Origin of the sequence: Cryobacterium sp. TMT3-29-2 (genome assembly GCF_004564305.1) — a bacterium.
In the GTDB taxonomy this organism is placed as follows: domain Bacteria; phylum Actinomycetota; class Actinomycetes; order Actinomycetales; family Microbacteriaceae; genus Cryobacterium; species Cryobacterium sinapicolor.
The window spans coordinates 1-57063 of the sequence record NZ_SOGK01000138.1 but is presented as its reverse complement, the minus strand read 5'-3'; the positions used below and the strand labels follow the sequence as shown (position 1 = coordinate 57063).

Here is a 57063-nt window from a genome sequence, read left to right as displayed (position 1 = left end):
TGGATCGAGCTCGTGCATCTGATCGGCGGGAAGAGTGGCCGCGACCTTCACGCGGAACCCCTCCTCATGCGCGATGCGGATGCCGCTGACGGCCTTCGCCCACGACCCGGTTCCGCGGTGACTGTCGTGGATGGCCGGAGTGGCTGAATCGACGCTGACCTGGAGGGTGAGCCGGGACCGATCCATTCGGCGCAGGCGCTCGAGTCGAGCGCCTCGGAACAGCATTCCGTTGGTGAGCAGTGTCGTGGGAAGTGCGTCGGTGCACGACTTCACGAGATCATCGAGGTCGTTCAGAAGGAACGGCTCGCCCCCCGTGAGGATGAGTTCGCCGACCCCCGCGTCGGCGGCCTCACGCGCGATCTGTTGGAGCCGGTCGGCCCCAATCGCCCGCCGTTCCGCCTTCGGTGACGAGCGAACGCAACAGTAGTCGCAGGCGAGGTTGCAGTCGAAGTTCGTGTAGACCCACACCCGCGATCCCGGTCGTTGAGCGGGGTCGAGTTGCGCGAGCGGGTCGGGGGTGCGCCCGTGACGAACGGTCAGGGTCGTTTCCTCGGCCACGACGATCTCGTTGCCGCTCGCGGCACACCACGCCGCAACGAGGCCGAGCGCGGCAGCACGGTGCGCTTGTCGAAGTCCGACAGTCACCGTCCCGCCCCTCGGTACACGCCCGATGCCTTCGATGAGGTCGAGGACGACACCCATCGCGGTGGGTTCGGCCACCGACGGGCTCACGGGCGAGGTCGGGGTCACCATCTCGGGGCGATTCTCTGCTCGCTCACGGCGGCAACGAGGGACGAGTAGCCCTCAAGCCTCGGAGGAACCCAGGCCTGCAGGCCCTCCATCTCCATGATCGGACGATGCTGCGGATTCTGCCAATCCATTGCGAGCAGATTCGCGACCCAGAGATCCGCGCGCTCAATAGTGAGCGACGGCATCGCGGTGAAGTTGCAGTGGCTGTACTCAGGTGAAGTCCAGAACGATTCGAACGCCCCGGGCAGCAACTCACCTCGCCCGATGGCGTTCCACGTGTTGATGCCGATCGCGGCGGCATCCGCCCGATCGTCGAGCACTGCACGCAGGGCATCGAGCTCGCTTCGACCGGTGTCGCCGTGTTTTCCCACGTCGCTGTCGATCCGGGTGAGACTGACGTCTCCCTCACCGAGGCCGGCCTCGCGCAGGAAGTGAATCGGAAGGATCGCCGCCTGGGCCGAATCACGCGATCCTAGAACCAGGCGGCGGCCGCGAAGGCTCTCGAGCGAGGTGAACCCGCTCCCCGAGCGAGCCACGAACACCGTCTTGAAGACGAGATCCGTGTCGCGCGAGGCGAGAGCGCGGCATGCGCCATCGGTTTGGGCGACGGTGCGCACCCAGGCGAGGTTGGTGTTCCAGGCGAGATCGAGCGATCCGGAGATGAGAGCATCGACCTGCCTGCCGTAATTGGAGAACAGCACGAAGTCGATCGGTGTCGTGGTCTCGGCAAAGTAGTCCCGCAACCCTTCCCAGATCGGTACGACGTTGGGCGAGTAGGCGACCGAGCCGATGACGAGTGGAGCGTTCATGCTGCGGCCCCGGCCGTCTCGGGCTGTGGAGCCCCGGCAGCAGCCGTCGGCGCATCGAAGAGGGATCGGCCGGTGATCGCACGACCATAGAACTCGTAGAGCACGTCGGATGTCGGGGCCATCACGTGTCCCGCTCGCGCGTCGCGGAAGTAGCGGTCGATCTGCAGGTGCTCAGAGAACGCCGCTCCGCCGCACACGCGCATGGCGACATCCGTGACACGCAGCGCAGCATCGTTTGACGATGCTTTACTTCCGAGCACGAAAAGGGGAGTGTCGTCTTCGGGAGCGGCGACCTTGCCCGCGGCCACGTCGAGGTAGGCGCTCGCATTGGCGAGATCGATCGACATCTTCGCGAGCTGTGCCCGGATGGTCGGCAAAGACGACAGGCTCTGATCGAGATGCTCGAGCCGCGCTCCCATCGTGTGCCGTACCGCGGCGTCGACCGCGGCTCGGCTGAGACCGATCGACACGGCGGAGTTGCCCAGGTTGAACCACGGCAACACCTGCCCCATCATCAGATCGAACCCTCCACCCGCCGCGCCTAGACGGAAGCCCTCGGTCGTGTCGACGTCGACGGTCATCGGGCTCGAAGAGTTCCCACGGAATCCCATGCCCTTCCACGGGCGATCGATCGACAGGCCGGTCGTGCCGGCGGGGATCGCAAAGAGGTCCACACCCTCCGCATCCGGTGTGCCCGTGGAGATGACGTAGACGTCTGCGTGGCCGGCCGAGGTGACCCAGCTCTTCTTCGCGGAAACCCGGATGCCCTCCGGTATCGATGTCGCTCGCGAAACGGGCGCCCAGAAGTGGGAGCGCGAACCTGCTTCGGAGAAGGCCAGCGACGCGAGCGAGCGGCCGCTCGCGAGGTCGGCGAGCAGTCCCGGCATCCCGGTGGGCGGCGCCGCAGCGATCGGCATCGCGGCGCTCACGTGCATGAGGTAGATCATCGCTGTCGACCCGCAGGCGCCGGCGAGGGCACCGGCCACCAGTACAAGCTCCCGCGGTCCTCGGCCCAGCCCACCGACCTCGGTTGGAAGAGTCAGTCCAAGCAGTCCCGATGACCGCAGCGCGGCGACCGCTTCCTCGGGAAAGCGGCCCTCAGCATCCACGTCATGCGCATGCCGGCGGGCGATCTCCACAACGGGATTCAGTAATTTGACAACATCGATCACGGTCTGCCTTTCGTCGGGTCGTGCGGCTGGGCTGGGGGAGCTGGTGACAACGAGAGTGCGAGCAGTGCCATGCCCAGGCCGCCGGCCACCGCCATCGCTGAGGCGTCACCGCCGAGAGGCCGGACCGACAGGGCGAGGCCCACGAGCTGGAGGAGGGCGGCTCCCGTCAGCAGCGTCCCTGCAATCAATCGCAGCAGCCGGCTCCGGATGATGCCGCTCACGATCGCGAGAATGCCGGCGGCCACCAGGATGCTCGCGCCGACCAGTCCGATGTTCACGAATCGAAACTCAGTGGGGAGCGAGGTGCCGAAGACGAAACCGGCAAGAACGATCGCGGCGGCACCGATCACTACCGTCCCGCGGTCGTAGGCCGTCGATGTTCCGAAGACGCTTGTCACGACACCCTCAACATGAGACGTGAGAGTCGTCCGGATGACGCCGACCACGACGTGCGCAGTAGTCCGTCGACTCCATAGCAGCGCCCGGCCGCAGTCGCGAAGAGGGCGAGATGAGCGAGCCCCATCAGGTAGTACGACCACTGCCACTCATCGGGTGCGAACAGCACCGAGAGGGTGATCGCCAATGTTTGGCCGATACCGACGACGGCCCAGAATCGTGTCGCGAGGCCGACAAGCAGGAAAGCGCCCAGCCCGCCCTCGATCAGAAGCGTGAACCATCCGAAGACGACAATGTTCGGCAGCACGACCACGTCGACGAACGTTGAATACGGCGCGAACACCGGATGCGAAACGGCCAGGCCGGCCCAAAAGTACAGGCCGTCGTTATTCGCCCGGCCAAAGTCCGGGGGTACCTTCCACGCGACATTTTGGATCCACATGAGGGCGACGCCGCAGCGGAGCGCGGCGATCATGATTCTCGAAGCGCGCGACATCTCCGGGGCGTCGACTAGTGCGCTCGCCGCTGTGGACATGGGTTCCTTTCGACGAGATCAGTCAAACCACATCGAGCGTTGAGCGCAACGACGAAAACATTACGAGACCCTGACAGGTCGGGGGCGGTCGGCTAGCGCAACCGTCTGGTGACCGGTGACGATCATGTAGGGCCAATTTTTTTGACATCAGCGATTTCCGCTGCGACAAACATGTACCGACCGCGAACTCAACCTGGGGGTGGCTATTCCAGGGGCGGCGGAAAATTGGAGGATTTCCCACCGAGCAATCCGCTGGCGAAGTCCTCGAACCCGTCCGCGGGAACCAGGAAGCTGGCGATCCTGCTCGAAACCGCAACACGAACGTGACCACCCCGGTGTTCACCGGGACCACGGAGACCGGGGCGACCGTGACCCTGTACACCGGGGCGTCCGTGGTCGGCGACAGTCGCAACCCTCGTCATCCGTCTACGACGGCACCACGCCGATCGGAAGCCTGACCACCACGACGACCACATACTCGATCACCTCGAGCCTGCTCCCGGACGGCGCCCGCACCGTGACCGCGAAGGCGACCGACCTCGCCGGCGACGTGTCCGTCGTCTCCACGGACACGACCGTCACGATCGGCACGCTCGCGCCGCCGCTCCGTCGACCCCCGTGATGACCGCGGCGACAGACACCGGCATCTCCGCCACGCCCGGGATCACCAAGATTCGGCCCCGCCCTCCGGCCGCCGAGGCCGGGAGCGCCATCGGACTGGGAGGTGACAGGGAGCAGCGGCAATCGTCGAACCTTCGGCGGGGACTCGTCGTCGGGAGGCGCACGCTCCTCGAACTGACGATCGCTGCCCGAAGTCACGGACCCGTCCCGAAACGACCCGGCTGCTCACGGCTGCGGTCGTGCACCGAGGCCAACGGCCCTGCTCCCGACCGTTCTGCTCGCCAAGTTTCAGCGAGAAACAATGGCGCTTCTCCGGGATGCAGCGAATTCCGTCAGGAGGCGAAATCCCTGCCTGTCGACGGACCCATGCATTGCCGCGAGCACCACAACTCCGACGCCCGCATCTCGGTCGAGACCGATCCAGCTGCTGAACCCCCCGGTACTGCCGTTGTGCCAAGTGATTGCGCGGCCCTGGAACTCGAGTGTGATCCACCCTGCACCGATACCGACCCTGGAAGAGTATTTTGAGACCGGCTCGAGCGCGGAAAGACCCCGCGCCGATCCGTCGAGGATCGAGCTGAGGAAGCCCCGCATCGTGCCTATCGTCGCGCGGACGCCTCCTGCCGGCGCGAGCCCCTCACCTACCCAAGCGGGCAGTGGGCGTCCGAATCGGCTGAACCCAGTCAGATCCATCGGCCCAAGGTCATCAGCGCGGATGGGCGTCGAGAATCCCTCGCCCAGGACCTCGTGCAGGAGTCGTTCGTAGCTAGTCGCGGCGCCTTGCGCCACGGCGTGCCCCAGCAACTGAAAACCGAGGTTCGAGTACCTGGGTCGGGCAGAGCCGACTCGCACGTTGCGAGTCTGTTCGAGGAGATCAGCGAGCGAATCACCGTAAGGGTTTTGCCCTCGGAACCAGAAGTCGACGGTGCGGCGAAGTGCATGCATCCCGGGCGGTAAACCGGGAAGACCGGAACGGTGAATGGACAGGGAACTCAGGCGCACTGAGCCGACCTTTCCGTGGCCTTCGAGCGGAAGCAAGTCGCGAAGGATTGTTGTCTGCGAGACGAGACTGCGCTCGGTCGCGTCGCGATACAACATGCCCGTGAGTGCCTTCGAGATCGAGCCGATCTCGAAGGTGGAATGGTGGTCCGCACCCACAGTTGCGGTCAATCCGCCCTGAGGGGTGATCACTGCCACTGCTGCTGCTGCTCCGGTTGAACGGAAGACGCGGCCCACAGCATGAACGAGTTCAGCATCCCCAGTCCAGCCAATCTCCATGAAAGCTTCCTTTCCGCCCGTTCTCGTTGCTCGTCAATCTTTGTTGACGATGCGTTCGATCAAACCATAGGTGATCCATTCGCCGAAAGTCAACGTCGGTTGACGCCAGTGGTTCGGTGCCACCGCGATCTCGCTTCGATGTGATGTTGCAGCAGGTTGAGGCGAAAGCGCCCAGAAGTCATCGCTGAGCGGTCGGGTTCTAAACGTTTGTGCAGTTCGATGGGGCTGTGCGGTCCTCGGCGCTGGAGCGGCTGCCTGACTGCGCGCTACCGTTTGCCGTACTTCTTGTGCACTGCCTGTTTGGTTACGCCGAGGCACTGAGCAATGGCCTCCCATGACAGCCCGGCCTGACGAGCACTGCGAACGAGGCCTGCCTCACTGCGCCCCACCTCTCGATGGAGCTCGGCAATGATTTGCAGTGCTTCAGCTGGTCCCTTGCCGTCCATCGCTCCGACAAGTGTTCTCAATCGCTCCGCCTGCATTCGTCAATACTAGTTGACGATAGTGAGCGGCGACGAGATCAATTCAGAAGTACGCGAGTGGGCTCAGTGTGACGTCGAGTGTCGGCACCCGCCGCATGCCTCCGGCTCGGCGGCGTGGCTCCGCGGCTGGTCTCGGAAGCGGATGTGGCGTCTCATCGCCGTGGGGCATTAGACGGCCGTCGGCCACCTGGTTCCTGTGAACGATGTCAGGACCGACGGGGAGACTCTTCCGAGAACGAGTGGGGGATGAGATGGTGACTGTGCAGCGAAAAGTGACGGACGTCGACGCGATCGTGGTCGGCTCCGGGCCGAATGGCCTGGCTGCAGCGGTGACCCTGGCCAGAGCCGGGCTCTCCGTGCGCGTCTACGAAAAGTCCGCCAACGTCGGTGGCGGCGCCGCCACCGCGGAACTGACCCTGCCGGGCTTCCACCACGACGTCTGCTCCGCCGTGCACCCGCTTGCGTTGGCTTCCCAGTTCTTTCAACGTTTCGGGCTCGCGGACCGGATCGAACTGGTCGTTCCGGAGGTCTCCTACGGCCACCCGTTGCCGGGCGGCACCGCGGGCCTCGCCTATCGCAGCCTGACGCGGACCGTTGCCGAGCTGGGCCGGGACGGCCCGGCCTGGAACCGGTTGTTCGCGCCCCTCGTGTCCCATGCTGAGCAGGTGGCCGAGTTCACCGGCGCGCAGCTTCTGCGGCTGCCACAGCACCCGGCCACCGCTTTGCGCTTCGGCTTGCGCGCCCTCGAACAGGGCAGTCCGCTCTGGGACCTGCGTTTCTCGGGTGAGATCGCGCCCGCCCTGCTCACCGGCGTCAGTGCGCACACGATCAGGGCCCTGCCCAGCGTCGCCACCTCCGGTGCCGGTCTCACTCTTGCCACGTACGCCCACGCCGGCGGTTGGCCGATCCCGGTGGGCGGCAGTGGCGCGATCGTGGCCGCGCTGGTCGACGACCTGCTCGCTCACGGTGGCGAGATCGTCACGTCGACCGAGGTGCGGCGGCTGAGCGACCTGCCACCGGCCCGGGTGGTGATGTTGGACCTGACGCCTCGGGCGCTGCTGCGGCTTGCCGAGGGCGAGCTGCCCGACGCATACGCGAGAAAGCTTCGCGCCTTCCGCTACGGCAACGGCGTCGCCAAGGTCGACTTCGCCATCTCAGATCCGGTGCCCTGGCAGGCCACCGGGTTGCGGGCGGCGGGCACCGTGCACGTGGGTGGCACCCGGGCGCAGATGCGGCGAGCTGAGAACACCGTCGCACGCGGCGGTCACGCCGAGGAGCCCTATGTTCTCGTGTCCCAGCCCAGCGGCATCGACCCCAGTCGCGCTCCGGCCGGTCAGCACACCCTCTGGGCGTACACCCATGTTCCGCGCGGTTCCACCATCGACCAGACCGACGCGATCGTGCGCCAGATCGAGCGCTACGCCCCGGGGTTCCGCGACACGATCCTGGCCAGCACGGGTCGCACCGCCACGAAGATGGAACAGCTGAACCCCAATTACATCGGCGGGGACATCTCGGCTGGCGAGGTGAGTCTGACCCAACTCCTCCGGCGGCCGGTCCTGTCCCCGGACCCCTGGCGCACTCCCTTGAACGGGGTGTACCTGTGCTCGTCGTCCACGCCGCCGGGCCCGGGCGTGCATGGTCTGGCCGGCTGGCACGCGGCTCTGAGCGCTCTTCGCCACGACCTCGGGGTGCTCACCGCCCCCGATCTCTCCCCGACCACGCAGAAATCGACCAATCAGATAACGACCAACCAGAAATAGGTGACACTGTGGCCGTGAGCCACCACACCATGAACTGCCCGCCCGAGAACGTCTTCGCAGTCTTGGCCGACGGCTGGCTCTACCCGAGCTGGGTAGTCGGAGCCTCGCGAATGCGGGCTGTCGATGCGACGTGGCCGGAAGCAGGGAGCGCCATCCATCACTCGGTGGGTGTCTGGCCGGCCCTGATCGACGACTCCACGTCTGCTTTGGAATGGGACCCACCCCGGCATGCGCTCTTCAAGGCGCGTGGCTGGCCGGTCGGCGAGGCCCATGTGGCCGTCGACGTCAAAGCGCGAGGCAACGGATGCATGGTCCGCATCACCGAGGACGCCACCGCCGGCCCCGGCCGGTTCGTGCCCCTATTCCTACGTGACTCGGCGATCCGGATGCGAAACGTGGAGACCCTGCGACGGCTGGCATTCCTTGCTGAGGGCGGCGCCGGGAAGGTCCCCCAGGTACCAGGAACGACCACAATGTCGAAGTCGAAAAAGGCGGACACTGCCCAGAGGATTCCCAACCTGCCCGACCACTCTGCGACGCTGGGAAAGTAGATCATGTTCCTACTCTTCGGCACCCGTGCCCATCGTGCGGTGATAAACGTTGTCTCGTTCGTGTGCGGATATTGCGGGGTTCTCGCACAGCAGCAGGTGGTGAAAAAGTCTACGAAATTCACGCTGTTCTTCGTGCCTTTATTCCCCCTGGCGAAGTCTTACGCCAACGAATGCACCAACTGCGGCGGCACCACACGCCTCACTGCCACCCAGGTTGGGCACTCCATGGATTGGGCGGCACCACACGCCTCAGCAGGCTAGGGAGTGGTCGACAGCTGTCACGTGCAACGGCTCATCAACGACGTCGAGAAGGACGCGCTTGATCAGGAAGCTGACCGCTGTGGAGCGGAATCAACAGTGCCCGGCTCACCGTTGCTCCTGACTCGTTCGTTGCGGATGGCGCCGTCGATCCAACCGAACGCGACCAGGAGGTCGAGAACGTCTTCGGCGGTGACGTATTGCCCAGGGGCAGCTGTGCGGAAGACGACCAGCCAGACGGGGCCCTGAACACGGGTGAGAATCGCCCCACTACCCACCGGGGCGACCGCTGTCCCCGGCGGCTCTCAGGATCAGCCCGGCCTGGCTGTCTAGGATCGGAACCCCACGACGTCCCGGAGGATCCCATGAAGTGCCCCAACGACTCAACCACCCTCGTCATGAGCGAACGCAGTGGCGTGGAAATCGACTACTGCCCCGACTGCCGCGGCGTGTGGCTCGACCGAGGCGAGCTCGACAAGATCCTCGACCGGGCCGAAAAAGAATTCGCCCAGGCTGCACCGGTCCAGCCGGTTGCCGCCACACCGGTGCAGCAATACCCGGACCCGCGCACTCGTGCGCCGCAATACGGCGACCGTGATCGGAGCCACGACGACCGGGACCGCGGCTACGACAATCGTGACGGGTATCGGCCCAAGAAGAAGGACAACTGGCTGGGTGAACTCTTCGGTTAGGCGCGCCGCCGTTTGTGGGCAACCTCCCAGCGGGATTCCAAGCCCACTGTCAGAGCCTCGGCGTAGCATCACAGTATGATTCGTTTCGGAACAGGTCGTTGATCATGTCACGCAATTCAGTCAAGTGGCTCCCCGCCATCGTCGTTCCGGTTGTCATCGTCGCTGGCGTGCTTGCCGTGCCGCTGCAGGCCGGTGCCGCCGTTGACCTGCCCGACAAGACGCCCGAGCAGGTCCTCCTGATGTTCAGCGACAGCACCGTGAACGCCTTCTCCGGAACCGTCGAGAAGACCGCCGAGCTGGGCCTGCCCGACATCGACCTCGGCGCCGGCATGGCCGGGTCCATGGGCGAGTCGACGTCCGAGTCCGCGCCGGAGGGCACGGCTGAGCCCGGGGCTGCGGCTACAGGCGCGCTCGCATCCGTCATGGAACTTTTCAGCGGATCCCACACGGCCCGGGTCTACGTCGACGGCAGCGATGCCGGCGGCCCTGCGAAGGCGCGCGTGCAGATCCAGGACCGCATGGCGGAGCGCAACGTGGTGAGCAACGGCACGGATGTCTGGGCCTACGACTCCGAGACGAACACCGCCAGCCACCTGGCCATCCCCGCCGACGCCCGGGCCACCGCGCAGGCGAAGATCGCCGAGATGGCCGCCACCGCCCCAGCCGACCTGTCGACGCCCTCGCAGGTCGCCGACCGCTTCCTGAGCGAGATCGACCCGAGCACGACCGTCTCGGTCGGCACCGACGGCACCGTGGCCGGTCGCACCGCCTACGAGCTGGTTCTCACTCCCAAGGCCACCCAGACCCTGATCGAATCGGTGTCCATCTCGGTCGACTCCGAGACGGGCGTGCCGCTGCAGGTCACCGTGCGTGCCGCCGGTCAGGAAGACCCGGCCTTCCAGGTCGGCTTCACCGAGGTCGACTTCAGCACACCGTCTGCCGACCTGTTCGACTTCACCCCGCCGGCCGGCGCCACCGTTGAAGAGGTCGCCCTGCCGGTCATGCCTGAGATGCCTGCCGACGAGCCCAAGCCCGAGATCCCGGCCGAGAACGTTCCCGTCGTGACGGGAACCGGCTGGGACGCCATCGTGGAGGTGCCCGCGGCATCCGTTCCATCCGAACTCAGTGCCAACCCGATGCTGTCGGAACTTGCGACTGCGGTCGACGGCGGGCAGCTGTTCTCTACCGCCCTCGTCAACGTTTTCCTGGCCGACGACGGTCGTGTCTTCGCCGGGTCCGTTCCCGTGGAGTTGCTCCAGGCCGCCGCCGACGCCCAATGATCACGACACAGTGACCTCCGTCACCCCGGCTTCCGATCTTGCGATCGAGAGCCGGGGTCTCACCAAGCGCTTTGGCGGGCAGATCGCCGTGAATGAAATCAACCTGGCCGTTCCGCGCGGGTCGGTTTTCGGGTTTCTCGGCCCCAACGGCTCCGGCAAGACCACCAGCATTCGCATGCTGCTCGGCCTGACCCAGGCCAGCGGCGGGCAGATTCGCCTTCTGGGCCAGAGCATGCCCGACAGTCTTCACGACGTGCTGCCCCGCGTCGGGGCACTCGTGGAGGGGCCCGCGTTCTACCCGTTCCTCTCCGGCGCCGCCAACCTGCGCCGGCTCGACACGGCCGACCGCAATGCCCCGTCCCGCACGCGCGTCGCGCGGGTCGAGCAGGCTTTGGCGCGAGTGGGTCTCACCCACGCCGCCGGCAAAAAGGTGGCCGCCTACTCACTCGGAATGAAACAGCGACTCGGCATCGCCAACGCGCTGCTGCAGCCGCGGGAACTGCTCGTGCTCGACGAGCCCACCAACGGGCTCGACCCGCAGGGCACCCGCGAGGTGCGCAGCCTGGTGCGGTCGCTTGCGGCCGAGGGCACCACGGTCTTCGTCTCGAGCCACCTGCTCGCCGAGGTGGAGCAGATGTGCACCCACGCCGCGGTGATGAGCGGCGGCAACCTCGTGGCCCAGGGCACGCTGGCCGAGCTGCGTCACGTCGGCCAGACGCGGGTGCGCGTGCGCACACCGGATGCCGCCGCGGCATCCGCCGTGCTGACCCGACTCGGCCTCACCCCGGTGCGAAGCGACGTGCCCGATCAGGACCCGTGGGTCGCGGCTCCGCTGCCCCGAGACCTGTCGACCGGCCTGACCGGCCGGCCGGAGACCATCGTCGCGGCCCTCGTGGCCGGCGGTGTGCGCGTGCGCGGTTTCCTGATCGAGGAGTCCAGCCTGGAAGAACGCTTCGTGGCACTGACCGGAGAAGGTTTCGATGTCCTCCAATAGCGTGCCCCTTACGAACACGAACACGAACACGAACACGAACACGAACACGAGCACGAACACGGGCCCGAGCCCGAGCCCGAGCAGGCGCCGATCGGCCGGACTGGCCCTGCTCGGCTCCGAGTTGACGGTGCTGTTCCGCCGCCGCCGCACTTGGGCCATGCTCGTCGCCGTCGCACTGATCCCGATCCTGCTCGCCGTCGCCGTACGGCTGTCCTCGGAGACCCTGGCCCCGGGCGAGGGACCGCCTTTCCTCGACCGCGTCACCCAGAACGGACTCTTCGTGGCGTTCACCGCCATGATCGTGGCCATCCCGCTGTTCCTCCCGCTCACGATCGGTGTCGTCGCCGGAGACACCATCGCTGGGGAGGCCGGCCTCGGAACCCTGCGCTACCTGCTGGTGGCCCCGGCCGGCCGGGTGCGCCTGCTGCTCGTCAAGTACGCCGGCGTCGCCGTGTTCTGCCTGGCCGCGACCCTGACCCTGGCGGTGGCCGGAACCCTGATCGGGGCCGCGCTGTTCCCGGTCGGCCCGGTAACGCTGCTTTCGGGCGACGTGATCAGCGTGCCGGAATCCCTGCTGCGCTCTGCACTGATCTCGCTCTATGTGACGGTCTCCCTGCTCGGCTTCGCGGCGATCGGACTGTTCATCTCCACGCTCACCGACGTCCCGGTGGGTGCCATGGCCGCCACGGTCGTCGTGTCGGTGGTGGCGCAGATCCTCGACGTGCTCCCGCAACTGGAGTGGCTGCATCCGTGGCTCTTCAGCCACTACTGGCTGGGCTTCGCCGACCTGTTGCGGCAACCCATGGACCTCGGATCGTTCGGCGATAACGCGCTCCTGCAGCTGGGCTACATCGCCGTCTTCGGTGCGCTGGCCTACGGCCGGTTCTCCACGAAAGACATCCTGTCCTGACCCGATCCTGACCTGGCTCCGGTTCAGGGTCGCCGCCCCCGAACAGTCGACGACCTTTGGTGCACGGATGCGCGACACCTGTCGATCACGGCGGGTCCGCGGCCACGGTGGCGCGGGCGGGGGAGCAGCCGAGGCGCCGTGCGGGTTCGGGGTCCCCCGGTCGAGGTCGTAGCGTGGCTACCTCAGAACCCGAGCCGGTCCGCCTCACAACCGTGGGGACCCGACCGGGTGACACGGTCGTCCTCTGGGTGGCTGCGTCTGTGCCGTTATGAGGAAGTAGCCACATGCCTGAACGCACCACCGCGGTATCCGGAACCACACGTACCGGGGCCGCAGCACGAGACTCCCACCCGGATCAGAGCCTGGCCCGGTCGCTGAGCCGGCGGCACATCCAGATGCTCGCCATCGGCGGCACGATCGGAACCGGCCTGTTCATGGGTGCCGGCAAAACCATCTCTCTCGCCGGGCCATCCGTGATCTTCGTCTACATGATCATCGGCTTCATGCTCTTCTTCGTGATGCGGGCCATGGGCGAGATCCTGCTGTCCAACCTTGACTACAAGTCGTTCAGCGACTTCGCCGGGGACCTGCTCGGCCCGTGGGCGAGCTTCTTCACCGGCTGGTCCTACTGGGCGTTCTGGGTGGTCACCGGCGTCGCCGACATCGTGGCCATCTCCGGCTACGTCGACGTGCTGGCCCCGGGCACGCCGCTGTGGATCCCGGCACTAGTCACCCCGGTCGTGCTGATCGTGCTCAACCTGCCGAGCGTCAAGGCCTTCGGCGAGGCCGAGTTCTGGTTCGCCCTGGTCAAGGTCATTGCCATCCTCGCCCTGATCGGCACCGGCCTCGTGATGATCATGACGCACTTCACCTCACCCTCCGGCGCCGTGGCCGGCTTCGAGAACATCTGGAACGACGGCGGGATGTTCCCGCATGGCGTCGCCGGCTTCGTGCTCGGCTTCCAGATCGCCATCTTCGCCTTCGCCGGCATCGAGCTCGTCGGCACCGCGGCCGCGGAGACGAAAGACCCGGAGAAGAACCTGCCCCGGGCCATCAACACGATTCCGCTGCGACTGCTGCTGTTCTATGTGGGTGCCCTGGTGATCATCATGTCGGTCAACCCGTGGCGCACCATCGACCCCGGCAGCAGCCCGTTCATCGGTATGTTCGCCCTCGCCGGGCTCGGGGTAGCAGCCATCGTCGTCAACCTGGTCGTGCTCACCTCGGCCGCCTCAAGCGCCAACTCCGGCATCTACTCGACCTCACGGATGGTCTACGGCCTCGCCCAGGACGGCAACGCCCCGCAGGCGTTCGGTCGACTGAGCATCCGCAAGGTGCCGCAGAACGCCCTGCTGTTCTCCTGCATCTTCCTGCTGGCCGGTCTGGTGCTGCTCTACACGGGGGACTCCTTCATGGGCGCGTTCACCCTCGTCACCTCGGTGGCATCGGTGCTGACGATGTTCGTCTGGTCCATCATCATGGTCAGCTACCTGGTCTTCCTCCGCCGCCGTCCGCACCGGCACGCGGTTTCGGAGTACAAGATGCCGGGTGCCCGGTTCATGCCCTGGGTGGTGCTGGCGTTCTTCGCCTTCATGCTCTGGGCCCTCGGCCAGGCCGATGACACCCGCCTCGCGCTCGTCGTGGCCCCGGTCTGGTTCTTCGGGCTCGGTGCCGCCTGGTACGTCAACCGCAAGGCTCCGCTGCAGCAGGCCCGGATCGAGGAGTGGAAGGCCGACGCCCGCGCCGAGAAGGCCGCGCTCGCTCGTTGACGCGGCCCCGGGTCCAGCTAGATTCGGGGCCGGCGCGACCAGCGGTCGGCTTTCATGGCCAGGTGCAGTTCCAGCCGCACCTGGCCGCCCAGCGGGTCGGCGCCGATCAGTGTACGGATCTTCGCGAGCCGGTTGTAGATGCTGCTGCGGTGCAGGTGCAGGGCGGCGGCGACATCCTGCACCGATCCGTCGGTGTCGTAGAGCAGTTCCAGCATCGGCAGCAGCTCGTGGTTGGCGTCGAAGTCCCGCAGCTCGGCGAAGTAGACCGACTCCACGGGGGAGAGGTTGCGGCTGCTGGCCGCGAGGAACTGGTAGACGCCGATCTGGCGGAAGTCGGCGATGGTGCCCAGGCGGGCGTCGACCGCGGCGGCCTGCACCGCCTTGCGGGACTGGATGTAGGCATCCGGGACCCGTCGGAGGTCGGTGAACACCTCACTGAAGCCCATTAGGTCGGGGCGTTCGGGGGTGCCGCCGCGGCGGGCGAGTTCGGCTCGGTAGCGGTGCAGCATCTCGATGTGGGCCACCTTGCCCGGCGAATCGCGCAGGAGAACGACCGCGTGGGTCTCGGTGCCGGCGCTGAACCGGGCGGCGTCGATGCCGACCGTGGCGTGTAGCGCCGAAATGCGCTGCAGCAGAACGCCGGCCTCGGGGTCGGGCGTGGCCTCGTGGCCGGCGGCGTGCTCGTCGGGGCGGGGCATCAGGGTGGCGAGGTGCCAGGGACCCGTCGCATGGATCTGCGGCCAGCCCGCGATCTCCTCGATTGCGGGCGTCTCCGCGTGGCAGGCCGCGAGGAACAGGGCCTCCCTCTCCCGGCGCTGCGCGGATTCGGCGGTGTTGGTGTCGAGCAGGGTCTCGGCCAACCGGTCCAGCTCGCCGCGCACGGCGGGCAACTCCCGGAGGATCTCCTCCGGGGATTCGTCGTGGGAGCCCTGCATCGCCCACAGGTATCCGACCCGGAAGCCCCGCACCATCAGCGGCACGCAGACCCGGCCGAGCATCCCGAGCGCGGCGTTGGCGGGAACGGCGATCGGACGGACCGCCGTGCTGATGCCGTGCTGCAGTTGCCAGGCACTGACGTCGGCGGGCACCCTCTTGCTCAGCAGGAAGTTGACCCGCACGCTGTCCGCGAGCGGCTGGTCCCTGCTGTACGCCAGCAGGCCGCCGTCGAGGTCCTCGAGGGAGAGGGCGCGGTCCAGGCCGGCCGCGAGATGTTCGACCAGGTCTTCGATTTCCGCGCTTCTCATCAGCTCAATGCTAGGGGTCCGCAGTGTGCCAGAGGCGGACATCAGGCGACGTTTGCCGCAGTGAGACTCGACATCTGTCGAGTGACAAACCGCCTCCCCGTCTCCAATACCGGCGGCCCCCGGAGTCAAGCCCGCCCGACGTGGTAGTAAAACCCCTGAACAACATCATTATTCCGCCCCTGCTCGGGCCGTGGCCGGCTTCGGCCTCCGCCGCATGAGTGCGGGCCCGGCAGCGACGCCCGGCCCGGGCCGAATTGCTGGATTTAGTGTTGGTCCGGCTGCGGTTCACCGTTGAAAGTGGCACCGCAGCCCCCTGTCACAAGTTCACCTGAGCAGTACTGAGCAACGGAGTCGGCCATGATCATCGGTGTACCCAACGAAATCAAGAACAACGAATTCCGCGTCGCCATCACCGCCTCAGGCGTGCACGAGTTCCTGTCCGCCGGCCACACCGTGCTGGTCGAGAAGGGCGCCGGCCTCGGCTCGCACATCAACGACGACGAATACCACGTGGCCGGTGCCGAGCTGGTCGACTCCGCCGACGAGGTCTGGGCCCGCGCCGACATGGTGATGAAGGTCAAGGAGCCGGTCGCGGCCGAGTACCACCGCTTCCGCGAGGGGCTGATCCTCTTCACTTACTTGCACCTGGCTGCCGAGCCCGACCTCACCCGCGCCCTGACCGAGGCGGGCGTCACCGCCATCGCCTACGAGACGGTGCAGACCGCCAACCGTGCGCTGCCCCTTCTGGCCCCGATGAGCGAGGTCGCCGGCCGACTGGCCGTGCAGGTCGGCGCGCAGTCCCTGATGGCCCCGGCCGGCGGGAAGGGCGTGCTGCTCGGCGGCGTGCCCGGGGTGCGCCCCGCCAAGGTTGTCGTGCTGGGCGCCGGCGTGGCCGGCACCAACGCGGCCGCCATGGCGATGGGCCTCGGCGCCGACGTCACGATCCTCGACATCAACATTGACCGCCTCCGCCAGCTCGACGCGCAGTACCAGGGCCGGCTGAAGACGGTCGCGTCCAACTCCTATGAGATCGAGATCGCGGTGACGGATGCCGACCTGGTCATCGGTTCCGTGCTGATCCCAGGTGCCAAGGCCCCGAAACTGGTCACCAACGCCCTTGTGGCACGGATGAAGTCCGGCTCCGTGCTGGTCGACATCGCCGTGGACCAGGGTGGCTGCTTCGAGGACACCCACGCGACCACGCACGAGGACCCGACCTACCGGGTGCACAACTCGATCTTCTACTGCGTCGCCAACATGCCCGGCGCCGTGCCGAACACGTCGACCTACGCGCTGACCAACGTCACGCTGCGGTACGCCCTCTCGCTGGCGAACCTGGGAGTGAAGGCGGCGCTCGAGCGCGACGACGCCCTGGCCCTCGGCCTGAATGTCGCCGCCGGTCGGGTCACGAACCGTTCCGTGTCCGAGGCCCACGGCCTGCCGCTGGCCGACTGGCACGACCTCGTCACCGCCTAGCCTCGCGGGCTCGAGCGAGGGGCCGGAGCAGCCGCTCCCGTGACGCGCCGCACCAGGGTCAGGGAGTGGTGCAGCAACTCGGCGGGGGTGCCGGTGAAGCCGCCGGAGAACCATTTCTGCATCGAGTAGCGCATCACGCTGGCGGCGACGAAGACGACCATTCTCGCCTCGTCTTGCTGATCGAGGGTGTCGGACTCGGCATGCCCCTGGGTGTGGAATCGCTCGAGCACCAGCTGCACCAGGTGCTCCTCCAGCTCCGCGATGCGGGACATCTCCCCGGTGAGGAGTTCCGGGATTCGCTCGATCAGCATCCGGCGTTTTCGGAGAAGGTCCGTGTCGGGGGATTGGTCGGCCAGCGCGGCGGCGATCATTCCGACGAGGTCTCCGAGTACATCCCTGCCGGTGCCGTGCACGAAGGCCCGGTGCTCGGCATCCGTCGGCGCGGGTGGCGTGCCGCCCAGGAACGCACCCTCCTTCGTGCCGAAGTAGTTGAAGAACGTGCGCGGTGAGACCATGGCGGCCTCGCAGATCATGTCGACCGTGACGCTGTCGTAGCCGTGCTCGAGGGCCAGGGAGATGGCCGCCCGCTCCAGCGCCGACTGGGTGGCCGCGCGCTTGCGGGCACGCAACCCCTCGTCCGCGGCGGGGCTCAGGCCCGGAGCGCTCAGGCCCGTGCTACTCATATCGCAGCGCGTCGATCGGGTTCTGTCGTGCCGCCGCCCGGGCCGGGAGGGTGCCGGCCAGGAAGGCGATCAACATGACGACGCCGATGATGATGGCGATGGAACTCGGCGCGAACTGCACGACCTGCAGCCCGGGCAGGTTTTCAAACACGGTCGTGGCCAGGATGTTGCTGACCAGCGACCCGACGCCCACCGCCACGAGCGCGCCCAGGGCGCTGCCCAGGAACCCGATGAAGACGGCCTCGGTGCTGAACAGGGCGTAGACGCGGCCGCCGTTCATGCCCATGGCCTTCATCAGCCCGATTTCCCGGGTGCGTTCCTGCACGCTCATCAGCAGGGTGTTGATGATGCCGAAACCGGCAGCGATCAGGGCGATCACGGCGAAGGCGTTGAGCACGCCGATGATGACGTTGATCACGGTCTCGAACGAGCCGATCTGATCCGCGACGGTCTGCGCGGCGTAGCCCTGGTCGGCGAGGTCGGCCTTGATCGCGGTGATCTCCGCGTCGGAGGCGTCCAGGTCGAACCGGGCGGTCGCGGTGGCGTAGCTCTGCGGCGCTCCGGCGGGGGTGCCGGAGAGTTCCACGGCGTGCAGCCGGTCGGTCAGCGGCTGGTTGAGTCCGGCCCCGGCGCCGAGGATGGTCTCGTTCTGCACTCCGACGACGGTGGCCGGAACCTGCTGCTGGGTGCCCGCGAAGTCGGCGATGCCGATCGTGACGGTTTCGCCGATGGCCGATTCCGGGGTACTGAAGCCCAGGGTGTCGAGGTAGGTGGTCGGAAGCAGGATCTGGTCGGTGGTGCTCTCGTTGTCCAGCTGCTCCCCGGCGGCCAGGTCGGCCGTGGTCAGGGTCGCGGCGGCGTTCACGGTCAACTCGAACTTGCCGCTGTCGTCGTATTCGATGTAGTCGGGCGTCACCTGCACCGCCGGGTCGACGCCGACGATGCCGCTGGTGGCCTCGATCGTGCCGAGATCGGCGTCGGTGAGCGCCTGGATGGTGCTGCCGGGGCGTGAGCCGTTGCCCAGACTGATCGCGGTGGCCTTGTCCGGGTCGTAGGGGGCCGGTCCGTCATCCGCTGTTGCCGTGGCGTCGCCGGCCTTGGAGACCGTGAGCACATCCGCCGCCCCGATCGCCGACACCTGGCTGTTGATGTAGCTCGTCACCCCGGTGCCGATGCCGCTGGTGATGGTGAGGGTGAATGCGCCGATGAAGATGGCGATGACGGTCAGGCCGGTGCGGAGCTTGCTGCGGAAGCTGTTCGCGATCGCGGTCGTGATGATGTCGACGAACTTCATGCGTGTGCTCCTGCGGGCTTCTCGATGGCTTCCGGGGACCTGGTGACGTCCTCGAGTCCGTCCCGGATGAAGATCTGACGGTCGCAGCGGGCCGCGAGGTCGATGTCGTGGGTGACGATGATCAGGGTGATGCCCTTGTCCCTGTTCAGGGAGAAAAGGATGTCCTCCACGACGGCCCCGGTAGTCGTGTCGAGGTTGCCGGTCGGTTCGTCCGCGAAGATCACCTTCGGGTTGTTGACCAGGGCCCGGGCGATGACGGCGCGCTGCTTCTGCCCGCCGGACAGGTTCATGGCTTTGTTCTTCGCCTTGTCGGCAAGCTCCAGCTGTTCCAGGGCCTTCATTCCGCGTGCCCTGCGCTCCTTCGGGCCGACCCCGGCGATCTTCAGGGGGAGCACGACGTTGTCCAGCACGCTCGCATTGGCGGTGAGGAAGAACTGCTGGAAGACGAACCCGAAGTCCTGGTTGCGGAGCCGGTTCACCTCCTTGCCCTTGAGCTTCTTGGCATCCGTTCCCTCGACCAGCAGTGCCCCGCTGTCCGGGTCGTCCAGCAGGGCCAGCAGGTGCATCAGCGTGGACTTGCCGGACCCGCTCTTACCGACGATGGCGATGGATTCACCGGCACGGATGTCGACGGAGACACCCTTGAGCGCGTCGAAGCGATTGGCCCCGCTCCCATAGGACTTGCCTATGTTCTGGGCCGAGAGAACAGGAACAGTCATGGGGGCGGCATCCTTCGGGGGTGAGGGTCGGTTATAACTTATGCAGAGACAATAAAATTACGGTAGCTGCACCAATACCTCCCCGGCTGGGAGCGCCCTGTGCGGGGCCGGCGCATGCCCTGATTCACTGTCGGGCCGAACAGAGCGGGGCCCGGATTAGTCAATCCGGACCCCGCAGCGTACCGGTTGTCGGTCAGCGCTCCATCCTCACGCGGCGGAGCAGCCAGACGGCTGCCCCCGCCAGGGCCAGGCCGACCAGGACGATGATTCCGGGCGCCGCGCGTCCGAAGCTCACTGTGTCGGCGCCGTCGGCCAGCCGACCTGAACCCTCGACCACCTTCGTATTGCCCGCACTCAGCTCGGCGGTGCCAACCGCGAGTGTGGTCGCGCCGTCCAGAAGAGTGCCCGATCCGGCCGACACCTTCTCGGTGCCCACGGCCAGTGAACTGGACCCGGATTCGAGGGCGGTGGTTCCGAGGGCCAGCGTGGACGCCCCCGCCGCAAGGGTCTGCGTGCCCTCTGCCAGCGACCCTGCACCGATCGAGATGCGGGTTGCGCCATCGGCGAGACTCACAGCGCCCATCGCCAGTGTCGTCGCTCCTGTGGACAACGACGAGGCGCCGGCCGCTACTCGACCGGTGCCGCTCTGGAGGGAGCTCGCCCCGGTGGAGACCGCGCTGGTGCCGACCGCGACACGTTCGGAACCTGCGGTGAGTGCCTGCGTGCCGACCTGGAGTTCCGAGGCGCCCGTAGCGAGGGCACCTGCGCCCGCGGCCAGCTCGACCGCTCCGCCCGACACGCGGGCCGTACCGGTGGCGAGGGTGGTGAGCCCGTCGCGAAGTTCCGCGGATGCGGTCTGGAGCACCGCCGTGCCCGCGCTCAGCGGCGTCAGTCCGTCGAGGAGGGCGGCGGAACCGTCCCGGAAGGCGACGGTCCCGGACTCGACTCCCGTTGTGCCCGTGTGCAGGGTGGAGGCGGCGGAGCTCAGTCCCTTGAGGGTGGCCAGAAGGGCGTCCGGGGTGATCGTGTCTGCCTCGACCTGGCCGACGAGAGTGGCGAGGGCGGCATCCAGCTTCGTGGCGCCCGCAGCAACGCTGCCGGCGCCGCCGGCGAGCCCTGTTGCTCCCAGCGCGAGGGCCTCGGCGCCGCGCCGGGCCATGTCAGCGCCTTGGGCGGCGGATGCTGTCCCAGCGGCCAGCCGGACCGAGCCGTCGCGAGCCGTCGTTGCGCCGAGGGTGACCTGGCCGGCGCCGGCGGCCAGAGTAACCGCACCCGCGGCAACCTGCGTCGCGCCGGCTAAAACCTTCGTGGCACCGCTCCCTGCCGTGGCGACGCCGACGGCGAGAGTCGCCGCGCCGGTCGCAGCAGCTCCGGCACCCGTGGCGAGAGCGTTCGCTCCGGTGGCGGCGGTGGCGGCGCCGGCGGACAACGTTTCCGCGCCCCGCGCGGCCGACTCGGCTCCGAGCACCAGCCTGGTGCTGCCGGTGACGCTGGTGAGCGCTCCCTCAAGAAGGGTGCCTGCCCCGGCCGAGGCGCTCGCCGCGCCTGTCGCCAGGCTGCCGGCGCCCGTGTTGGCCCGGGTCGCCCCGGCCTGGAGGTCGGTCGCTCCGGAGGCTGCGGAGGCGGCTCCCACCGACAGGGTCTCGGCGCCCTCGGCAAGTTTTGCGGCGCCACCGGCGACTTTCAGAGAGCCGTTGTGCAGTTGGACTGCCCCGTTGGAGAGTTCTCCGGCACCGCTTGCCAGCCGCCCTGTGGTCAGGAAGAAGAAGGTGAGCAGCATGACCAGCATCAGGCTGAGCCCGGTCACGGCAGAACGGATGCCGAGAGTGCTTCGGCGGGACAGGGCACGGTCAGATCTCATCATTGAGGCTCCTCGAAAGACGCGAGCGGGCATGCCGGAACTCGCGTGGTGTGGGTGCGTTGCGCGGTTAACTCCGGCGTGGCGGCCACTGGTCGAAGGCCGCGCGGCGCGGTGTCGCGCCGAAGTGACACGACCGTAGCAGTGGGCCCGGTGTGGAATCGAAGGCTCGAAAAAGTTCAGGGCTGAGGCCAACACATTACGCGCTGAACTCGTATACTTTGTAGGCTATCTACAAAGATACCCCCCGAAAAGAGTGTCAAACATCACAGGTCGAGGGACTCGTTCGGCGCGAGTGGGAAGAACTCGCCGCCGTTCTGCTCGGTGGCCCACTTGATCCGCACGTTCGACATTTCCTTGCCGCCCCGGGAGAGCCCCATCTCATGGGTGGGGAAGGTGCGGCGCGGCTTAAGGGCCAGAACGTAGTCCATCACCTCGCTGATCTTGAGCCAGGGTGCGCCGGCCGGCACGGCGAGGGTCTGCACGCTCACGCCTTCCGGAATCGTGAACGAGTCGCCGCCGTAGAAAAGCTCCTCGTCAACGAGCACGCCGAGGTTGTCGATCACGGGGATCGTTTCGTGGATCACGGCGTGCGTGCCGCCGAAGAAGCGCAGTCGGAACGGCCCGGCCTCCACGGTGTCGCCGGCGCTGACGACGGTGACCGGATAGTCGGCGGCGGCGGCCGCGACCCCGGCCGGGGCGAAGATCGGCACGTCCGGGTTCAGGGCGATGATGCGGTCCAACTGCTCCGGGGTCCAGTGGTCGGGGTGCTCGTGGGTGATCACGACGGCGACGGCCCGAGCGGTATCGGTGAGCGGGCTCGTGAACGAGCCGGGATCGATGAACAACTTCTGGCCGGCCTTGTCAAGAATCAGTGCCGCGTGCTCGAGCTTCGTCAGTTTCATGGATTGAGCTAATACCGAATCCCAGCGCGCTGCAAGCTGAGGCCATACTGGAGCGGTGCCTCCCCGTCTCCACCTCGTCGTCGCCGTCAACGCCGCAGCCTCTTTCGGCCGCCGCAGCGACGTCGGCTCTCGGGTCTGCGAGGCCCTGGTGGCCGCCGGTCACCAGGTGAGCAGCCTGAGCGCGCCCAGCTTCGAGGAACTCCGGCGCGACGTTCGGGCCGCGCTGGTGCCGCAGGTCGATGCGCTCGTGGTCGTCGGCGGCGACGGGATGGTGAGTCTCGGCACCAACCTCCTGGCCGGCACGGACCGGCCCCTTGCCATCGTGCCGTGCGGCACGGGCAACGACCTTGCGCGCGGGCTTGGGATCCCGGTCGATGACACGGATGCCGCCATCCGTCACCTGCTCGACGCCCTCACCCGCCCGCCGCGGGCCATCGACGCCGCGCAGGTGCGGTGCGCCGACACGACGACCTGGTTCGCGGGCGTGCTCTCGGCCGGGTTCGACGCCGTGGTGAACGAACGGGCCAACCGGCTGCGCCGACCCCGCGGTAAGAGCCGCTACACCCTGGCCATGCTGTTGGTGCTGGCGACGTTCCGGCCGCTCTCGTACCGGCTGACCGTTGATGGCCGGCCCCGCCGAGTGCGGGCCATGCTGATCTCCGTTGCCAACAACGTCTCGATCGGCGGCGGCATGCGCATCGTTCCGGGCGCGGTGATCGACGACGGTATGCTGGACCTCTTCATCGTGACCCCGCTGTCCCGGGTGGGCTTCCTCCGGGTGTTCCCGAAAGTATTCTCCGGCACGCATACCACTCTTCCGCAGGTCGAGATCACGCGCTGCCGGAGCATCCGGATCGACGCGGACCGGGTCACCGCCTACGCCGACGGGGAGCGGGTCGGAGCACTGCCGGTGCAGATCGACGTGGTACCGGGGGCCCTGCTGGTGCATGCCTGACCCGCTCAGTTTGGTTTTAGCAGTCGGCGTGTGGCATATTAGGTGAGTTGCAAAACGGCCCCATCGTTTAGCGGCCTAGGACATCGCCCTCTCACGGCGGTAACGCGGGTTCGAATCCCGCTGGGGTCACACACAGCCCGGTTCCCTTCTTCTGGAAGGGCGCCGGGTGTCTTTTTTAAGCGGGACCCCCGGTAGACTCCACCGAGTGAAGGGGAGTATCCCTGTGCCCGATTCGGACACTTCGCCGTGAACGTCAACACGGGCCGCACTGCAGGGGCCCCGGCGCGGCGGTATCGATTCATCGGTACGGGAGAGACTTTCAGGTTTCCTGCTGCCTCCAGCATCCTCTTCAATGAAAGGCTCCACCCGCATGGAACTTGCTCTCCCGCTCTGGTTCGAGATCGGGTCGCTCGTCGTCCTGACGCTCATCCTGCTCGCCGACCTGGCCATCGTCTTCAAGCGGCCGCACGTGCCCTCGATGCGCGAAGCCAGTCTCTGGGTGGCCTTCTACGTGGGACTGGCGCTGATTTTCGCCCTGCTGATGCTGGTTCTGGGTGACGCCGAGCACGCCGGCCAGTTCCTCGCCGGCTGGCTCACCGAGTACAGCCTCAGCATCGACAACCTCTTCGTCTTCGTCATCATCATGGCGAGGTTCTCGGTGCCCCGGAAATACCAGCAGGAAGTGCTGATCGTCGGCATCATCATCGCGCTGGTGCTGCGCGGCATCTTCATCCTGCTCGGCGCTCAGCTGATCGAGAACTTCAGCTGGATCTTCTACATCTTCGGCGCGTTCCTGCTCTACACGGCCGTTCACCAGGCGGTCGCGAAGGAGCCCGACGTGGACGAGGCGGACAACGGCCTGATCCGCTACCTGCGCCGGCACATGAACATCTCGTCGACCTTCGACGGTTCCAAGTTGCGCACACTGGTCGACGGCAAGAAGGTCTTCACCCCGATGCTGATCGTGCTCCTCGCGATCGGCACCACAGACCTGGTCTTCGCCCTCGACTCCATCCCGGCGATCTTCGGCATCACGCAGAGCCCCTTCATCGTGTTCACCGCGAACGTTTTCGCCCTGATGGGCCTGCGCCAGCTGTATTTCCTGCTGGGTGGGCTGCTCGAACGCCTCGAATACCTCAAATACGGGATCGCGTTCATCCTGTTCTTCATCGGCGTCAAGCTCGTCTTCCATGCCCTGCACACCAATGAGGTCTTCTTCATCAACGGTGGCGAGGGCGTGGCCTGGGCCCCGGAGATCGACACCTGGACCTCCCTCGGGGTGATCGTGGTGTCCATGGCGGTGGCCACCATCGCCAGCCTGATCAAGGCGCGGCGGGATGCTCGCCGGCGGGGCCACACCCTCGCCGAGGAGATCCCCCACCTCGTCGAAGAGTGACATCCGCCGACGTGCTTCGCACGCACCCGAACACTGGAGCAGTCGTGGCCTCGCAGAGTGAGAGCGAACTGGTGCTCCCTGCGGCCCGCGCGCGGTTCGTGTTCAGTGCCCGGAGCGACGTCGGCCGTGAGCGCAAGGTCAACGAGGACAGCTACCTGGCGCAGTCACCGGTCTTCCTGGTCGCGGACGGCATGGGCGGACACGCCCACGGCGACGTGGCCAGTCAGACGGTCGTGCGGGTCTTCGAGGAGCACATCGCCCGGGATGCGCCCTCGACCCCGGAACGGGTGCTCGACGCCATCCACTCCTCGAACGACGCGGTGCGCGACCTCAGCGCCGTCGACGACTACGGCACCGCGGTGTCCGGCACCACACTGGCCGGCATCGCGTTCGTCGACGCCGGCGATGATGTCGGCTTCCACTGGATGGCCTTCAACATCGGCGACTCGCGGGTCTACACCTGGGACGGGCGCACACTGGCCCAACTGAGCGTCGACCACTCCGCGGTGCAGGAGATGGTCGACGCCGGTCTGATTTCCAGTGACGAGGCGGAGCAGCATCCGGAACGCAATGTGATCACCCGCGCTATCGGCGCCGACGAGTCCGTGGACGCCGACGTGTGGCTGTTGCCGGCGTCCGGACGGCACGCGTTCCTGATCTGCTCCGACGGGCTCAACAAGGAACTCGGCGCCGCCGAGATCGCACAGCTGCTGGCATCGTATGACGGCGTCGCGGAGCCCGGCCGGTCCATCGCGGACGTGCTCGTCGACGCGGCCCTGGCTCGGGGCGGACACGATAACGTCACGGTCGTGTCTGTGGAGTCGTTCCTCGGGAATCCCGAGCAGGACGATGCCGACAGCACGGAAGATCGATCGACCGGGCTGCACGAGCATCTCGGAGACACGAGGCCAAGAAGCCAGGGGTAGATGACAGATGCTCCCGTATCACTACGATGATTCGGGGGTCTGGCTGGCAACGACACTGGGCGGACAGCTCGTTGTCGTGCGCTCGGACCGTTCCACGGACGAGTCCGTTCGCTTCTGGGCCAGCAGAGATCCGCTGCGCCGCCTCTTCAGCCGATTCCGCCTCCGAACACGGCGGGACGGGAGTCGCGTCGACCTCTCGAAGTAGGCCGCCGCGGCTAGAGTGGCGACGTGGACACAGCCAAAAGCACCCTCGAATGAGGGTCGCCCGCCAAGCCGGCATACGCAAAGTGTTAGCCTGTCAGGGTGCTGCTGCGTCGACTCCCTCTTCTCTGCCGCGACGAGTCCCAGATCTGAGGCCTCCCTCGTCGTGGAGTTTCTTGTTGGCTGCATACCCATCGTTGAGGAAGACCCACACACATGACTGATGCACCACTGCTGGAAGAACGGCCGCGCACTCTGGCCGAGAAGGTCTGGGACAAACATCTGGTCGCCAAGGGCGAGAACGGCACCCCCGACCTGATCTACATCGACCTGCACCTCGTGCACGAGGTCACCAGCCCGCAGGCCTTCGACGGGCTGCGCCTGGCCGGACGTCCCGTGCGCCGCCCCGACCTCACCATTGCCACGGAGGACCACAACACTCCGACCCTGGCGATCGACAAACCCATCGCCGACCTGACCAGCCGCACCCAGATCGAGACGCTGCGACGCAACTGCGAGGAATTCGGCATCCGCCTGCACTCGCTCGGCGACATCGAGCAGGGCATCGTGCACGTCGTCGGGCCGCAGCTGGGCCTGACCCAGCCGGGCATCACCGTCGTCTGCGGCGACTCGCACACCTCGACCCACGGTGCCTTCGGAGCGATGGCGCTCGGCATCGGCACGAGCGAGGTGGAGCACGTGATGGCCACCCAGACGCTGCCCCTCAAGCCGTTCAAAACCATGGCGATCACCGTCGACGGCACCCTCCGCCCCGGCGTGACGGCCAAGGACCTCATCCTCGCCGTGATCGCGAAGATCGGCACCGGCGGCGGCCAGGGCTACGTGCTCGAATACCGCGGCAGCGCCATCCGAGCCCTCTCGATGGAGGGCCGCATGACCATCTGCAACATGTCCATCGAGGCCGGCGCCCGGGCGGGCATGGTGGCCCCGGATGCGATCACCTACGACTACCTCCAGGGTCGCGCCCACGCCCCGGACGGCCAGGACTGGCTCGACGCAGTCGCCTACTGGGACACCCTCGCCACCGACGACGGCGCCGTGTTCGACGCCGAGGTGATCCTCGACGCCGACACCTTGGAACCCTTCGTCACGTGGGGAACCAACCCCGGCCAGGGCGTCTCACTGAGCGAGGCCGTGCCTGACCCTGCCGGGATCAGCGACGCCAACGAGCGCTCCGCCGCCGAACGAGCCCTCGAATACATGGACCTCGCCGCCGGCACCCCGATGAAGGACATCCGGGTGGACACCGTCTTCCTCGGCTCCTGCACCAACAGCCGGGTCGAAGACCTGCGCGCCGCCGCCGCCATCATCGCCGGCCGCACCCTGGCCCCAGGCGTGCGAATGCTCGTGGTGCCCGGGTCCGCACGGGTGCGCATCGAGGCCGAGGCGGAAGGCCTCGACAAGATTTTCACCGACTTCGGCGCCGAATGGCGCTTCGCCGGTTGCTCCATGTGCCTCGGCATGAACCCCGACCAGCTGGCTCCCGGAGAACGGTGCGCCTCCACGAGCAATCGCAACTTCGAGGGCCGGCAGGGTAAGGGCGGACGCACCCACCTCGTCTCCCCGCTGGTTGCGGCGGCGACCGCGATCCGCGGTACGCTATCGAGCCCGTGGGACCTGGCCCAGGATGGAGACAAGTAGGTTATGCAAAAGTTCACGACCGTCACGGGCATCGCGCTTCCGCTGCGTCGCTCCAACGTCGACACCGACCAGATCATCCCCGCCGTCTACCTCAAGCGCGTCACCAAGACCGGCTTCGAAGACGCCCTCTTCGCCCGCTGGCGTGCCGACCCGGACTTCGTCCTCAACGATCCGGCCTACCGGGGCGCCCGCGTGCTCGTAGCCGGCGCCGACTTCGGCACCGGCTCCTCGCGGGAGCACGCCGTCTGGGCGCTGCGCGACTACGGCTTCGACGTCGTGCTCAGCCCCCGCTTCGGCGACATCTTCCGCGGCAACTCCGGCAAGCAGGGTCTGCTCGCCGGCCAGATCTCCGAGGCCGACGCGCAGCGTCTGTGGGACGTCATCGAGGCCTGCCCCGGAGTCGAACTGACGGTCGACCTCGTGTCGAGAACCGCCCGCGTGGGGGCCCTCACCGTTCCGTTCGAGATCGACGACTACACCCGGTGGCGCCTCCTCGAAGGTCTCGACGACATCGGCCTCACCCTGCGCGACGAAGCGCGGATCGCAGAATTCGAATCCCACCGGGAGCCATGGCGGCCCCGCACTCTCCCCGCAAGGCAGGTAAGTTTGTGAGCACAATCAGCGAGATCACCCAGAACCGTGAAGACGACCAGAACCGGGAAGACGCGCAGAATCGCGAGAACGCCCAGAATTGGGGGGCGGCCGTGGGGTTGCAGGGCGACCGGATCACCATCCGCGGCGGCATCCCCCTGGTCGGCCGGATCGAGTTGAAGGGCGCCAAGAACCTGGTCACCAAGGCCATGGTCGCGGCGCTCCTCGGCGAAAGCCCCAGCACGCTCAAGAACGTGCCGAACATCAGCGACGTGCGCATCGTGCGCCAGTTGCTCGAGGTACACGGCGTCAAGGTCACCGACGGCGCCGAGCCCGGCGAACTGCTGCTCGACCCCGTCGACGTCGAGAGCGCGCACTTCGCCGCGATCGACGCCCACGCCGGCTCCTCGCGCATCCCGATCCTGTTCTGCGGCCCGCTGCTGCACCGCCTCGGGGAGGCGTTCATCCCCGACCTCGGCGGCTGCCGCATCGGCGACCGCCCGATCGACTACCACCTGGACGTGCTGCGCAAGTTCGGTGCCGTCGTCGAGAAGCAGCCCAACGGCATCCGGATGTCCGCACCCAACGGCCTCAAGGGCACCAAGGTGTCCCTGCCCTACCCGAGCGTCGGCGCGACCGAACAGGTGCTCCTCACCGCCGTGCGCGCGGAGGGCATCACCGAGCTCAAGGGCGCGGCGATCGAGCCCGAGATCATGGATCTCATCAACATCCTGCAGAAGATGGGCGCCATCATCACGGTCGACACCGACCGCGTGATCCGCATCGAGGGTGTCGAGCGCCTCGAGGGGTACAACCACCGCGCCCTCTTCGACCGGAACGAGGCCGCCAGCTGGGCCGCCGCGGCCCTGGCCACCGACGGCGACATCTTCGTCGGCGGCGCGCGCCAGCCCGAGATGCTGACGTTCCTCAACGTGTTCCGCAAGGTGGGCGGGGCGTTCGACATCGAAGACGACGGCATCCGTTTCTACCACCCGGGCGGCGACCTCAAGCCTGTCATCATCGAGACGGATGTCCACCCCGGCTTCATGACGGACTGGCAGCAGCCGCTCGTGGTCGCCCTGACCCACGCGCACGGCGTCTCGATCGTGCACGAGACCGTCTACGAGCAGCGTTTCGGTTTCGTCGACGCTCTCGTCGAGATGGGCGCCACCATCCAGATCCACCGCGAATGCCTCGGCGGGCACCCCTGCCGGTTCGGCCAGCGCAACTTCAACCACTCGGCCGTCATCACCGGGCCGACGAAACTGACCGGCGCCGACATCGAGGTCCCCGACCTGCGCGGTGGCTTCAGCCACCTGATCGCGGCGCTGACCGCGAAGGGAACCTCCACCGTCAGCAACGTCGGAATCATCAGCCGCGGCTACGAGAACTTCATCACCAAGCTTCAACTGTTGGGGGCTGACTTCGATCTCGAAGGATAATGGGGCTGTGTCAGCATCAAATCCAGCGCCCGATTCCGATCCAGCGCCCCAGACCCACATCGCCACTGAAGCCGTGAACCCCGGCCGGGAGCGTTCGGAGACGCGACGGCCATCCGTGTTCTGGGTGTTGGCGGTGATGATCCTCCCGGTGATCAACCTCGCCGTGCGATTCAAGGTCACCGACGCCGCGAAGTTCCCGCGCTCGGGGGCATTCGTGATGGCCCCCAATCACTTCAGCGAGATCGACCCCGTCTTGATGGGGGTGCTGAGCTGGAAGCTGGGGCGCGCGCCTCGGTTCATGGCGAAGGCATCCGTCTTCACGATCCCGGTGATCGGCCGGCTGCTGCACATGTCGGGTCAGATCCCGGTGCAGCGCGGCGGCAACGTGCGCGGCAGCGAGCCCGTGAAGGCGGCCCAGCGCCTGGTCGAACGCGGCCAGATGGTCGTGGTCTACCCGGAGGGGTCGCTCACCCGCGACCCCGGGCTCTGGCCGATGCGCGGCAAGACCGGCGCCGTGCGGATCGCCCTCGAACGTGGCATCCCGATCGTGCCGGTGGCCCACTGGGGAGCGCAGGAGATCATGCCGCGCTACTCGAAGCGACTCAACCTGTTCCCGCGCAGGACCGTACTGGTCAAAATCGGCGACCCGCTCGACCTGACGCAGTTCCGGGGCCGCAACCTCGACCCGGCGACGCTCAACGAGGCCACCACCCTCGTCATGGCCGCAATCACCGAGTTGCTCGAAGATCTTCGGGGTGAGACGGCGCCGACCAAGCGCTGGAACCCGACCGAGCACGATCAGAAAGAGACCGGCCGTTTTGAAGCCTAAGGTTCAGCCAGGCAAGCGGGTCGCCGTTCTCGGCGCCGGCAGCTGGGGCACCACGTTCGCCAAGATCCTGACCGATGGTGGGGCCGATGTGGTGCTCTGGGCCCGCCGCCCCGAGCTCGCCCGGGAGATCACCGAGGGCCGGCGCAACAGCGATTACCTGCCCGGCATCAACCTGCCGGTGGGGCTCCGCGCCACCTCGCGACTCGACCTGGCCCTCGCCGGCGCCGAGCAGGTGTACGTGTCGGTGCCGAGCCAGTCGCTGCGCGAGAACCTGATCCTGGCCGAGCCGTTCCTGGCCCCTGGCGCGATCGTGGTCTCGCTGATGAAGGGCGTCGAGCGCGGGTCCGGCCTGCGCATGAGCCAGATCATCGCCGAGGTCCTGCCGATCAACCCGGACCTCATCGCGGCGATCTCCGGACCCAACCTGGCCCTCGAGATCGCCAAAGAGCAACCGACGGCAGCCGTGGTCTCCTCGAACAGCCTCGAGACAGCGCAGGCCGTGGCCATGCTGGCCCGCAACCGCTACTTCCGTTCCTACGTCAACACGGATGTCATCGGCACCGAATTCGGCGGCGTGCTCAAGAACCTGATCGCCGTGGCCATCGGCATCGTCGACGGCGTCGGCTACGGCGAGAACACGAAGGCGTCGATCATCACCCGCGGTCTCGTGGAGATGACCGATTTCGCGGTGGCCTACGGCGCGCATCCGGAAACCTTGGCCGGTCTGGCCGGCCTGGGCGACCTGATCGCGACTTGCCAGTCGCCGCTGTCCCGCAACAACACCGCCGGCCGGCTCCTCGGCCAGGGCTACGGCATCAATGACGTCGTCAAGCAGATGCAGCAGACCACCGAGGGTCTCGCATCCGTCGGCCCCATTCTCGATCTCGCCCGCGCCAAGGGGGTCGACATGCCCATCGTCGAGCAGGTTCGCCAGGTGCTGGCCGGTACGCTGAAACCGCGGGATCTCGCCCCGCACCTGACAACGGACTCAGCCGAGCCGCAGGGCGAAAGGACGATTGATGACGAACAAGCTCACGGTGGCGCTGCTCTTTGGGGGTCGTTCAAGCGAACATTCGATCAGTTGCGCCACAGCGGGGGGCGTCCTCGCGGCGATTGACCGCGACCGCTACAACGTCATTCCGATCGGCATCACCCGCGACGGAGCCTTTGTGCTCGAAGCGGATGACCCGGCTCGGTTCGCGCTGGACGCCGGCGCGCTGCCGGAGGTCTTCGACGACGGGACCCGCATCCGGTGGCCGGAGAGCAGCCTCAGCCGTCAGCTGACGGTCAGCGACGGAGCCGGCTACCGTTCGCTCGGCAACGTCGACGTGGTCCTCCCGATTCTGCACGGCCCGTTCGGCGAGGACGGCACCGTGCAGGGCCTGCTCGAACTCGTCGGACTGCCCTACGTGGGCTCTGGCGTGCTCGCATCGGCGCTCGGCATGGACAAGCACTTCACCAAGACCGTCTTCCAGCAGGCCGCCCTGCCGGTGGCCCCGTGGCGCACCATCACCGCGGCCGACTGGGCCGAGGCTCCCGGAATGGCGTTCGCTGCGGCCGAGGAGCTCGGGCTGCCCGTGTTCGTGAAGCCTGCGCGGGCCGGGTCGAGCGTGGGGGTGAGCCGGGTGTCGAAGCTGGACCAGCTCGCCGAGGCGATGCGGGTGGGGCTGCTGGAGGACAGCAAGGTTCTGATCGAGGCTGGCCTGTCGGGGCGCGAACTCGAGGTCGCGGTGCTGCAGGGGCGTCCCGGGGAGGCGACGCGGGCATCCGTGGCCGGCGAGGTGCGGGTCACCGGCCGTGACTTCTACGATTTCGCTGCCAAATACCTCGGCGCGTCCGGCATCGACCTGGTCTGCCCGGCCGACCTCACCGCGGAGGAACTGGCCGAGATGCAGTCCCTGGCCATCCGCGCCTTCAACGCGATCGACGGCGCCGGCCTGGCGCGGGTGGACTTCTTCCTCACCGGAGACGGCTGGGTGATCAACGAGATCAACACCATGCCCGGGTTCACCCCCATCTCGATGTTCCCGAGCTGCTGGCTGGCCAGCGGCTTCAGCTACCCGCAGCTGATCGACGAGCTGATCGAGGTGGCGCTGGCCCACCACGGCGCGCCCGCCGCGCTCCGCCTGGCGGTCTAGGACGAACGAATTCGACGGAGATTTTGCTCTAAACAGGGCGTTTGAGCTGAAATACGGGTGTTTGACCCAGAATCTCCGTCGAATTGGTTCAGGCGACGGGGCGCTCTATCCGCTCGCGCCGCAGCGGCGGCCGCGCGGGCCACGCCTTCTGCACCGTGATGGTCCACTGGGCGTCGCCGACTCGGTCGAAGTGGGTGACCGGATAGCCGTTCTCCGCAGCCCAGCGCGGCAGGGCATCCGTCGCCTGGGTGCAGTCGAAGCTGATGGTGAGTTCGTCGCCGAGGTCCAGCTTCGTGATCGCGGCTCCGGCCTCCACGAGCGGGAACGGGCAGACCTGACCGTCGGTCTCGAGTGTGTACTGTGCCATGTCGGGCTTCTTCCTGTTGATTCTGCTGGGGGGTTTCCGGGTGGTTACCGGTCGGCCGGGACGCGAATGGGGGAGGCCGCGATGCGCGCGGAACCGGTGATGAAGAGCCGCGTGGCCGCGCCGGTGCCGATGATCATGAAGACCAGTGACACCCAGCCCTGGAGGCCGAAGGTGGCGGTGTCGACCATGCCGTTGCCGATGGTGCAGCCACCGGCCAGGCTCGCCCCGACGCCCATCAACACCCCGCCGAAGATGCTCCGGATGGTGGTGGTGACGTCGGGAAGCCGCACCCGGAACTCGCCGCTGCCCTTGGCCGCGACGAACGAACCGAGCAGGATGCCGATCACCAGATACACCCCCCAGTCGATCAGCTCTGGATCGCCGCGCACGAGATAGTTGACGATGTTCGAGGACGGCCCGGTGATGCCGAGCCCGGACTCGCGCCCGGTTGCCCAGCTGAGCGGCCAGGCGAGGATGGCGAGCGCCGCGATGATCAGGGCGGTGGTGAAGGCACCCCATTTCTTCTCGAACAGGAGATGCCGGATGCCGCCGGTGCGGGCCGGAAGCGACACGAGCGGCAGCGACGGCCGCCGCCGCCGGTGATGCCGGGCGAGCAGTCCGACGCCGGTGACGAGCGCCACGACCAGCACCCACGGTGAGACGCCCAGCACTCCGTGGATGGTGGACGCCTCCACGGTGATGCCGCGCAACGCCGCGACCGGGGTCGACAGGGCACCCGTCTTGGAGATGGCGGAGAAGAGGGCGTAGAAGATCAGGGCCAACCAGCTGCCCACCAGACCCTCGCCGGCGCGGTAGTAGGTGCCCGTGGCGCATCCGCCGGCTAGCACGATGGCGAACCCGAAGATGAACGCGCCGATGATCGTGGCCAGCCAGGCGAAGGGCTGAGGGTCGAGGGTGATCACCCCGGCCGCGTCGAGGGCGAAGACGCCCACACTCTGCACGGCGATGACGATCAGGAAGGCCGTCAGCCAGCGCGTGCTGCCGGTGAGCCAGAGGTCACGGAACGCGCCGGTGACGCAGAACCTGCCCCGCTGCATGGCGAAGCCCAGGGCGATGCCCAGGCCGAGTCCGGTGAGAAGCATGTCGTGTCCCCGTCCCTCAGCGGCCGCACGCCGGTTGGCGGCGACTCCTCGGCGACGTTACGTGCCGGTCGGCGGTGCTGCTCGCAGACGTCGCGGCATGACGCGGCGAGACGTAACACTTGACACACCCGTGCCCGCCGTCTCCGAGACAGGGTCGCATCCTCGCCGAAACGGGACTCTGAGGGGGTGACGGATGCCGCCACGCCCCAGAGGTGGCTACTCACCGTGGGGGGTGGGGGTTGGCGTGGGCGTGGATGCGGGAATGGGTGTGGCCGTGGGTGCGGGCGCGGGCCGGGGCTACGGGGCGGGTGCCAGCGTCTCGCCTTCAGTCGGCAGCAGCAGGTCCTCGGCGCCGAGGCACTGGCCCGTCGCGGGGATGTTGCCCACGGCCTGAGCCAGGTCCACGAGCACCGTGGAGCCGCTGACCTGACCTGAGTCGATGACCAGCTCGGTCGCCGGGTCGCGGCCGTAGGTGGTGTACCGGTAGAGCGGGGCATCCGAGTCGTCTTCGATCCAGTCGATGCCGTTGACCGTGAGGCAGGGGAGCGTCGTCGGTGCGGGCACGGCCACGCCGCAGTGCAGCAGGACCGCGCTCGGGGTGCCCCACGCGCCAGTGGCCTGGGCGTTCGTCTCGCGTTCCGGCAGCGAGGCCACCGAGGTCGGCAGGCGAACGATGAGGTCGGCGCAGGTGGGATTGACGGCATCCGCGGCCGGTTCCAGCGGCACGATCGCCGTGCAGCCGGTGAGGAGCACGGAGCCGGCGACGAGCGTGAGCGCGAGGCCGGTACGGAGGGAGCGGATGCGGGGAGTCATTGCATTCAGGCTACCGTTTGAAGCATGACGAATGCTGCGGGCGCGATGCTCCCCACGAGTGAAACGCTGGCCGACCTGAGTGAAGGGCAGGTTCTCGCCCGGATCTTCCCGCGGCTGCCGGGCTCCGCCGCCCAGCTCCTCGGCCCCGGCGACGACGCCGCCGTGATGCGGGCTCCGGACGGGCGCTACGTGGTCACCACGGACATGATGATCCAGGGCCCGGACTTCCGGCTCGCCTGGTCCAGCCCGCATGACCTTGGCTGGAAGGCCGCCGCGACGAACCTGTCCGACGTCGCCGCCATGGGCGCCCGGCCCACCGCGCTGGTGGTGGCGATCGCGGCCCCGCCGTCGACGCCGATCTCCGTGATCGAGGGCATCGCCGACGGGCTCCGCGACTGCTGCGAGGCGCTGGCCCCGGGCTGCGGCGTCGTCGGCGGCGACCTGTCCGCCTCCGACGCCCTCACGCTCGCCGTGACCGCGTTCGGCGACCTCGAAGGGCGCGAGCCCGTGCTGCGCTCCGGGGCGCGGCCAGGTGACGTTGTGGCCCTGGCCGGGCGCCTCGGCGAGGCCGCGCAGGGCCTGGATCTGCTCTTCCGGTTCGCCGTGGACGAAAACGGTGTTCCGGATGCCGCGCTGGCGGACTCGCTGCGGGCGCAGCATCCCGAGGCGGTCGCCGCGCAGCTCGCCCCCGTGCCGCCCATCGACCGGGGCCCGGCCGCGGCGGGAGCCGGCGCGACGGCGATGCTCGACGTGTCCGACGGACTCGCCATCGACGCCGGACGCCTGGCCCGGGCCAGCGGCGTGGGAATCGATTTCGCCCGGTCCGCCCTCGGCGAGAATGTCGAGCGCTCCCTCGGCGGCGGGGAGGACCACGGCCTGTTGGCCACGTTCCCGCCGGACGCCGCACTGCCCGGCGGCTTCCGCGTCCTCGGCGTGGTCACGGATGCGGCCGGTTCGATCCTGGTGGACGGCCGCCCCCACGACCAGGCCGGCTGGGACCCCTACCGCGGCTGGGACGGAGCCGTCGCCTGAACTCGGATCAGGCGTCGGGCAGCACGGGGGAGGCGTACCAGACCGTGGTGTCGCCGTAGTCCTTGCGCCGGTCGGACTCGAGGCCGACACCCCAGTCCGGTTCGGGGGAGCGCGAACTGCGCTCCACGATGATGAGGGCGTCCGGGTCGAGCAGCGGTGTCAGGGCGGTCAGGTTGTGGCCCAGTTCGCTTTCGGCAAGGTCGTAGGGCGGGTCGATGAAGACCAGGTCGAACCCCTCGCCGGTGGCCGCGAGGAACGACTGCACGGCTTGGCTGCTCACCTTGATCTTCGGGGCACCCTGCTTCGGGGCCGCCCGCAGCACGGCCTCCGTGTTCTTGCGGCACATCTGCGCGGCGCCGAAGTTGTTCTCGACCAGGGTCACGATGCGCGCCCCCCGGCTGGCGGCCTCCAGGCCGAGCCCGCCCGATCCGGCGTACAGGTCGAGCACGCGGGCGCCACGGATGATGTCGCGCGCGTCGAGAGCGGAGAAGATCGCCTCCCGCACCCGGTCGCTGGTGGGGCGGGTACCGGTCTTGGGCACCGCCAGGGGCAGGGAACCGGCAAACCCGGCGACGATTCGCGTCATAACCCGTCGAGTTTATCGCCCGCCGTTCATCGCCCGCCGCCGGCCCAGGGCGCGGCGCACCCGGGCCGACCCGGCGGCGCAGGTCGCACGTGCCGCCTACGATCGAAGCATGACCGATTCGGAGGCTGTGGAGACTCTCGCCCCGGTGACCCTCGACAGCAAGCTGGCCACCGTGGTCGGCGGCAAGACGGCCGTCGCCCTGGGAAAGGCCTTCGGCGTCCTTACCGTCGGCGATCTGCTCAGCCACTACCCGCGCCGCTACGCCCGTCGCGGCGAGCTGTCGTCGATCAGCCTGCTGCCGCTCGACGAGAACGTGACCATCGTGGCGGAGATCCGCTCGGTCGACGAGCGCCCGATGAAGGCCCGCAAGGGATCGATCGTCGAGGTGAAGATCTCCGACGGCCGTGGCATCCTCAGCCTCACCTGGTTCAACCAAGCCTGGCGGGCCAAGCAGCTTCAGCCCGGCATGCGTGGCATGTTCGCGGGCAAGGTCACCGACTACCGGGGCCACCTGCAGCTCACCCACCCCACGTACAAGCTTTTCGGCCCGGGCGCCGACGACGAGCCCGAGATGCCCACGGATGCCGCGGCCGCCAAACTCTGGATCGAGCAGCCGGTCGCGATCTACCCGGCCACCAACACCGTGGCCAGCTGGCAGGTCGCGCAGACCATCGCGATTCTGCTCGACAGTGTGGGCCCAGTGCCCGACCCGATCCCGCCGGAGTTGCGCGGCGAGCGCGGGCTGCTGCCGCAGGGTCGCGCCTTCGAACTCATTCACCGCCCGGAAACCGATTCGGACTGGCGGCGGGCCAGAGACACGCTGCGGTTCACCGAGGCCTTCGTGCTGCAGAGCGCCCTGGTGCAGCAGCGGCTCACCGCCCGGCAGCAGCAGTCGACCCCGCGTCTGCCGACCCCCGGCGGGCTGCTCGAACGCTTCGACGCCGGCTTGCCTTTCACCCTCACCGCGGACCAGCAGGGTGTGGCCGCCGAGATCTCGACCGACATCGCGCAGACCCATCCGATGAACCGGCTCGTGCAGGGTGAGGTGGGCTCCGGCAAGACTGTCGTGGCCCTGCGGGCCATGCTCGCCGTCGCCGACACGGGCGGCCAATCGGCCTTGCTCGCCCCCACCGAGGTCCTGGCCGGACAGCACCTGCGTTCGATCGCGCGTTCGCTCGGCCCCGAACTGGCGAGCAGCCTGATGCCCACCCTGCTCACCGGGCAACTGCCGGTGGCGGAGCGTCGCAAGGCGCTGCTGCGGGTGGTGTCCGGGCAGGCGAAGATCGTGATCGGCACGCACGCGCTGCTCGGCGACAAGGTCACGTTCTTCGACCTCGGCCTGGTCGTCGTCGACGAGCAGCACAGGTTCGGCGTCGACCAGCGCGAGGCCCTGCGGCAGAAGGGGGCCGTGCCGCCGCATGTGCTGGTGCTCACCGCCACCCCGATCCCGCGCACCGTGGCCATGACCGTGTTCGGCGACCTCGACGTGAGCACGATCGCGGAGCTGCCCGAAGGGCGGCAGGGCATCGAGACGTTCGTCGTGCCCTTGTTCGAGAAGCCCGGCTGGGTCACCCGGGTGTGGACCCGGTTGGCCGAAGAGCTCGCGCTGGGCCGCCAAGGCTTCGTGGTGTGCCCGGCCATCGCCCCGAAACAGCTCGAGGAGGGGGCGGAGGTCGATCCCGAGGCGGCCGCGCCGGCATCCGTCGAAACGGTCCTCGCCGATCTGCGCCGCAACCCGGCCCTGGCCTCCGCCCGCATCGAACCGCTGCACGGGCGCATGACCAGCGAGGAGAAAGACCAGGCCATGAGAGCCTTCGCGGCCGGGAAGATCGACGTGCTCGTGGCGACGACCGTGATCGAGGTCGGCGTCGACGTGCCCAACGCCTCCGCCATGGTGGTGCTCGACGCCGACCGGTTCGGCGTCTCGCAGTTGCACCAGCTGCGCGGACGGGTGGGTCGAGGCGGCGTTCCGGGGCTCTGCCTCCTGGTCACCAGCGCGGAGGCCGAGACCATCGCTCGCGAGCGGGTCGAGGCCGTCGCGGCCACCCTCGACGGGTTCGAACTGGCCCAGGTCGACCTGGAGCTGCGCCGGGAGGGCGATGTGCTCGGCAGCAGCCAGTCCGGGGGGCGCTCCTCGCTGCGCCTGCTGCGGGTGGCGACCGACGGCGACCTGATCGGGGAGGCCCGGGGCCACGCGCAGCGTCTGAGCGAGCACGACCCGCACCTCGACACCGTCCCGGCGCTGCGGGAGGCGGTGCTGCGGCGCCTCGACGATGCGGAGCGGGCCTCGCTCACCAAGTCCTGACTCGGGATCAACCCACGCTCAGGCACCGTTCACGCACTGGGGCTAGGGTGATCGCTATGCGCAGGATCGCCGTCGTCCCCGGTTCATTCGACCCCGTCACGCGGGGTCACCTCGATGTGATTGGGAGGGCGGCCGGTCTCTTCGACGAACTGCATGTGCTCGTCGTGCACAACCCCGGCAAGACGGCTCTGCTTCCGATCAGCCAGCGGGTCTTCCTGCTGCAGCGGTCCATCCTGGACGCCGGGCTGCCGGGCAACATCGTGGTGGCGTCCTGGAGCATGGGACTGCTCGTCGACTACTGCCTGGAAGTCGGCGCCAGCGTGCTGATCAAGGGCATCCGCTCGCAGGTAGACGTGGCCTACGAGACCCCGATGGCCATCGTGAACCGCAACCTCGCCGCGGTGGAGACGATCTTCCTGCTGCCGGACCCGGCCAACGCCCACGTGTCCAGTTCCCTGGTGCGCCAGGTGGCCGCGCTCGGCGGCGACATCACCCCCTACGTCCCGCCGGCCGTGGCGGCGTTCCTTCAGAAGGCTCCCGTGTGAATGCGTCGCGCGTGCGCTCGGTCTCCGTTCCGATGCTGGCTGGGCAGGCGGGCGGCCCTGCCGAAGCCCTGGACGACGAGGTCCTGATGGATCTTCCGGCGGTCGAGGCGGCGGCGCGCGCCATCATCCGTAACGTGGAAACCGTGATCGACGGCAAGCACGCGGCCGTCTTCACCGCCCTCACGGTGCTGCTGGCCCAGGGGCACCTCCTGATCGAGGACGTACCCGGCGTCGGAAAGACCATGCTGGCCAAGGCGCTGGCCAAGTCCGTGCACTGCTCGGTCAGCCGCATCCAGTTCACCCCGGACCTGCTGCCCTCCGACGTGACGGGGGTGTCGGTGTTCAACCAGGTGGACCGGCGATTCGAGTTCAAGCCGGGCGCCATCTTCGCGAACATCGTGATCGGCGACGAGATCAACCGGGCGAGCCCGAAGACCCAGTCCGCGCTGCTGGAATGCATGGAGGAGCGCCAGGTCACCGTCGACGGCGCCACCTATCTGCTGCCGCTGCCCTTCACTGTCGTGGCCACCCAGAACCCGATCGAGATGGAGGGCACCTACGCGCTGCCCGAGGCCCAGCGGGACCGGTTCATGGCGCGCATCTCGATGGGATACCCCGACACCGAGTCCGAGCTGATGATGCTGGATGCCCGTGACACGAAGAGCCCTCTGGCCGGCATCGAGGCGGTCGTCTCCGGCGCCCAGCTGCGTGGCATGATCACCATGGCGCGCTCGGTGTTCGCCTCCGCCGCGGTCAAGGAGTACACGGTCAGCCTGGTTCGGGCCACCCGGGACGACCGCGACCTGCGACTCGGCGCCAGCCCCCGCGCCACACTGCAGCTGATCCGGGCGGCCAAGGCCCGGGCGGCGCTGCACGGCCGGGCCTATGTGCTGCCCGATGACATCGATTCCCTAGCCGTCGCCGTGCTCGGGCACAGGCTCGTGGCGAGCAGCCGGGTGCTCGGCCACCATCAGGACAGCGGCCCGGTGGTCGACGACATCGTTCGCCGGATCGTGGCTGCCACTCCTGTTCCCGTCGGCGCCTCCGGGCATCCCTGACGCCATGCCTTCGAAGCAGCGGCGCGCCCGGTTTCCCCGGCTCACCTTCCGCGGCGGGATGTTCCTCGCGGCAGGCGCCGGCCTGCTGGTGCTCGCCGTGCTGACCGACCAGCGCGACCTCCTGTTCGTCGCCGGTTTGCTTCTGGGGCTCCCCGTCGCCGCCCTCGGGTACGTCTCCTTCCGTCCGGTGCGCCTGCGCGTCACCCGGATACTGCGCCCGCCGGTCGTGCCGGCCGGCGGCGAGATGGTTGTGAGGCTCGGTCTGCGGAACCTCTCCTCCCGGCCCGTGGCCGGCCTGCACCTGCGGGACACCGTGCGCCTGCGGGACGCCGCCGACCTCGGACCGACCGTGCTGACCGGAACGCCGCTGCCGGCCCTCGAACGCTACGAGGGCGGCCCGGACACCGGCGCCGACAGCGTGCGGTTCGAGTACCGGTTCAGTCCGCCCCGGCGCGGGCTCTACGCGTCGGGCCCGGTGCTGATCGGGCGTTCGGACCCCTTCGGCCTGGCCTCGGGGGAGTGGGCCGTGGGGGAGCCGAACGATCTGGTGGCGACGCCCCGGGTGACCGCACTGGCCGGTGGCGGCCTCACCGGCGCGCTGAACGACGGCGACGTGCCGGAGCGACTCCGCCGGCTGCAGCACAACGCGGACCCGCTGATCGCGCGCGAGTACCGGCCGGGGGACCCGTTGCGGCGGGTGAACTGGCCGGCCACCGCGCGCCGGGGCGAGATCATGGTTCGGCAGGAGGAGGAGCAGAGCAACCCCGGCGCCCGCCTCGTGCTCGACACCGCGCTGCGCGGGCGCCACGGGCGCCCCAGCGGTGCCGCGGGCCATTCGGGCGCCGCGAGTGTGGGTGCCGGCGCCGCTGGCGGGATCGGTCGCCTCCGCCTCGAGCAGGCCTTCGAAGTGGCCGTCGAGGTCGCGGCATCCGTGGGCGTTCACCTGCTGGCGGCCGGCTATCGGCTCGACCTGATCGTTCTCGGCCCGAGCCGACCGAACACCACCCCGGCGAGACCCGGAGGTGGCGGACTGCGCGGCGAACCGCCCGCCGTCTTCCTGCCGCCGGGCGGCGTCGCGGTGCTGCTCGAGGGGTTGGCCGGGCTCGTGCCGACCGACCTGCCCGAGCCGGGGGAGTCGGCGGAGAACACAGTAGACCAGGCGTACACGGCCGTCGGCGCCCGCGTGGCCGGACCCGCGGCATCCGTCGTGCCGGGTTCGCCCGAGCCCGGCACCGCCGCTCAACGCCGCACGCTCCTGGCGCCCGGCGGGCTGCTGCCGACCTTCGCGGTGCTCGTCGCGGTCGACGACCGGGACCTGACCGAGCTCGCCGAACTCGTGTCCCAGACTCGGCCGGCCGTGGCGTTTCTGACTGACACGGTCGATACGGATGCCGTGCGCCGGCTGGGCGAGGCCGGTTGGCGCTGCATCCCCGTGCGCCAGGCCCGGGACATCCCCCGCGCCTGGGAGGACTTCATCGGTGAGAGGAGGCCCGAGCATGACGCCGTCTGAGCCGGCCACCCCTGACGTGCCCACGCCTGACGTGGCCTCCCCGGACCGGGCCTCTCGCCCGGCCCGGCGCGGCCCGTCCACCCGGGCGGCCCGACTCCAGCGGGCCGAGTGGCCCCTCACGTTCGCACTCCTGCTGTTGCTGGTCGTGGCCATCGGCGGCCTCGGGCCGCTGCTCGAGGGCACGGGCTGGTGGTGGCTGATGACCCTCGCGGCCGCCGGGGTGCTGCTCGGGTGCGCCGGCCTCCGCCGCGCCGGGCTGCCCGTGTTCCTCGGGCCCCTTGCCGGCTTCGGGGTGCTCGTGGCCTTCCTGACGCTCCTCTTCGGCGCGGGAAGCGGCTGGCTCTGGGTGATCCCGAATGGGGAGACGATCGACCGCTTCCGTGACCTGGCGCTCTCCGGGGCGGTCTCCATCGAGCAGCAGTCGACGCCGGCCGAGGCGACCGCCGGCATCCTGTTCCTGCTCTGCATCGGCGCCGGCGTGATCGCGATCCTGCTCGACACGCTCGCGATCATTCTGCGGGTGCCCGCGCTCGCCGGACTGCCCGTGCTGGTTCCGCTGCTCGTGCCGGGGCTCGCTCTCGGCGGCGAGGCGAACCTGCAGGCCCTCGTGCTCACGGCCGCCGCCTACCTCCTGCTGCTCCATGTCGAGATCCGGATGCGCCGGGCCGACATCCTGTCCGGCCTGCCGGGCGCGGCGCCGCCCGGCACCGTCGCTCCCGCCCGGCGCCGCGTGCCCGGCGCCCTCGGGGGAGCGGTCGTCGTGGGCAGCGTCGCGATCGTGGCCGCGATCGTCGTCAGCGTCGCTACGCCCGTTCTGCCCGGGGGTGGTCTCACCGGTGGGGGCCCCGGCAGCAGCCTGCTGTTCTCCAACGGCGTCAGCCCCATGATCAACCTCGGCCAGGACCTGCGCCGCCCTGACGCCGAACCGGTGTTGCACTACCGCACCACGGCGACCCGGCCGCCCTATCTTCGGCTTCTCACGCTGGCCGAATTCTCCGGCCGCAACTGGACCGCCGGCGAGGAGCCCGGCAGCCGCGCGAGCGCCGTCGACGACATCGGTCTTCCGCCGGCGCTCTCCGCCGACATCGAGACGCGGGAGACGATCACGAACATCGGCATCGACGACCTGGCGGCCCGGTGGTTGCCCGCCCCTGCGCCGGCCCGTTCGGTGACCGGACTGCTCGGCACCTGGTCCTGGAACGAGTCGACCGGGTCCATCACGAGCGCCGGCGACACGACCCGCGGCCAGGAATACACCGTCACCGCACTCACACTCGAGCCGACCGCCGAGCAGCTTCGGCAGGCCGAGGTCGAGTATCCGGCGGAGGTTCGGCGCAGCCTGCGATTGCCGGCCGAGACTCCGGCCTTGATCGGTGACACCGCTCGCGAGGTCACCGCCGGCACCGCGACCGCCTACGACGCCGCGCTCGCCCTGCAAAAATACCTGCGCGGCAGTGCGTTCTCCTATGACATCGAGGCTCCCGTCGGTGACGGCTACGACGGCGGTGCCATCGATGTCGTCAGCACCTTCCTCGAGGTCAAGAGCGGGTACTGCGTGCACTTCTCCTCGGCGATGGCGGCGATGGCCCGCTCGATCGGCATCCCGTCCCGGATCGCGATCGGTTATCAGCCCGGGACGCTGTCCGCGTCGAGTTCCATTGCCGGGATCGGCCGCTACAGCGTGGACACCCACGACCTGCATGCGTGGACGGAACTCTACTTCGCGGGCGTCGGCTGGGTGCCCTTCGAGCCCACGCCCGGCCGCGGCGCCGTTCCCGCGTATACGCGGGACGATGCCGCCGCCGTGCCGCTCGGCGAGTCCGGCCAGACCGCCCCCACGAATTCGCTGCGCCCCGAGAATCTCCTCGACCAGAACACCGCCGATGCCCAGGCCGACGCGGCCTCGCCCGCCGACACCCAAGCCGGCTTCCTCCGCCTCGGCCTACTCCTCGTCGGGACTCTCGCGCTGCTCCTCCTGCCGGCCGTATTCCGGGTGACGCGGCGGACGCTGCGGCGGCGGGACATCCGGTCGGGCCGGACCGGTGCCGTGGGGGCGTGGCGGGAGGTCACGGACACGGCCATAGACCACGGCCTCTTCGTGCGGGAGACCGAGACACCGCGGGAGCTCGCCGCCCGGCTGCGGGCGTTGATCGGATCCGAGCGTGGCACGGTGAGCGGCGAGGAGGGTTCCGGTGCGGGCGGGGGAACCGTGGCCGAGGCCCTCGACCGGCTCCTCGTCAGGGCGGAGCGCAGCCGCTACGGTCGCCCGGGCGGCGACGCGCAGAACTCTCAGGCGGCGCTCCTCCTGGCCGACCTCGACCTGGTGCTCCGCGGCATCCATTCGGGGTCGGGCCGGCGCGTGCGGATGCGGGCGACGCTGCTGCCGGCGTCTCTGTGGCGGTCCGGCGAGCGACGAATCGGACGCCCAGCCGCGAACGCGTAGAATCTTCCCTCGTGAGTAAGTTCAAGAAGACCCCGTACAAGGTTGATGTGCGCGACCTGATCAACCGCCCGGGCACCATGCACGAGCGCCACCTCGAAATCGTCGTGCCGGAAGACCTCGGCGAGAGCCTCGTCGCCGTGAAGGCCGGCTCCACCGTGATCGCGAACCTGCGCCTGGAAACCCTGCACGAGGGCATCCTGGTGTCGGCCCAGGTGTCCGGAATCGCCGCCGGAGAGTGCGGTCGATGCCTCATCGACGTCGAATTGCCGGTCCAAGTCGAGTTTCACGAGCTTTTCGCGTACTCTCTAGACGAAGCTTATGAAAGTGAAGTTCAGGATGACCATGTGGATCTTGAACCTCTGATCAGGGATGCGGTGGTGTTGTCACTGCCGTTCCAGCCGGTTTGCCGGCCGGATTGCCCAGGTCTCGACCCCGAGACCGGTGAACGGCTTGCCGAGGCCCCTGAGTTCGTACCCGAAGAAAAGCGCGATCCCCGGTGGGCCGCGCTCATGAAATTCCAAGCTTCCGAAAGCAGCGGCACGGATGAAGACATCCAGGCTGAAACGGATAGAGAAGAGAAGTAGTCATGGCAGTCCCGAAGCGCAAGCAATCACGCTCCAACACCCGTTCACGTCGTTCCTGCTGGAAGGCCGAGGCCCCCACCCTGGTCAAGACCATGGAAAACGGCAAAGTCGTCTACAGCCTGCCGCACCGCGCCAAGGTCGTCACCGACGCCGCCGGCACGGCGCTGTTCATGGAATACAAGGGCCGCAAGGTCGCCGACGTCTAATCCCGTCATGCTCGAACGTCTGATGCCGCGCCGACGGATGCCGGGAGTCCCGATTCAGGGTCCCGCCCCGCACCGTCGCGGCATCAGTGCGCTCCGGGGACGCTCGTGAGCGGGGCGCCCGAGGTCTCCTCCCTGCTGGCGACCCTCGGCGTGCAGGTCGACCCGGCCCTGCTGGAACTTGCTCTCACCCACCGCTCCTACGCGTACGAGCACGGGGGCATGCCCACGAACGAGCGCCTCGAATTCCTCGGCGACTCGATTCTCGGGCAGGCGGTGACGGTCATGCTCTTCCGGGAGTACCCGCAACTCGACGAGGGTGACCTCGCTAAGCGCCGGGCCAGTCTGGTGTCGAGTGTCGCCCTCTCGGGCATCGCGCGCGGCATCGGGCTGGGCGCGTACGTGCGCCTCGGCCGCGGCGAAATCCTCACCGGCGGTCGGGACAAGTCGTCGATCCTCGCCGACACCGTCGAGGCGCTCATCGGTGCGGTCTACCTCGACTCCGGCGGTGAGACCGCGACCGCGCTCGTGCTGCGCCTGATCGAGCCGCTTCTCCGCGATCCTGGGCACTTCGGAGTCTCCATGGACCCCAAGACGAGCCTGCAGGAAGCCGCGGCGCGACTCGGCACCGGGGTTCCGGTGTACTCCATCGCCGAGAGCGGCCCCGACCACTCCAAGGTCTTCATCGCCACCGTCACGGTGGGACTCGTCATCGCGGTCGGCGAGGGCACCAGCAAGAAGCACGCCGAAATGGCCGCCGCACTCGACGCCTGGACGCGGCTCACCTCTCCCTGAGTCGCCGCAGCGCGGCCTCCGATTCTGGCGAGGGCTGCTCTGTCGCGTGAGTCGCCGAGGCCCGGCCCCTGAAAGGCTCGAATGCCCGAACTGCCCGAGGTGGAGGTCGTTCGCGCCGGACTCGCACCGGCCGTGACCGGAGCCGTGATCGCCGGCGTCGAGGTCTTCGAGGAACGTTCGCTGCGCCGCCATGATCGCGCTCGCGGGCCGTTCGCCGAACTGCTGACGGGCCGAGGCATCCACGCAGCCGTGCGCCGGGGCAAGTTCCTTTGGCTGCCGCTGGACTCCGGACAGGCCCTGGTCGCGCACCTCGGGATGAGCGGGCAGGTGCTGCTGCGCAGCCCCGGCTCCGAGCCGGACCGGCAGCTGCGCATCCGTCTGGCGCTCGAGCATCCGGAACACGGGGAGCTGTGGGTCAACTTCGTCGACCAGCGCATCTTCGGCAGTATGGCCGTCGACTCGATGCAGCCCACCCCCGACGGCCTGGCGGCTGGGTACTCCGGCCGTTTCGGTGGCGCGGTCGGTGGGTCCGGTGGATCCGGTGCTGTCGGGATGTCCAGCGCTGATTGCGCCTGGTCGGCGTTGATCCCGTCGCAGGTGGCGCACATCGCCCGGGACCCGCTCGATCCGGGCTTCTCGGCTCCGCTGTTCCTGGCGGCGCTGGCCCGCAAGAAGACCGGCATCAAGCGGGCGCTGCTCGATCAGACCCTGATCAGCGGGATCGGCAACATCTACGCCGACGAGGCCCTCTTCGCTGCCCGCCTGCACTACGAGCAGCCGGCCGACTCCCTGTCCCCCGCGAAGGCGCGGGCGCTGCTGGCCGCGGTGCGCAGCATCCTGAACCGGGCGCTGGCCGAGGGCGGCACCAGCTTCGACGCGCAATACGTGAACGTCAACGGGCAGTCCGGGTATTTCTCGCACAGCCTGTCCGCCTACGGCCGGCAGGGATCGCCCTGCCCGCGCTGCGGCACGCTGCTCGTGCGCCGCCAGTTCATGAACCGCAGCTCACACCTCTGCCCGCGCTGCCAGCGGCTCCGCTGACTCCCGCCACGACTGCCGCCCGCCGGCCCCGCCGCCGCTGCCGTGCTTGCTGCCGCTGCTGCCGCTGCTGCTGTTGTTGCTTCGGCCGTCGGGCTGAACGAATTCGACGGAGATTTTGCTTGGAACCGGGCTAACAGCATCCGTTTTGGCTCGTTTTAGGCAGAATCTCCGTCGAATTCGTTAGGGGCTCGCCGGCCTGTGGCGGGACCGGTGCCCCTACCACCAAAGGATCATTTGGCTGTCAGGTCAGGTCAGGTCAGGTCAGGTCAGGTCAGGTCAGGCCGGGACGGGATACTGCTCTGCCATCCGCACCACCTGATGCTCCACAATCAGAATGTGGACGATCATCCGCACCGGGACGCAGTATTGGATGCGGCCACCGGTCCAGGTCGACCCGGAACAGACGCTGATCCCACTGCCGAGCAAGAGGAACTGAAACTGGAAGTTCGGTCTGTGGTCTCGACGGTCTCGTCGGGCTCGACCACCGGGACGGGTGACCCACGCGAACCCAGCCGGCGTGCGGCATCCGTGTGCACGCAAATCTGGAAATAGGTCGTCCCAGGCTGGGGTGAACGGCGTACGGCCAAAATCTCCGCAGTGAGTGACGAGATGACGGTGGCCCGGTTCACAGGGCAGGCGGGCGCGGGTCAGTGGGCGTCGCGGCGCCAGGCTCCCTCGTAGCCCATCGGCGCGAAGCCGATGGCCTCGTTGACGGTGAGCATGTGCCGGTTCTCCTCGGCGTTGAAGGTCGTCACCGACGGATGCCCCGGGCGCTCCGCCGCGAGCAGCTCCAGGTTCGCCATCTTCAGCAGCATGCCGAGGCGGCGGCCGCGATGCTCCCTCAGCACGAGGGTGTCGTCCTGGCTGACCGCGCGGCGGGACTCCGCCGGCACCTCAAGCTCGGTGAACCCCACGAGGTGGCCGCTCGGGCCATGCAGCACCGCCGAGGTCAGGGAGGTACGCGGGCCGGCCGCGGCCTTACGCTCCTCCTGGAGGATGCGCTCGGGCGTCCAGAGCTGCTCGGGCTCGGCGAGGCCGGCGCTCGGGGCATCCGTGCTCATGCGCGTGTAGAGCAGGGCCAGATCGGGCAGCCATTCCGGCGGTGTGCGGTCGACCCACTGCAGCACGGAATAGTCGGGACCGGCGTGGGCGGCGGCCGCCTCGCGGAGCCGGCGGCGCTCAACGGGGTCGACGGGCAGGGCCAGCCGGCTGGCGCGCACGACCTGTTCCAGGTGGTAGCCGCGGCCCCGCAGAAACCGCACCTCGGGGTTGCCGAGCGGAACCGAGCCGAAGCCGGTGGGGGAGGGCAGGCGCTCACCCGGTGCATCCGGTGACGGGGTGTAGACGATCTGCACGCGGCGGCACTCGGCGCGCGCGATCGCCTCGAACCGATCGACGAGGGCGGAGCCGATGCCGCGCCGGCGGTAGGCCGGGAGCACCTGTACGGCCAGCCAGGCGTGGTCGGCGGAATCCTCCGGCAGTGTTTCGTAGTCGCCGCACCCGACGATGCGGCCGGCATCGCGGGCCACGAACAGGCGTCGGCGCTCCCAGCCCTGGTTGAGCCAGCCGGGCAGGGTCTCCTCGGCGGTCAGCGCCAGATCGGAGGTGCCGTATGCCTCGGACTCGACCTCGGTGCGCACCTGGTTCGCGGCCGCGAAGTCGGGCCAGCCGGCTGCCCCCGGGGCGGCGGGGATGACGAGCTCGTCGATGTCGAAGCGGAGAATAGCCATGATCGGCCAGAGTAGCTCCGCCCCGCCGCCTGGGACCAGCCCCCCGCCGTCGCCGTGCCGAGTCCGTGCCGTCGCCGAGCCGAGCCCGTGCCGAGTCCGTGCGGAGCCCCCGCCGAGTCCCGCCTGAACGCATTCGACGGAGTTTTTGCCAAAATCGGAAACAATGGCTCTGTTTCAGGGCGGATTCGGCAGAATCTCCGTCGAATTTGTCAGGGCCCGCGCCTACCGGGCGGTGTCGGTGGTGTCCGGTACCGTTGTCGGAGGCGGCGCGTCGGGCGGCCGCGGCTCGGATGGGCAAAGGCAAGCAAGGCAAGCAAGGCAAGCAAGGCAGGCAACCGCAAGCAACCGCAAGCAACCGCAAGCAACGGCAAGCAACGGCAGGCAACGAAGGGGGGCGAAACCGTGTATCTGAAAAGCCTCACCCTGAGGGGCTTCAAGTCCTTCGCCCACCCCACCACGTTCGCCTTCGAACCCGGCGTCACCTGCGTGGTCGGCCCCAACGGTTCGGGCAAGTCCAACGTCGTCGACGCCCTCGCCTGGGTGATGGGTGAGCAGGGCGCGAAAACCCTCCGCGGCGGCAAGATGGAAGACGTGATCTTCGCCGGCACGTCCACCAAGGGCCCGCTCGGCCGGGCGGCTGTGACGCTGACCATCGACAACACGGATGGCGCGCTGCCGATCGACTACACCGAGGTCACCATCTCCCGCACCCTCTTCCGCAACGGTGCGAGTGAGTATGCGATCAACGGGCGCACCTGCCGACTGCTCGACGTGCAGGAACTGCTCAGCGACTCCGGACTCGGCCGGGAGATGCACGTGATCGTGGGGCAGGGGCAGCTCGACGCCGTGCTGCGCGCCAGCCCCGAGGAGCGGCGCGGGTTCATCGAGGAGGCCGCCGGCATTCTCAAGCACCGCCGACGCAAGGAGAAAACCCTCCGCAAGCTCGACGGCATGCAGGCCAACCTCACCCGCCTCAGCGATCTGGCGGGGGAGATCCGCCGGCAGCTCAAACCTCTCGGGCGCCAGGCGGACATCGCCCGGGAGGCGCAGATCATCGCCGCCGTCGCCCGCGACGCCCGGGCCCGGCTGCTCGCCGACGACGTGGTCACGCTGCGCACCGCCCTCGACGCGCACGGTCGCACCGAGAGCGAGCGGCACGCCGAACGCCTGGTGTTGACCGAGCAGCTCGAGACCCGGCGGCGGCGCCTGCACGGGCTCGAACAGGAGCAGGTCGGCGATGCCGTCGACCTGGCCCGACGCACCAGCTTCGGCCTCGAATCCGTGCAGGAACGGCTGCGCGGCCTCTACACCCTCGCCAACCAGCGGCTGGCACTGCTCGGATCGCAGGCCGATTCCGTCGACGCGGGCCCCGGCGTGACCACGGCCATGCTGACGGATGCCGCGGCCGAGATCGACACCCTGCGGAGCCGCATCGACATGGCCGACTCCGCCTGGGCTGCCGCACGCGCGGCCACCGAGGAGGCCCGCGGCCGCCTCGACATCCTCGACGAACAGATTGCCGCCCAGGCCGTTCTGGTCGCCCAGCACGACCTGCACCTTTCGCAGCTGACCGGTCAGGCCGAGACCGCCGCGGGCAGGCTGGCCTCCGTGCGGGGCGAGGTGCTCCGGCAGCAGAACGCCCTCGACGCCGCGCGTAGCCGGGTCGACACGGCGGCGGAACACCTCGCGGGGCTCGCCGCGGCCGCCGCGGCCCTCGAGGCGGCCGTCGTGGACGCCGGCGAGAGTCCCCCCGACCAGGCCGCCGCCGAGGCCCGAGCCGCCGTCGCCGAGTCGCAGGGCGAGGTCGAACGCCTGCGCGACGAACTGCACCTTGGGGAACGGGAAAGGGACGCCCTCGCTGCTCGCGCGGGGGCCCTGTCCCTCGCCCTGGACCAGAAGGACGGCTCGGCGGCCCTGCTCGCCTCGGCGCCCGCGGGCATCCGGGGTCTCGTGGCCGAGCATGTGCGCGTGCGTCCCGGCTACGAGACCGCCATCGCGGCCGCCCTCGGCTCCCTCGCCGACGCCGTGCTCGCCGACACCCGGAATGCGGCCGTCGACGCCATCGTGCGCGCCCGTACCGACGATCTCGGGCGGGTCGAGCTGATCGTGGCGGGCGCGACCGTCGAAGACGGCAGGGTCGAGATCACACCCGCCGACGCGCTGCCCGACCTTGCAGCCTCGCCCGGGCTGCTCTGGGCGGACGCGGTGATCGACGCGCCCCCCGGGGTGCTCGGCCTGCTCCGGCGCACGGTGATCGCCGACGACCTCGACGCCGCCCGCGCAGCCGTGGACCGATTCGGGCCCGCGGACCCCGCTGCCGTGCCGCTCACCGTCATCACCCGGGCCGGCGACGTGCTCAGCGACACCGTGTTGCGCGGCGGCTCCGGTGCCCGCCGGAGCCGGCTCGAACTCGTCGCGGACCGTGACGCGGCCGCCCACTCCCTCGCCGCGGTGCACTCCCGGCTCGAGCAGGTCGTCGCCGACCTCGCCGAGGCCCGCACGCTCTTGTCCGCCCAGCAGGACGCGTCCCGGGAAGCTGCCGCCCGGGCGCGGGAATTCGAGTCCCGCACGTCCGTGCAGGCCGAGAAGGCCAGTCGGGCCACCGTGCGGCTCGAGGCGGCCACCGCCGAACTGAACCGGCTCTCCGCCGCACTGCTGCTCGCGGCTGAGACGGTCGCCGACGCGGAGACTGCGAGCGAGACGTCCCGCGCCGCGCGCGACGAGCAGCGAGCCCGGCCGCGCCCGGTGCTAGACACCGGATCCCGGGACGCGCTCTACGCCGCTCTCGAGGCCGCGCGTGAAGCCGAGGTCGAGGCCCGGCTGCAGGCCGAAACCGCCCGCGAACGCGTGCGAGCCGGTCAGGTCCGGGCCGACGCTCTCGCGAAACAGCAGAGCGCCGAACGGGCGGCGGCCGAGGCGGCAGCCCGGCGTGCGGTCATCCGTCGACGTCAGGTGGATGCCGCCAGCCGGGTGGCCGAGGCGCTCCCTCTGGTGCTCACCTCGGTCGACGCCTCCGTCAGCGAGGCCCGGATTCGCCTGGCCGCTGCCGAGGCGGAGCGCAGCAGCCAGAACGAAGAACTCGCCGCGCTGCGCCGTGAAGACGGTGCCCTGCGCGCGCGGTTGCAGGCCGTCACCGAGACCGTTCACGGCCTGGAACTGGCCATCTACGAGAAGAAGCTGCACTTGTCCGGGCTGCTCGAACGCGCCGTCAGCGACCTCGGCCTGACCGAGGACGTGCTCGTGGCCGAGTACGGTCCCGACCAGCCGATCCCGAGGTCGGTTCCGGGCCCCGACTCGCACGCCGAACCCGACCGCTTCGACCGGGACGACCAGAAGCGCCGCCTCGCCGTCGCCGAACGCCGCTACGCCCAGCTCGGCCGGGTGAACCCCCTGGCCCTCGAGGAGTTCGCGGCGCTCGAGCAGCGGCACCGGTTCCTGACCGAGCAGCTCACCGACCTCACCAACACGCGCCGCGACCTGCTCACCATCATCGAGGAGATCGACGAGAAGATGGGCGTCATCTTCGGCAGCGCCTTCGACGACACCCAGGCGGCATTCGCCGAGGTGTTCCCGGTGCTGTTCCCGGGCGGGAGCGGCAGCATCCGTCTCACCGATCCCGACAACCTGCTCATGACCGGCATCGAGGTTTCCGTCAAGCCGGCCGGCAAGAAGATCGAGCGGCTCTCGCTGCTGTCCGGCGGGGAGCGCTCGCTCGCCGCCGTGGCCCTGCTGATCGCCATCTTCAAGGCCCGCCCGAGCCCGTTCTACATCATGGACGAGGTGGAGGCCGCCCTCGACGACGCCAACCTCGGCCGGCTGCTGACCATCTTCGAGGACCTGCGCACCACCAGCCAGCTCATCGTCATCACCCACCAGAAACGCACGATGGAGATCGCGGATGCCCTGTACGGCGTTTCGATGCGCCTCGACGGGGTCTCGGCCGTGGTCGGCCAACGCATCGCCAAGGACGACGAGCAGGCGTCCTGAAAAGTCGACGCTGATCGCCGGTGATCGCGGCTGACTAGCGCAGCACGGCCAGGAGCCGCGCGCACGCCTCCTCGACTCGGCGGCAGGCCATGCTGCAGGTGTGCCAGCCCGGATGCAGCTCGGCCATGTACTCGCAGGCCGCGAGGGACGCCCGGGCGGCTTCGCGGCAGGTCTCCAGCAGGGCTATGGTCGTCGGGCCGTCCTTGCGGACGTGCCAGGACAAGAGCCGGATCGTCGACGAGCACACCTCGATGCAGTCCAGGTCGGCGAGGAAACAGCGGGTGACGTCACCGTTGCCGTCGATGCGGAGGCAGGCGTCCGCGCAGTCCTCGCTCACCGCAACCAGGGCGTCGCACGCGGCGACGCACCGGTTGATCCCGGTGCGAGCACTGTCGGGTCCTGTGCTGGCTGCCATGCCGACACAGTAGTCCTGGACCTGGTGACTGTCGGGGGGTGGCGTGTTCCGGCTCGGCTACCGATACCCGAATCGGAACGCAGACCCCCGGCGCTCAAGGCGTCGGGCGCGACCGGTTCGGCCCACCCGAACCGAGCAGGCTGCGGACCAGAACAACCACCTGCGCGACGATGCCGATGGCCGCACCACGACCGGGCGCCCGCTTTCGGCGCGCACGGCATCCGACAAGTGTGCGCGAGGTCTGAGCCGTCACCCCACCATCCTGCCGGGTCGGACTGCTCGTGTGACGGTATGAGCCACGGTATCGCGCGGCGTGCGCGCCGGCTGCGCCGCTCCGCGCGTGGCACGCCACCGGCGCAGCGGCGCAGTCACCTCACGAGCCATAGGCTGTAGTCATGGCAGAACGCACCCCTTGGTCTCTCTCCGGCGCACTGCGCGGCATGTTCGCGAAGAAGCTCATCGACGCCGAGACGTGGGAAGACCTCGAAGACGCGCTCATCCAGGCCGACTTCGGTCCCAGCATCACCGAGGCGATCGTGGCCGACCTGCGGGCCAAGGTCGCCAGGTACAACACGACCGACCCGGCCGACCTGCAACGGATGCTGCGCGAAGGCCTCGAGGAGCGGCTCTCCAAGCTCGATTCCACCCTCAATCTCAGCGCCCGGCCCGCCGTCGTGCTCGTCGTCGGCGTCAACGGTGTCGGCAAGACCACCACGATCGGCAAATTCGCGAAGTTCCTACGGACCTACAACCGCAGTGTGCTGATCGGGGCGGCCGACACGTTCCGCGCGGCCGCTGTGGAACAGCTGGCTACCTGGGCCGAACGTGCCGGCGCCGACATCGTGCGGCCGCAGGCCCACGGCCAGGACCCGGCATCCGTCGCTTTCCAGACCGTCGAGCGGGCCATGAAGGACGGCACCGAGATCGTCATCATCGATACCGCCGGGCGGCTGCAGACCAAGGGCGGTCTGATGGACGAGCTCACCAAGATCCGCAAGGTGATCGAGAAGCAGACCCCGATCGCCGAGGTACTCCTCGTTCTCGACGCGACGACCGGCCAGAACGGTCTCGCCCAGGCCGAAGCCTTCATCCAGCACGCCGGCGTGACCGGGCTTGTGCTCACCAAGCTGGACGGATCCGCGAAGGGCGGCTTCGTGCTGGCCGTGCAGGAGAAGACCGGCATCCCCATCAAGCTCGTGGGCCAGGGCGAGGGCATCAACGACCTCACCGGCTTCACGCCGCACGTTTTCGCACAAAAACTCGTCGGATAGGACAGCCATGACCATCGAACACGATTTCTTCGGAATCCTCGGCAGCGACGACGCTGGCGAGGTCTATTGGTCGGATTCGGCCGAACTGGGCGACCAGGACGTGCAGATCGACCTGAGCTCACCCGACGAGGAGTCCGTCTCGGCGGAAGCGCTCGACATCGCCGCGGCCATGGTCAACGACATCGAGGAACTCGACTCCCAGGCCCGAGAATCACTCGTGGCCGACCTCAGCAAAGAGGGCTCGGTGACCGGCGCCTACATCACGACCGAACTCGACGAGATGGATCCCGAGGTTCTCGACGACGCCTTGATCTGGGACTCCGGCGACAAGCAGATCGATTTCCTGCGCTCCATCCAGCTGCAGCGGATCGGATTCCACCCGCACCACTTCCGCAGCGAGGAGCACTTCGCGGTGCTCGAGTACTCGATCAGCCCCGATGACACCGATGCCCTGCTCGTGGTCACGATCGACGTGCACGGCGACCCCGTGCTGATTGCCGTCGAGCAGTAGCAGTAGCAGTAGCAGTAGCAGTAGCAGTAGCAGTAGCAGTAGCAGTAGCAGTAGCAGTAGCAGTAGCAGTAGCAGTAGCAGGCGCCGGGCCGGGCCGGGCGGGCGGCGGCGCTCGCTACTGGATGGTGCCCTTGGCCGGGTCGCCGAACGGTACGTTCTGCAGCACCTTGACGTCGGTGGGGACGGCCAGAGCGTCATCGGTGAGCGCACCGAGCTCGGCGATGCCCGCGCCGGTCGCGTGCACCGCGAGGTCGGCGGCGCTGGCCCAGCGTTCGACCATGACCACGAGGTCTCCGTCGGTGTGGGCGGCATACAGTTCACAGCCGGGTTCCGCGTGCACCGTGGGGGAGACCACGGCGAACGCGTCGAGGAGCTCCTGGCTGCGACCGGGCTTCGGGGTGAGAACGGCGACGACGACAACGGACATGGTGACTCCTGACTTCGGATGCGGTTTGCGCACCCGAACAACCGTAGGCTCCGCAACCGGTTAAACTGAACGCATCATGGCTACTTTTGGAAACCTCTCAGATCGCCTGGCCGAGACGTTCAAGAATCTCCGCACCAAGGGCAAGCTCAGCGCGGCGGATGTCGACGGCACCGTTCGCGAGATTCGGCGCGCGCTGCTCGACGCCGACGTCGCCCTCGAGGTGGTCAAGGACTTCACCGGCAAGGTGCGCGAGCGCGCACTCGGCGACGAGGTCAGCAAAGCGCTGAACCCGGCGCAGCAGGTCGTCAAGATCGTCAACGAGGAGCTCGTCGAGATCCTCGGCGGCCAGCAGCGCCGACTCGAATTCGCCAAGAAGCCGCCGACCATCATCATGCTCGCCGGCCTCCAGGGGGCCGGAAAGACCACCCTCGCCGGCAAGCTCGCGAAGTGGCTCGCGAAAGACGGCCACACGCCGATCCTGGTCGCGGCCGACTTGCAGCGCCCGAACGCGGTCACCCAGCTCGAGGTCGTCGGCGCCCAGGCGGGTGTGCCCGTCTACGCGCCCGAACCCGGCAACGGCGTCGGCAACCCGGTCAAGGTCGCCCGTGACGGCGTCACGTACGCCCAACAGAAGATGCACGACGTGGTCATCGTCGACACCGCCGGACGCCTCGGCGTCGACGCGGAGATGATGAAGCAGGCCGCGGACATCCGTAAGGCCATCGACCCCGACGAAGTGCTGTTCGTGATCGACGCCATGATCGGCCAGGACGCCGTGGCCACCGCTAAGGCGTTCCAGGACGGCGTCGACTTCACCGGCGTGGTGCTCTCCAAGCTCGACGGTGACGCGCGAGGCGGTGCGGCCCTGTCCGTGGCCTCGATCACCGGCCGTCCCATCATGTTCGCGTCCACCGGTGAGAGCCTCGACGACTTCGAGCCGTTCCACCCCGACCGCATGGCCAGCCGCATCCTCGACCTCGGTGACATCCTCACCCTGATCGAGCAGGCGCAGGGTGCCTTCGACGAAGACGAAGCGCGCAAGATGGCGGAGAAGTTCTCCACCGACAGCTTCACGCTCGACGACTTCCTCGGGCAGATGCAGCAGCTGCGTAACATGGGCTCGATCAAGAAGATGATGAGCATGCTCCCGGGCGCCGGCGCCATGAAGCAGCAGCTCGAGAACTTCGACGAGCGCGAGATCGTGCGCACCGAGGCCATCATCCAGTCGATGACCAAGGCTGAGCGCACCACCCCGAAACTGTTGAACGGATCCCGTCGGCTGCGCATCGCCCGCGGCGCCGGATCGACTGTGACCGAGGTGAACCAGCTCGTGTCCCGGTTCGAGCAGGCCGCCAAGATGATGAAAACGGTCGCCAAGGGCGGCATGCCCAACATCCCCGGCATGGGCCCGGTCCCCGGCGGAATGGGCGGGGGCGGCCGCGGCAAGCCGCAGCCCAAGAAGAAGGGCTCGAAGTCGGGCAACCCGGCCAAGCGCGCGGCGGAAAACCTGGCGCTCGCGTCCGGTGAGAAGCCTGCCGGTGCGGGCCCCGCTGCGGGCGGCGGCACGGGCTTCGGCCTCGGCGGCGCCAAGAAGGCCGGCGGTCCCACCGAAGACGAGATGGCCGCCCTGCAGAAGATGCTCGGCCGCTAACACTGCGCGGCCGGCCATGCTGCTCGGCCGGCCGGCTCGGCCGGCCATGCTGCTTGGCCGGTCATGCTGCGCGGCAGGCCGGCCGGCCTGCGCGGCCTGCGCGGCCT

General features: G+C 68.5%; 53 protein-coding genes and 1 tRNA gene (1 of these 54 only partly in view). 33 read left to right on the top strand and 21 right to left on the bottom strand.

Going from position 1 to position 57063, the window contains the following annotated elements; all coding sequences use genetic code 11:
- The 8 genes from E3O67_RS16315 to E3O67_RS17570 form a co-directional block, all read right to left on the bottom strand.
- On the bottom strand, window positions 1–753 hold the 5' portion of the coding sequence (locus tag E3O67_RS16315; RefSeq protein WP_198417160.1) for a radical SAM protein. It extends 294 nt beyond the left edge of the window; only the first 753 of its 1047 coding nucleotides appear in the window; it begins with the start codon at window positions 751–753; the stop codon falls past the left edge of the window.
- Window positions 747–1559, bottom strand: coding sequence for a phosphate/phosphite/phosphonate ABC transporter substrate-binding protein (locus E3O67_RS16310; RefSeq protein WP_134428769.1), 813 nt, complete (start codon window positions 1557–1559; stop codon window positions 747–749). Before E3O67_RS16310 ends, E3O67_RS16315 begins: the two co-directional genes overlap by 7 nt.
- On the bottom strand, window positions 1556–2731 hold the full coding sequence (locus E3O67_RS16305; RefSeq protein WP_198417161.1) for an acyl-CoA dehydrogenase family protein: 1176 nt from the start codon (window positions 2729–2731) through the stop codon (window positions 1556–1558). The genes E3O67_RS16310 and E3O67_RS16305 overlap by 4 nt, the downstream gene beginning before the upstream one ends.
- Window positions 2728–3129, bottom strand: coding sequence for a hypothetical protein (locus tag E3O67_RS16300; RefSeq protein WP_134428771.1), 402 nt, complete (start codon window positions 3127–3129; stop codon window positions 2728–2730). The genes E3O67_RS16305 and E3O67_RS16300 overlap by 4 nt, the downstream gene beginning before the upstream one ends.
- Window positions 3126–3662 (bottom strand): DoxX family protein, encoded by a 537-nt coding sequence (locus E3O67_RS16295; RefSeq protein ID WP_134428773.1) that lies wholly within the window; start codon window positions 3660–3662, stop codon window positions 3126–3128. Before E3O67_RS16295 ends, E3O67_RS16300 begins: the two co-directional genes overlap by 4 nt.
- A 426-nt stretch (window positions 3663–4088) precedes the next feature.
- Complete coding sequence (locus tag E3O67_RS17095; RefSeq protein ID WP_166786935.1) at window positions 4089–4244, bottom strand: hypothetical protein; 156 nt, start codon at window positions 4242–4244, stop codon at window positions 4089–4091.
- Window positions 4245–4571: 327 nt separating this feature from the next.
- The gene (locus E3O67_RS16290) at window positions 4572–5561 is read right to left on the bottom strand and encodes a serine hydrolase (protein ID WP_134428775.1); all 990 of its coding nucleotides are present in this window, start codon (window positions 5559–5561) and stop codon (window positions 4572–4574) included.
- Window positions 5562–5827: 266 nt separating this feature from the next.
- Window positions 5828–6043 (bottom strand): AsnC family protein, encoded by a 216-nt coding sequence (locus E3O67_RS17570; protein WP_134428777.1) that lies wholly within the window; start codon window positions 6041–6043, stop codon window positions 5828–5830.
- A 272-nt stretch (window positions 6044–6315) separates the two neighbouring features.
- On the opposite strand from E3O67_RS17570, the gene E3O67_RS16280 reads away from it, so the two are divergent.
- From E3O67_RS16280 to E3O67_RS16245, 8 genes are all read left to right on the top strand, one after another.
- Complete coding sequence (locus tag E3O67_RS16280) at window positions 6316–7806, top strand: NAD(P)/FAD-dependent oxidoreductase (RefSeq protein ID WP_134428864.1); 1491 nt, start codon at window positions 6316–6318, stop codon at window positions 7804–7806.
- Window positions 7807–7820: 14 nt separating this feature from the next.
- Window positions 7821–8357 carry an SRPBCC family protein gene (locus tag E3O67_RS16275; RefSeq protein ID WP_241982254.1) on the top strand — a complete coding sequence of 179 codons (537 nt, stop codon included), beginning with the start codon at window positions 7821–7823 and terminating at the stop codon, window positions 8355–8357.
- A 3-nt stretch (window positions 8358–8360) separates the two neighbouring features.
- Window positions 8361–8618: a zinc-ribbon domain-containing protein gene (locus E3O67_RS16270; protein ID WP_134428779.1), complete on the top strand. Its 258-nt coding sequence runs from the start codon at window positions 8361–8363 to the stop codon at window positions 8616–8618.
- Window positions 8619–8980: 362 nt separating this feature from the next.
- A complete protein-coding gene (locus E3O67_RS16265; protein WP_134428781.1) occupies window positions 8981–9307 on the top strand; it encodes a zf-TFIIB domain-containing protein in 327 nt (108 codons plus the stop codon).
- Window positions 9308–9411: 104 nt separating this feature from the next.
- Complete coding sequence (locus tag E3O67_RS16260; RefSeq protein ID WP_134428783.1) at window positions 9412–10587, top strand: DUF2092 domain-containing protein; 1176 nt, start codon at window positions 9412–9414, stop codon at window positions 10585–10587.
- Window positions 10588–10597: 10 nt separating this feature from the next.
- Window positions 10598–11581 (top strand): ABC transporter ATP-binding protein, encoded by a 984-nt coding sequence (locus tag E3O67_RS16255; RefSeq protein WP_134428785.1) that lies wholly within the window; start codon window positions 10598–10600, stop codon window positions 11579–11581.
- On the top strand, window positions 11568–12491 hold the full coding sequence (locus tag E3O67_RS16250; protein ID WP_134428787.1) for an ABC transporter permease: 924 nt from the start codon (window positions 11568–11570) through the stop codon (window positions 12489–12491). The genes E3O67_RS16255 and E3O67_RS16250 overlap by 14 nt, the downstream gene beginning before the upstream one ends.
- 284 nt (window positions 12492–12775) lie before the next feature.
- Window positions 12776–14260 carry an amino acid permease gene (locus E3O67_RS16245; RefSeq protein WP_134428789.1) on the top strand — a complete coding sequence of 495 codons (1485 nt, stop codon included), beginning with the start codon at window positions 12776–12778 and terminating at the stop codon, window positions 14258–14260.
- 17 nt (window positions 14261–14277) lie between these two features.
- Here the strand turns inward: E3O67_RS16245 and E3O67_RS16240 are convergent, their stop codons facing one another.
- A complete protein-coding gene (locus E3O67_RS16240) occupies window positions 14278–15504 on the bottom strand; it encodes a CdaR family transcriptional regulator (protein ID WP_134428791.1) in 1227 nt (408 codons plus the stop codon).
- A gap of 357 nt (window positions 15505–15861) precedes the next feature.
- On the opposite strand from E3O67_RS16240, the gene ald reads away from it, so the two are divergent.
- On the top strand, window positions 15862–16980 hold the full coding sequence (ald, locus tag E3O67_RS16235; RefSeq protein WP_134428793.1) for an alanine dehydrogenase: 1119 nt from the start codon (window positions 15862–15864) through the stop codon (window positions 16978–16980).
- Here the strand turns inward: ald and E3O67_RS16230 are convergent.
- The 5 genes from E3O67_RS16230 to E3O67_RS16210 all read right to left on the bottom strand — a co-directional run bounded on the left by E3O67_RS16230 (window position 16977) and on the right by E3O67_RS16210 (window position 22439).
- Window positions 16977–17663 carry a TetR/AcrR family transcriptional regulator gene (locus E3O67_RS16230; RefSeq protein WP_134428795.1) on the bottom strand — a complete coding sequence of 229 codons (687 nt, stop codon included), beginning with the start codon at window positions 17661–17663 and terminating at the stop codon, window positions 16977–16979. The two genes, ald and E3O67_RS16230, sit on opposite strands and share 4 nt — an antisense overlap.
- Window positions 17656–18957, bottom strand: coding sequence for an ABC transporter permease (locus tag E3O67_RS16225; RefSeq protein WP_134428797.1), 1302 nt, complete (start codon window positions 18955–18957; stop codon window positions 17656–17658). The genes E3O67_RS16230 and E3O67_RS16225 overlap by 8 nt, the downstream gene beginning before the upstream one ends.
- Window positions 18954–19676, bottom strand: a complete 723-nt coding sequence (locus E3O67_RS16220) for an ABC transporter ATP-binding protein (protein ID WP_134428799.1) — start codon at window positions 19674–19676, stop codon at window positions 18954–18956. The genes E3O67_RS16225 and E3O67_RS16220 overlap by 4 nt, the downstream gene beginning before the upstream one ends.
- 193 nt (window positions 19677–19869) lie before the next feature.
- Window positions 19870–21540: a hypothetical protein gene (locus E3O67_RS16215; RefSeq protein WP_167726698.1), complete on the bottom strand. Its 1671-nt coding sequence runs from the start codon at window positions 21538–21540 to the stop codon at window positions 19870–19872.
- Between the two features lie 260 nt (window positions 21541–21800).
- Window positions 21801–22439: an MBL fold metallo-hydrolase gene (locus E3O67_RS16210; RefSeq protein ID WP_134428803.1), complete on the bottom strand. Its 639-nt coding sequence runs from the start codon at window positions 22437–22439 to the stop codon at window positions 21801–21803.
- A gap of 55 nt (window positions 22440–22494) precedes the next feature.
- Here E3O67_RS16210 and E3O67_RS16205 point away from each other — a divergent pair, with 55 nt between their 5' ends.
- The 10 genes from E3O67_RS16205 to E3O67_RS16160 all read left to right on the top strand — a co-directional run bounded on the left by E3O67_RS16205 (window position 22495) and on the right by E3O67_RS16160 (window position 32579).
- Window positions 22495–23394, top strand: coding sequence for a diacylglycerol kinase family protein (locus E3O67_RS16205; protein ID WP_134428804.1), 900 nt, complete (start codon window positions 22495–22497; stop codon window positions 23392–23394).
- A gap of 56 nt (window positions 23395–23450) precedes the next feature.
- Window positions 23451–23523: transfer RNA gene (locus E3O67_RS16200), tRNA-Glu, on the top strand.
- Window positions 23524–23764: 241 nt separating this feature from the next.
- Window positions 23765–24790 (top strand): TerC family protein, encoded by a 1026-nt coding sequence (locus tag E3O67_RS16195; protein ID WP_134428806.1) that lies wholly within the window; start codon window positions 23765–23767, stop codon window positions 24788–24790.
- A 44-nt stretch (window positions 24791–24834) separates the two neighbouring features.
- Window positions 24835–25716 carry a PP2C family serine/threonine-protein phosphatase gene (locus tag E3O67_RS16190; RefSeq protein ID WP_241982252.1) on the top strand — a complete coding sequence of 294 codons (882 nt, stop codon included), beginning with the start codon at window positions 24835–24837 and terminating at the stop codon, window positions 25714–25716.
- Between the two features lie 417 nt (window positions 25717–26133).
- Window positions 26134–27579 (top strand): 3-isopropylmalate dehydratase large subunit, encoded by a 1446-nt coding sequence (gene leuC, locus E3O67_RS16185; protein ID WP_134428808.1) that lies wholly within the window; start codon window positions 26134–26136, stop codon window positions 27577–27579.
- Between the two features lie 3 nt (window positions 27580–27582).
- Window positions 27583–28191, top strand: coding sequence for a 3-isopropylmalate dehydratase small subunit (gene leuD / locus E3O67_RS16180; protein WP_134428810.1), 609 nt, complete (start codon window positions 27583–27585; stop codon window positions 28189–28191).
- A 92-nt stretch (window positions 28192–28283) separates the two neighbouring features.
- Window positions 28284–29612: a UDP-N-acetylglucosamine 1-carboxyvinyltransferase gene (murA, locus tag E3O67_RS16175; RefSeq protein WP_134428870.1), complete on the top strand. Its 1329-nt coding sequence runs from the start codon at window positions 28284–28286 to the stop codon at window positions 29610–29612.
- A 7-nt stretch (window positions 29613–29619) separates the two neighbouring features.
- Window positions 29620–30441, top strand: a complete 822-nt coding sequence (locus E3O67_RS16170; protein WP_241979185.1) for a 1-acyl-sn-glycerol-3-phosphate acyltransferase — start codon at window positions 29620–29622, stop codon at window positions 30439–30441.
- Entirely contained in the window at window positions 30431–31558 is a 1128-nt protein-coding gene (locus E3O67_RS16165; protein ID WP_134428812.1) for an NAD(P)H-dependent glycerol-3-phosphate dehydrogenase, read from the top strand. The genes E3O67_RS16170 and E3O67_RS16165 overlap by 11 nt, the downstream gene beginning before the upstream one ends.
- Complete coding sequence (locus tag E3O67_RS16160; protein WP_134428814.1) at window positions 31461–32579, top strand: D-alanine--D-alanine ligase family protein; 1119 nt, start codon at window positions 31461–31463, stop codon at window positions 32577–32579. The genes E3O67_RS16165 and E3O67_RS16160 overlap by 98 nt, the downstream gene beginning before the upstream one ends.
- A gap of 88 nt (window positions 32580–32667) precedes the next feature.
- Here the strand turns inward: E3O67_RS16160 and E3O67_RS16155 are convergent, their stop codons facing one another.
- The 3 genes from E3O67_RS16155 to E3O67_RS16145 all read right to left on the bottom strand — a co-directional run bounded on the left by E3O67_RS16155 (window position 32668) and on the right by E3O67_RS16145 (window position 34862).
- Complete coding sequence (locus E3O67_RS16155; RefSeq protein WP_135103169.1) at window positions 32668–32946, bottom strand: sulfurtransferase TusA family protein; 279 nt, start codon at window positions 32944–32946, stop codon at window positions 32668–32670.
- Between the two features lie 44 nt (window positions 32947–32990).
- Window positions 32991–34049, bottom strand: a complete 1059-nt coding sequence (locus tag E3O67_RS16150) for a YeeE/YedE family protein (protein ID WP_135103168.1) — start codon at window positions 34047–34049, stop codon at window positions 32991–32993.
- Between the two features lie 297 nt (window positions 34050–34346).
- On the bottom strand, window positions 34347–34862 hold the full coding sequence (locus E3O67_RS16145) for a DUF3515 family protein (RefSeq protein ID WP_134428820.1): 516 nt from the start codon (window positions 34860–34862) through the stop codon (window positions 34347–34349).
- A gap of 24 nt (window positions 34863–34886) precedes the next feature.
- Here E3O67_RS16145 and thiL point away from each other — a divergent pair, with 24 nt between their 5' ends.
- Window positions 34887–35894, top strand: coding sequence for a thiamine-phosphate kinase (thiL, locus tag E3O67_RS16140; RefSeq protein WP_241979186.1), 1008 nt, complete (start codon window positions 34887–34889; stop codon window positions 35892–35894).
- A gap of 7 nt (window positions 35895–35901) precedes the next feature.
- Here thiL and rsmD read toward each other — a convergent pair whose 3' ends face one another.
- The gene (gene rsmD, locus E3O67_RS16135) at window positions 35902–36480 is read right to left on the bottom strand and encodes a 16S rRNA (guanine(966)-N(2))-methyltransferase RsmD (protein WP_134428822.1); all 579 of its coding nucleotides are present in this window, start codon (window positions 36478–36480) and stop codon (window positions 35902–35904) included.
- 109 nt (window positions 36481–36589) lie between these two features.
- Here rsmD and E3O67_RS16130 point away from each other — a divergent pair, with 109 nt between their 5' ends.
- The 9 genes from E3O67_RS16130 to E3O67_RS16090 all read left to right on the top strand — a co-directional run bounded on the left by E3O67_RS16130 (window position 36590) and on the right by E3O67_RS16090 (window position 46964).
- The gene (locus E3O67_RS16130) at window positions 36590–38785 is read left to right on the top strand and encodes an ATP-dependent DNA helicase RecG (RefSeq protein WP_134428823.1); all 2196 of its coding nucleotides are present in this window, start codon (window positions 36590–36592) and stop codon (window positions 38783–38785) included.
- Window positions 38786–38841: 56 nt separating this feature from the next.
- A complete protein-coding gene (gene coaD / locus E3O67_RS16125; protein ID WP_134428826.1) occupies window positions 38842–39330 on the top strand; it encodes a pantetheine-phosphate adenylyltransferase in 489 nt (162 codons plus the stop codon).
- Window positions 39331–39362: 32 nt separating this feature from the next.
- The gene (locus E3O67_RS16120) at window positions 39363–40388 is read left to right on the top strand and encodes a MoxR family ATPase (protein ID WP_134428876.1); all 1026 of its coding nucleotides are present in this window, start codon (window positions 39363–39365) and stop codon (window positions 40386–40388) included.
- 4 nt (window positions 40389–40392) lie between these two features.
- The gene (locus tag E3O67_RS16115; protein WP_134428828.1) at window positions 40393–41898 is read left to right on the top strand and encodes a DUF58 domain-containing protein; all 1506 of its coding nucleotides are present in this window, start codon (window positions 40393–40395) and stop codon (window positions 41896–41898) included.
- The gene (locus E3O67_RS16110; RefSeq protein WP_134428830.1) at window positions 41885–44341 is read left to right on the top strand and encodes a DUF3488 and transglutaminase-like domain-containing protein; all 2457 of its coding nucleotides are present in this window, start codon (window positions 41885–41887) and stop codon (window positions 44339–44341) included. The genes E3O67_RS16115 and E3O67_RS16110 overlap by 14 nt, the downstream gene beginning before the upstream one ends.
- Before the next feature lie 11 nt (window positions 44342–44352).
- Window positions 44353–44925, top strand: coding sequence for a DUF177 domain-containing protein (locus E3O67_RS16105; protein WP_134428832.1), 573 nt, complete (start codon window positions 44353–44355; stop codon window positions 44923–44925).
- A 2-nt stretch (window positions 44926–44927) separates the two neighbouring features.
- Complete coding sequence (gene rpmF / locus E3O67_RS16100; protein WP_066596228.1) at window positions 44928–45131, top strand: 50S ribosomal protein L32; 204 nt, start codon at window positions 44928–44930, stop codon at window positions 45129–45131.
- Between the two features lie 105 nt (window positions 45132–45236).
- Entirely contained in the window at window positions 45237–45923 is a 687-nt protein-coding gene (gene rnc, locus E3O67_RS16095) for a ribonuclease III (protein ID WP_134428834.1), read from the top strand.
- Between the two features lie 81 nt (window positions 45924–46004).
- The gene (locus tag E3O67_RS16090; protein ID WP_134428836.1) at window positions 46005–46964 is read left to right on the top strand and encodes an Fpg/Nei family DNA glycosylase; all 960 of its coding nucleotides are present in this window, start codon (window positions 46005–46007) and stop codon (window positions 46962–46964) included.
- Between the two features lie 647 nt (window positions 46965–47611).
- Here E3O67_RS16090 and E3O67_RS16085 read toward each other — a convergent pair.
- Window positions 47612–48694, bottom strand: coding sequence for a GNAT family N-acetyltransferase (locus E3O67_RS16085; protein WP_135103167.1), 1083 nt, complete (start codon window positions 48692–48694; stop codon window positions 47612–47614).
- A 402-nt stretch (window positions 48695–49096) separates the two neighbouring features.
- Between E3O67_RS16085 and smc the strand changes: the two genes are divergently transcribed.
- Window positions 49097–52681: a chromosome segregation protein SMC gene (gene smc / locus E3O67_RS16080; protein ID WP_135103166.1), complete on the top strand. Its 3585-nt coding sequence runs from the start codon at window positions 49097–49099 to the stop codon at window positions 52679–52681.
- 34 nt (window positions 52682–52715) lie between these two features.
- Here smc and E3O67_RS16075 read toward each other — a convergent pair whose 3' ends face one another.
- On the bottom strand, window positions 52716–53096 hold the full coding sequence (locus E3O67_RS16075) for a four-helix bundle copper-binding protein (RefSeq protein WP_134428841.1): 381 nt from the start codon (window positions 53094–53096) through the stop codon (window positions 52716–52718).
- A gap of 395 nt (window positions 53097–53491) precedes the next feature.
- On the opposite strand from E3O67_RS16075, the gene ftsY reads away from it, so the two are divergent.
- Entirely contained in the window at window positions 53492–54367 is an 876-nt protein-coding gene (gene ftsY, locus E3O67_RS16070) for a signal recognition particle-docking protein FtsY (RefSeq protein ID WP_135103165.1), read from the top strand.
- A gap of 7 nt (window positions 54368–54374) precedes the next feature.
- A complete protein-coding gene (locus E3O67_RS16065; RefSeq protein WP_134428845.1) occupies window positions 54375–54878 on the top strand; it encodes a DUF2004 domain-containing protein in 504 nt (167 codons plus the stop codon).
- Window positions 54879–54993: 115 nt separating this feature from the next.
- Here E3O67_RS16065 and E3O67_RS16060 read toward each other — a convergent pair whose 3' ends face one another.
- On the bottom strand, window positions 54994–55305 hold the full coding sequence (locus E3O67_RS16060; RefSeq protein ID WP_134428847.1) for a putative quinol monooxygenase: 312 nt from the start codon (window positions 55303–55305) through the stop codon (window positions 54994–54996).
- A gap of 76 nt (window positions 55306–55381) precedes the next feature.
- On the opposite strand from E3O67_RS16060, the gene ffh reads away from it, so the two are divergent.
- Window positions 55382–56956: a signal recognition particle protein gene (ffh, locus tag E3O67_RS16055; RefSeq protein WP_134428849.1), complete on the top strand. Its 1575-nt coding sequence runs from the start codon at window positions 55382–55384 to the stop codon at window positions 56954–56956.
- Window positions 56957–57063: the final 107 nt, after the last annotated feature.

Coding starts and splice junctions, on each gene's coding strand:
- coaD (WP_134428826.1), top strand. CDS start 38,842: ATGCGCAGGATCGCCGTCGTCCCCGGTTCATTCGACCCCGTCACGCGG.
- E3O67_RS16250 (WP_134428787.1), top strand. CDS start 11,568: ATGTCCTCCAATAGCGTGCCCCTTACGAACACGAACACGAACACGAAC.
- E3O67_RS16230 (WP_134428795.1), bottom strand. CDS start 17,663: ATGAGTAGCACGGGCCTGAGCGCTCCGGGCCTGAGCCCCGCCGCGGAC.
- rpmF (WP_066596228.1), top strand. CDS start 44,928: ATGGCAGTCCCGAAGCGCAAGCAATCACGCTCCAACACCCGTTCACGT.
- leuC (WP_134428808.1), top strand. CDS start 26,134: ATGACTGATGCACCACTGCTGGAAGAACGGCCGCGCACTCTGGCCGAG.
- E3O67_RS16110 (WP_134428830.1), top strand. CDS start 41,885: ATGACGCCGTCTGAGCCGGCCACCCCTGACGTGCCCACGCCTGACGTG.
- E3O67_RS16155 (WP_135103169.1), bottom strand. CDS start 32,946: ATGGCACAGTACACACTCGAGACCGACGGTCAGGTCTGCCCGTTCCCG.
- E3O67_RS16270 (WP_134428779.1), top strand. CDS start 8,361: ATGTTCCTACTCTTCGGCACCCGTGCCCATCGTGCGGTGATAAACGTT.
- E3O67_RS16150 (WP_135103168.1), bottom strand. CDS start 34,049: ATGCTTCTCACCGGACTCGGCCTGGGCATCGCCCTGGGCTTCGCCATG.
- E3O67_RS16210 (WP_134428803.1), bottom strand. CDS start 22,439: ATGAAACTGACGAAGCTCGAGCACGCGGCACTGATTCTTGACAAGGCC.
- E3O67_RS16145 (WP_134428820.1), bottom strand. CDS start 34,862: ATGACTCCCCGCATCCGCTCCCTCCGTACCGGCCTCGCGCTCACGCTC.
- E3O67_RS16265 (WP_134428781.1), top strand. CDS start 8,981: ATGAAGTGCCCCAACGACTCAACCACCCTCGTCATGAGCGAACGCAGT.
- E3O67_RS16195 (WP_134428806.1), top strand. CDS start 23,765: ATGGAACTTGCTCTCCCGCTCTGGTTCGAGATCGGGTCGCTCGTCGTC.
- E3O67_RS16220 (WP_134428799.1), bottom strand. CDS start 19,676: ATGACTGTTCCTGTTCTCTCGGCCCAGAACATAGGCAAGTCCTATGGG.
- E3O67_RS16065 (WP_134428845.1), top strand. CDS start 54,375: ATGACCATCGAACACGATTTCTTCGGAATCCTCGGCAGCGACGACGCT.
- E3O67_RS16215 (WP_167726698.1), bottom strand. CDS start 21,540: ATGATGAGATCTGACCGTGCCCTGTCCCGCCGAAGCACTCTCGGCATC.
- E3O67_RS16245 (WP_134428789.1), top strand. CDS start 12,776: ATGCCTGAACGCACCACCGCGGTATCCGGAACCACACGTACCGGGGCC.
- E3O67_RS16120 (WP_134428876.1), top strand. CDS start 39,363: ATGCTGGCTGGGCAGGCGGGCGGCCCTGCCGAAGCCCTGGACGACGAG.
- E3O67_RS16225 (WP_134428797.1), bottom strand. CDS start 18,957: ATGAAGTTCGTCGACATCATCACGACCGCGATCGCGAACAGCTTCCGC.
- ald (WP_134428793.1), top strand. CDS start 15,862: ATGATCATCGGTGTACCCAACGAAATCAAGAACAACGAATTCCGCGTC.
- thiL (WP_241979186.1), top strand. CDS start 34,887: ATGACGAATGCTGCGGGCGCGATGCTCCCCACGAGTGAAACGCTGGCC.
- E3O67_RS16310 (WP_134428769.1), bottom strand. CDS start 1,559: ATGAACGCTCCACTCGTCATCGGCTCGGTCGCCTACTCGCCCAACGTC.
- ffh (WP_134428849.1), top strand. CDS start 55,382: ATGGCTACTTTTGGAAACCTCTCAGATCGCCTGGCCGAGACGTTCAAG.
- E3O67_RS16085 (WP_135103167.1), bottom strand. CDS start 48,694: ATGGCTATTCTCCGCTTCGACATCGACGAGCTCGTCATCCCCGCCGCC.
- E3O67_RS16240 (WP_134428791.1), bottom strand. CDS start 15,504: ATGAGAAGCGCGGAAATCGAAGACCTGGTCGAACATCTCGCGGCCGGC.
- E3O67_RS17570 (WP_134428777.1), bottom strand. CDS start 6,043: ATGCAGGCGGAGCGATTGAGAACACTTGTCGGAGCGATGGACGGCAAG.
- E3O67_RS16295 (WP_134428773.1), bottom strand. CDS start 3,662: ATGTCCACAGCGGCGAGCGCACTAGTCGACGCCCCGGAGATGTCGCGC.
- E3O67_RS16130 (WP_134428823.1), top strand. CDS start 36,590: ATGACCGATTCGGAGGCTGTGGAGACTCTCGCCCCGGTGACCCTCGAC.
- E3O67_RS16090 (WP_134428836.1), top strand. CDS start 46,005: ATGCCCGAACTGCCCGAGGTGGAGGTCGTTCGCGCCGGACTCGCACCG.
- E3O67_RS16260 (WP_134428783.1), top strand. CDS start 9,412: ATGTCACGCAATTCAGTCAAGTGGCTCCCCGCCATCGTCGTTCCGGTT.
- E3O67_RS16075 (WP_134428841.1), bottom strand. CDS start 53,096: ATGGCAGCCAGCACAGGACCCGACAGTGCTCGCACCGGGATCAACCGG.
- E3O67_RS16290 (WP_134428775.1), bottom strand. CDS start 5,561: ATGGAGATTGGCTGGACTGGGGATGCTGAACTCGTTCATGCTGTGGGC.
- ftsY (WP_135103165.1), top strand. CDS start 53,492: ATGGCAGAACGCACCCCTTGGTCTCTCTCCGGCGCACTGCGCGGCATG.
- rsmD (WP_134428822.1), bottom strand. CDS start 36,480: ATGACGCGAATCGTCGCCGGGTTTGCCGGTTCCCTGCCCCTGGCGGTG.
- E3O67_RS16115 (WP_134428828.1), top strand. CDS start 40,393: ATGCCTTCGAAGCAGCGGCGCGCCCGGTTTCCCCGGCTCACCTTCCGC.
- E3O67_RS16060 (WP_134428847.1), bottom strand. CDS start 55,305: ATGTCCGTTGTCGTCGTCGCCGTTCTCACCCCGAAGCCCGGTCGCAGC.
- E3O67_RS16160 (WP_134428814.1), top strand. CDS start 31,461: ATGACGAACAAGCTCACGGTGGCGCTGCTCTTTGGGGGTCGTTCAAGC.
- leuD (WP_134428810.1), top strand. CDS start 27,583: ATGCAAAAGTTCACGACCGTCACGGGCATCGCGCTTCCGCTGCGTCGC.